Here is a 57,671-nt window from a genome sequence, read left to right as displayed (position 1 = left end):
TGTATTTGCCAATCTATTCCGTGCGCCAATTGCACTTGCCGGTCGCCGCACCGTTCGTGGTGCTGGTGGCCACCGGCACCACGCGCATGATCCTGATTCCGCTGTTCGGCTTGCTCTCCGACCGTATCGGCCGCAAGCCCGTGATGGGCGCGGCCATGGTGCTTTACCTGCTGACCATCTACCCGCTCTTTGTCTGGCTGGTCGCCGCGCCCAGCCTGCCGCGCCTGCTGGCCACGGAAATGATTTTCGCGATTTTGATGGCCGCGTCGCTGGGCCCGGCGGCCACGGCGCTGGCGGAATTGTTTCCCACGCGTGTCAGAGCGACCGGATTGTCGATTTCGTACAATGTCGCCACGACGTTGTTCGGCGGCTTCTCGCCGTTCCTGGTAGCGTGGCTGATCCAGATCACCGGTGACAAGATGATGCCGGCCTACTTCGTCACGATAGCCACCTTGATCGGCGTAATCGCGCTCTGGCCAATGCAGGACAAGGCGCGCGAGACTGGCCTGGATGCCGCCGGCGCATCCGGGCAGGGCGAATTTTCGTTGTAACCGGCGATTTTCAGGGCCCTGTGTTCATGTCCTCCATTCGTAATGTGCTGTTTGTGATGTGCGATCAACTGCGGGCCGACCATCTCGCCTGCTACGGTCACCCGTATCTCAAGACGCCGAACATCGACGCGCTGGCGCGGCGCGGCGTGCGCTTCGATCGCGCATTCGTGCAGTCCGGCGTGTGCGGGCCGTCGCGCATGTCCTTTTATACCGGCCGCTACGTCTCGAGCCACGGCGCGACGTGGAACCGCGTGCCGCTGTCGATCGACGAGCTCACGCTGGGCGAATACCTGAAAGACCGCCAGCAACGGCTCGCACTGGTGGGCAAGAGTCACGTCACGCCGGACCGCCACGGCCTCGAGCGCCTGCACATCGAGGGCGATAGCGAACTCGGCGTGCTGCTGCGCGAGGGCCATTTCAGGCTGGTCGACCGCTACGACGGCCACCATGCCGAGCCGGATGGCGGCTACGCGCGCTACCTGCGCGAGCGCGGCTACGCAAGCGCGGATCCATGGAGCGACTACGTGATCTCCGCCGAGGACGAACACGGGCGGGTCGTCAGCGGCTGGCACATGCGCAACGTTCATTTGCCGGCCCGAGTGGCCGAAGCCGACTCCGAAACGGCGTACACGACCGATCAGGCAATCCGCTTCATCGAGGGCCACGGCGACGCGCCATGGGTGCTGCATCTGTCATACGTCAAACCCCATTGGCCATACATGGCCCCCGCGCCGTATCACAACCAATATACGCTGGACCAATGCCTGCCGCTGCAGCGTCACCCACGCGAGCTGGCTGCGCCGCATCCTGTGGTGACGGCCTACCGGCAGCAGGAGGAGTGCGCGAATTTCATGCGCAAGGAGGTCGCCCATCACGTCCGCCCCGCGTACCAGGGACTGATCAGTCAGCTCGATGCTCACCTTGGGCGGCTCTGGCAGACGCTGGAGACGCTCGGCCGCTGGCAGGACACGCTGATTATTTTCACCGCCGATCACGGGGATTTTCTCGGCGACCATTGGCTCGGCGAGAAGGAACTCTTCTATGACACCGTGCAACGCGTACCGTATATCGTCTACGACCCGTCGCCCGAGGCCAACGCCACGCGCGGCCAGACGAACAAGCAGCTGATCGAGGCAATCGATACCGTGCCGACCATTCTCGAGGCGCTCGACACGCCACTGCCCTCGCACCGTCTGGAGGGGCGATCACTGCTGGCGCTCACACGCGACCAGGCACTGGCCCAGCCGTGGCGCGAAGCGGTGTTCTCCGAACTCGATTACGCCTACCGCCAGGCACGCCTGACGCTGGGCCGCCGCCCCGACGAGTGCCGCGCATGGATGGTGCGCACCGATACCTGGAAATATATCCATTGGGAAGGCTATGCGCCGCAATTGTTCGACCTGCAAAGCGATCCCGAGGAGTTTTTCGACCTGGGCCAGGAACCGGGCTATGAATCGATTCGTGACGGCATGCGCGCCCGACTGCTGGATTGGCTCAGCCATTTGAAACACAGGACGACAGTCTCCGAGGCCGAAGTCGAACGCGGCACCAACCAATACAAGAACGCGGGAGTGTTCTACGGCGTTTGGTGAGGCGCCGCACGCGTTCGGCGCGGGTGCGCTAACATCTGCTCAGCCCATTTCCCGCCTGATTGCCATGCCCGAGCAGATCCCAAGCGCGCCCATCGCGCTGCATATCGTGCCTCACGAATACGGGCCCAGCGACGCCCGGCCGGTGAGGTTGCGTTCGCGACCGCTGGCGCAGGGCGTCGTCGTGCCGCGTCATGCGCATCCGTGGGCTCAGGTCGCCTACACCACGCAAGGCGTCATCCGGCTGGCGGTTGCCAACGCCGCGTGGATCGTGCCGCCGTCGCGGGCCCTTTGGATTCCGCCTCACACGCCGCACCAGTTATCGATTCTGAAAGACGCCTATTTGCGTACGCTGTATGTGCTGCCGGCGGCAATTCCCGCGGCGTTGAGCGGTTGCCGGGTGGTCGAAGTCTCGCCCCTGCTGCGCGAATTGATTGCCGCAATTGACCAGCCCGGCCCGCTGGATCCGGCGCGCGAGCGCCTGCTGGGCGCGTTGGCCCTGGACGAGATCGGCCGTGCAACGCCACTGCCGCTGCAAGTGCCGCTACCTAATGACAAACGCTTGCTGAATCTGTGCAATGCGATTCTGGCGGACCCGGCGCGCACCTGGACGCTGGAGCAGTGGTCGCGCTATGCCGGCGCGAGTTCGCGCACGATCGCCCGGTTATTCCGTCAGGAGATGGGTACGAGCTTTGTACATTGGCGCCAGCAGGCGCTGCTGGCGCAGGCGATCCCGCTCGCCTCGCGAGGCTACTCGCTGGCTCGCATCGCGCACGAACTCGGCTACAGCAGTCAAAGCGCGTTCTCGGCCATGTTCCGGCGCGCCTTCGGCGAGAGTCCGAGCGCGTTCTTCGCTCGTGGCCAGCATCAGGTCTCCGAACACCGCCCTCCCCCGGCGCACGGCCGCGACTGAATCCCTACCGCACGCCCCAGGCGTCACACAGACGCGCACGCAAAAAAAGCGCGGCCGAAGCCGCGCCTGTGCTGCACTTCGCCGCTGGCGATCAGTGCACGATCCGCTCGAACTGATACTTGCCATCGTGCCAATCGACCGGCACGACATCCTTCGGTCCGAACTTGCCTGCCAGGATCAGCTTGGCCACCGGATTCTCGATCTCCTGCTGGATCGCACGCTTGAGCGGCCTGGCCCCGAAGACGGGGTCATAGCCCTCTTTGGCAACATGCGCCAGCGCGGCCTCCGAGACGTCGAGCTGCATGTCCATCTTGGCCAGCCGTTCGCGCAGGCGCTCGATCTGGATCATTGCAATCGACTTGATATGCTGCTCGTCGAGCGCATGGAACACGACCACTTCGTCAATGCGATTCAGGAACTCCGGCCGGAACTGCTCCTTGATTTCGCCCCACACGGCATCCTTGATGCGGTCCTGCGGCTCGCCCACCATCGCCTGAATCAACGACGACCCCAGGTTCGAGGTCATCACGATGACCGTGTTCTTGAAGTCCACGGTACGGCCCTGGCCATCGGTCATGCGACCGTCGTCGAGCACCTGCAGCAGTACGTTGAAGACATCCGGATGCGCCTTCTCGACCTCGTCAAGCAAAATCACGCTATACGGTTTGCGCCGCACGGCTTCGGTCAGGTAGCCGCCTTCCTCGTAACCGACATAGCCCGGCGGCGCACCGATCAGGCGTGCCACGCTGTGCTTTTCCATGAATTCGCTCATATCGATGCGAATCAGATGGTCTTCCGAGTCGAACAGGAATGTCGCCAGCGCTTTGCATAGCTCGGTCTTGCCAACCCCCGTCGGCCCAAGGAACAGGAAAGAACCGTAGGGCCGGTTCGGATCCGCCAGGCCGGCGCGCGAGCGCCGGATGGCGTCGGCCACCGCCTCGATGGCCTCGTTCTGGCCGATGACCCGCTCGTGCAGTTTGTCTTCCATGTGCAGCAGCTTTTCCCGCTCGCCCTGCATCATCTTCGACACCGGAATACCGGTCGCGCGCGACACCACTTCCGCGATTTCCTCGGCCCCCACTTGCGTGCGCAGCAGTTTGGGGCGGGCCTGCGTCTTGCCCGACGCCTCGGCTTGGGTGACTTCCCTGAGCTTGGCCTCGAGTTGCGGCAACTTCCCGTATTGCAGCTCGGCAACCTTGTCGAGCTTGCCCTCGCGCTGCAAACGCGTGATCTCGGCACGGGTCTTATCGATGTCTTCCTTGATTTGCGCGCTGCCCTGCACGGCGGCCTTTTCCGCTGTCCAGATTTCCTCGAGATCGGCGTACTCCTTGCCCAACCGGACGATTTCATCCTCGATCAGGGCCAGCCGCTTTTGTGACGCTTCGTCGGTTTCCTTCTTCACGGCCTCGCGTTCGATCTTCAGCTGGATCAGCCGGCGGTCGAGCTTATCCATGGCCTCCGGCTTGGAGTCGATCTCCATCTTGATCTTCGAGGCGGCCTCGTCGATCAGGTCGATCGCCTTGTCCGGCAGGAAGCGGTCGGTAATGTAGCGATGGCTCAATTCCGCGGCCGCGACGATCGCCGGGTCGGTGATTTCGACGCCGTGGTGCAGTTCGTACTTTTCCTGCAGGCCGCGCAGGATGGCGATGGTCGCCTCCACCGAGGGTTCGTCGACCAGGACTTTCTGGAACCGGCGCTCCAGCGCGGCGTCCTTCTCGATGTACTTGCGATACTCGTCGAGCGTGGTCGCGCCGATGCAGTGGAGTTCGCCGCGCGCCAGCGCCGGCTTGAGCATATTGCCGGCGTCCATGGCGCCTTCGGCCTTGCCGGCACCGACCATGGTATGGATTTCGTCGATGAAGACGATGGTGCGGCCTTCGTCCTTGGCAATGTCCTTGAGCACGGCTTTGAGGCGTTCCTCGAACTCACCCCGATACTTCGCGCCGGCCAGCAAGCCCGCCATGTCCAGTGCCAAAACGCGCTTGTTCTTCAGCGACTCGGGTACTTCGCCGTTGATGATGCGTTGCGCCAGTCCCTCGACGATCGCGGTCTTACCCACCCCGGGCTCGCCGATCAGCACCGGGTTGTTCTTGGTGCGGCGCTGCAGGATCTGGATCGTGCGGCGGATTTCATCGTCACGGCCGATGACCGGGTCGAGCTTGCCCGCCTTGGCCCGCTCGGTCAGGTCGAGCGTATATTTCTTGAGCGCCTCGCGCTGGCCCTCGGCATCCTGGCTGTCGACCGCCTGGCCGCCGCGCACCGCGTCGATGGCCGCCTCCAGCGCCTTGCGTGACAGACCATGCTCGCGCGCCAGACGACCGGTGTCGCCCTTGTCGTCAGCCAGCGCAAGCAGGAACATTTCGCTGGCGATGTAACTGTCGCCACGCTTTTGCGCTTCCTTGTCAGCCTGATTGAGCAAGCCGGCCAGATCGCGTCCGACCTGAACATTGCCATTGGTGCCCTGCACTTGCGGCAGACGCTCGATGGCCTGCTGCGTTGCATTGGCCAGCGGCTGCACATGCACACCGGCGCGCGCCAGCAGCGAGCGTGCCGCGCCCTCCGGCTGAGCCAGCAAGGCGCCCAGCAGATGGACCGGTTCGATATATTGGTTGTCGCGTCCGACCGCGGTACTCTGGGCGTCTGAAAGCGCCTCGAGGAACTGCGTGGTGAATTTGTCTTGTCGCATCGAATGCTCCAGGAGAAGATTGACTTTGCCTTCGATGTGCGGCCGATACTCGACGTTTTCAAGGGAAAAATGGCGTTTATCGCCGAGCCCGTCGCCGGTACCCGACTTGCCTTTCCGGTTAACGCAGATTAATATGCATTAAAATTACATATTTAAGTATCGTGACTCAAATCGCTGATCCAGCCGCCCCTCGCGCGGCATCGCCCGACGAAATCAATATCCGCACGCTGGTCGATACTTTTTATGACAGGATACGCCGGGACGACATGCTCGGCCCGGTCTTTGACCAGATTCTTGCCGGCCGTTGGGAACAGCATCTGCCGAAGATGTGTGATTTCTGGAGCAGTATCGTGCTCGGCACCAAGCGTTATCGCGGCAACGTCATGCAGGCGCATATGCCGCTGCAGGGACTGCGGGGCGAGCACTTCAACCGCTGGCTTTATCTTTTTCTGGATACGGTCGATCGCCTTTACGAGCCAGCCGCGGCGATGGCTTTCATGACACCGGCATTGCGCATCGCACAGAGCCTGCAACTTGGCTTGTTCGGGTGGGACTACGTCTTGCCGCCGGAGCAGCAAGTGCTGCTGGCACGCCTGCAGAACCGCCCGGCGCGACCGTAGCACGCCAGCAAGCTACTTGTCCTGCGGTTTATCAACGCCCCAGCGCGCCAGCGCAGCCTCATCGCTGTGTCTCGCCTCGACCCACCGGGCCCCGGCCGGGGTCTGTTCTTTTTTCCAGAACGGCGCCTCGGATTTCAGGTAATCCATGATGAATTCGCACGCCGCAAACGCCTCGCCGCGATGCGCGGAGGTCACGGCTACCAGAACGATCTGATCGGCCGGCTTGAGCTTGCCGTAGCGATGGATCACCAGCGCGTCGTAGATATCCCAGCGTTCATGGGCTTGCTCGACAATCGCCGCCAATGACTTCTCGGTCATGCCGGGATAATGCTCGAGTTCAAGTTCGGCGACGTCCTGGCCGCTGCTGAGGTCGCGCACCGTACCGACAAAGCAGGCCACGGCGCCCACGCGCAGATCGCCGGCCCGCAGGGCCGCGACCTCCGCGCTCAAATCGAAATCGCCTTGCTGGACTTTGATAGGCATGGCGTTGTCCTCAGCCGCCGGTGACCGGCGGGAAAAAAGCCACTTCGCACTGCTCGCTCAGGCGCGTGGCCGGGCCGCACATCTGGTGGTTATAGGCCGTGCGCAAGGCCTTGCCCTGGGCCAGGGTCTCCTGCCAAGCGGGGCCGCGCCTGCACAACCAGGCTCGCACGTCGCCGACCGTGCGTACCGATTCCGGCACCTCGACAGTTTCCTCGGCCGTACCCAGGGCCTCGCGGACGCTGGCAAAAAAACGCAATTCTATTTTCATGGGAAACCCATAGCTCCTGCGGTTCAATAAAGCAATTCGGCAAAGGGAATGAACTGGACGTTCTCGCCAGCCTGGATTGCGTGATTGGGAGGATTGTCAATCAGGCCATCGCCCCAGACGGCCGAGGTCAGGACCGCCGAACTCTGATTGGCGAACAGCGACAGGCCGCCGTCTTCGTTGAGCCGCGCGCGCAGGAATTCGTTGCGGCGATCGGCTTTCTTTTGCGTGAAATCGGCTCGCATCGCAAAGCGCCGTGGCGTAACGCGCTCGACGCCCTGCAAGCGCAGGATGAACGGCCGCACGAACAACAGAAAAGTCACCAGGCTGGAGACCGGATTGCCCGGCAGGCCCATGAAATAGGCAGGCCGGGCGGTGCCGTTGTCGATTTCGCCAAACGCGAGCGGCTTGCCTGGCTTGAGCGCGATCTGCCACAGGTTAAGGCGTCCCTCGGCCTGCACGGCCGGTTTGATATGGTCTTCCTCGCCAACCGAAACCCCGCCCACGGTGATGATCAGATCGTGCTCCCGCGCTGCTTGACGCAACGTCGCGCGCGTCGCGTCGAGCCGGTCGGGCACGATACCGAAATCGGTCAGCGCGCAGCCAAGATTTTCCAGCAGGCCGCGCAGCGTAAAGCGGCTGGAGTTGTAGATCGCGCCCGGGCGTAGCGGCTCGCCGGGCATGACCAGTTCATCCCCGGTGAAAAAAACCGCCACGCGCAAGCGCCGGGTGACCGGCACGCGGGCGCAACCGATCGAAGCTGCCAGCCCGAGTGCCTGCGGACTCAGGCGGGTGCCAGCCGGCAGGATCACGCTGCCGGCCTGGATGTCCGCCCCCTGGCGGGTTATCCATTCGCCCATCTGGGGCTGATGACCAATGACAACTTCGTCGCCGCGCGCTTCGCACTGTTCCTGCATGATCGAGGTGTCGGCACCCGCCGGAATCGGCGCGCCGGTGAAAACCCGCGCCGCGGTGCCCGGCTCGAGCGGCTCCGGCTGGTGCCCGGCGGGCACGCGCTGCGACACCGGCAACACCGTCCCGGCGCCGCGCAGGTCGGCATGACGCACCGCGTAGCCGTCGACCGCACTGTTGCTCATCGGCGGCACATCCAGCGGCGACACGATGTCTTCGGCCAGCACTCGGCCGTTGGCTTCAAGCGTATCGAGGCTTTCTCTCTCGCGAATCGGACGGGCCTCGCTCAGGACGGCTTGAAGGGCTTCTTGGGTACTCAGCATGGTCGATGTCACGGTCAGGGAGTTCGGGGTCAGTGCGCAGCGCATGGCACGCAACGGTCATGCCGGCGCATCGAGGCTCACGGGCGCGCCCCGCATTTTTGCATTGTAGCGGCTGCCCCGCCGTTGCACAGCGCCGCCGCCACATAAGGGTTATCAGGATGGCTGGGCCGCAGGCGGCAAAATATCGCGCAAACACTGGCGCAGCGCCGGCAGCACCTCGGCCTCGAACCACGGGTGGTGCTTGAACCACGCCTGATTGCGCGGACTGGGGTGCGGCAGCGGGAAATAGGCTGGCAGGTGGGTGCGCCATTGCCGTATGGTGTCGGCCATGGTGGCGCCGCAGGCGTCGCCAAGGTAATAGCGCTGCGCGTAGCTGCCGATCAGGAGGGTCAGTCGGATGTCTGGCATGGCCTGGCGCAATGCGCCATGCCAGCGCGGCGCGCAAATCGAACGCGGCGGCAGGTCACCATGCTTGCCGCTGCCGGGAAAACAGAGTCCCATCGGCACGATCGCCAGCACCGAAGCGTCGTAGAAACCCTCGCGGCTCATCTCCAGCCAACCGCGCAGGCGGTCACCCGACGGATCGTTCCACGGCACGCCCGTGTCGTGAACGCGCCGGCCGGGCGCCTGGCCGATAATCAGCACCCGAGAGGATGCGTGTGCGACTACCACCGGCCTTGGTTCATGCGGCAAATCCGCCGCGCAGGCGCGGCAGGCGCGCACCTCCTTCAGCAGCGACGACAGACGCGGCGCGCGAGCCATATCGGCTGGGTGCGGCGGGCTAGAGGCCGGTGTGTGCGGCGATGAACGCCTTCACACGGGCAACGTCGGCCGGCACGGTTTCGAAGCGCTGCGGCAGCGCCTCGAGATGCTCGAAACCCGCCGGGCGCGGCGGTTCGCGGCGCAGCGCTTCGCGAATCGTCTCGGCGAACTTGGCTGGCTGCGCCGTTTCAAGCACGACCATGGGGACGCCGGGCTCAAGTTGTTCGCGCGCGACTTTGACGCCGTCGGCAGTGTGGGTGTCGATGACCACGCCATAGCGCTGATCGATGTCTCGAATCGTGGCCAGGCGGTCGTCGTGCGTGCTGCGTCCCGAGACGAAGCCAAACTCGGCGATGCGGGCAAAATCGGTCGAGCCCGCCAGATCGAACCCGCCTTCGGTCTCGACGGCCTTGAAGAGGTCGACCGTGCGCCGGGCATCGCGTCCCAGCAGATCGAACATGAAACGCTCGAAATTGGACGCCTTGGAAATATCCATGCTTGGACTGCTGGTATGCAGCGTTTCGGCGGACTTGCGCACACGGTAGCGACCGGTGCGGAAAAACTCGTCGAGTACGTCGTTTTCGTTGGTGGCCACCACCAGCCGGTGGATCGGCAGGCCCATCATGCGCGCGATATGACCGGCGCAAACGTTGCCGAAATTGCCCGAGGGCACCGTGAACGAGACTGGCCGGTCCTGCCCGCTCGCACCGCCAGTGGCCGCGAAATAGCCCTTGAAGTAGTAAACCACCTGCGCGACCACGCGCGCCCAGTTGATCGAGTTGACTGTGCCGATTTGCTGTTGCGCCTTGAACGCCAGATCGTTCGAGACCGCCTTGACGATGTCCTGGCAATCGTCGAACACGCCCTGGACCGCCAGATTGAAGATGTTCGGGTCTTGCAGACTGTACATTTGCGCGGTCTGGAACGCGCTCATCTTGCCGGCCGGGGACAACATGAAAACCCGGATGCCCTGCTTGCCGCGCATCGCGTATTCGGCCGCGCTGCCGGTGTCGCCGGAGGTCGCGCCGAGGATGTTGAGCGATTGCCCATGCTGCGCCAACGCGTATTCGAACAGATTACCCAGCAGTTGCATGGCCATGTCCTTGAAGGCCAGCGTCGGTCCGTTGGACAGGCCCAGCAGGGACAGCCGGGTGCCCTGCTCGTCGCCCAGCACGCGCAGCGGCGCGATCTCGCGCGGATCTTCCCCGGCGCGCACGTTGCGGTAGATCTCGGGTGTGTAGGTGCGGCGCGCGAGTCGGCGCAAGTCGTCGGCGGGAATATCGTCGCAGAATTTACCCAGGATGGCACTGGCGAGATCGGCATATGACAGTTGCCGCCAGGCCGTGAGTTCGGCCGCGCCGATGCGCGGATAAGCGAGCGGCAGGTACAGGCCGCCGTCCGGCGCGAGGCCACCCAGCAGGATATGGGAAAACGACAGCGGCTCGCTGCCGGCGACGTCACGTGTGGAAAGATATTTCATGGTGTGGCGCCCCGTTGGGTTTAGTTCAAGCTTTCCATGCGGATGCGCGTGACGCTCGAGAGTACCGTGGGCAGCGCCTCGATCCGGCCGATGGCAGTGTTGATATGCTTTTCCTGCGTTTGATGAGTCAGGATGATGATGTCGGTCTGCTGTTCACCTTCGCGCGACTCCTTTTGCAGCAAGGCATCGATGGAAATGCCCAGATCGGCCAGGATGCGGGTGATCTCGGCCAGCACGCCGGTTTGGTCGGCTACCCGCAAACGAAGGTAGTAGCTGGTGGTGACCTCGTCGATCGGCAGCACCGGCGTGTTGGACAGCGCATCGTGCTGGAACGCGAGGTGCGGCACGCGATGGCCGGGGTCGGCGGTATGCAGGCGGATGACGTCGACCAGATCGGCCACCACCGCCGAGGCGGTCGGCTCGGCGCCGGCGCCCTTGCCATAGTAGAGCGTCGCACCCACCGCGTCGCCCTGCACCACGACCGCGTTCATCGGCCCCTCGACGTTGGCAATCAGGCGCTTGCCGGGAATCAGCGTGGGGTGCACGCGCAACTCGATGCCCGACGCGACCCGGCGGGTGATGCCAAGCAGCTTGATGCGGTAGCCCAGTTCCTCGGCGTATTTGATGTCGATTGCCGCCAGCCTGGTGATGCCTTCGACATAGGCCTTCTCGAACTGCACGGGCACGCCGAAAGCAATGGCGCTCATGATCGTGATCTTGTGCGCGGCATCGATACCTTCGATATCGAAGGTCGGGTCGGCTTCGGCATAGCCCAGTTGCTGGGCCTCCTTGAGCGCGACATCGAAGTCGAGGCCCTTGTCGCGCATTTCGGACAGGATGAAGTTGGTCGTGCCGTTGATGATGCCGGCGATCCATTCGATGCGGTTGGCCGTGAGCCCCTCGCGCAGCGCCTTGATGATCGGAATGCCGCCAGCCACGGCAGCCTCGAACGCCACCATGACGTTGTTGGCTCTGGCCGCGGCGAAAATTTCGTTGCCGTGGACCGCCAGTAGCGCCTTGTTGGCGGTGACGATGTGCTTGCCATTGGCAATCGCTGTCAGGACCAATTCGCGTGTCAGGTCGTATCCGCCGATCGTTTCGACGACGATGTCGATATTGGGGTCGGTCACCACCCGCATCGGGTCGTCGACCACCTCGCAGGCTCCCGCCAGGCGCTGCCGCGCACGCTCCACGTTGCGTACCGCGACGATCGTGATTTCGATGCCGCGCCCCGCGCGGCGCTGAATTTCTTCCTGGTTGCGGCGCAACACGTCGAACACACCGTATCCCACGGTGCCCAGTCCCAGCAAACCTACTTTAATCGGATTCATGCGTCGTTACTTTTAAAATCGAAATCGGTGCCGCCCGCGCCACGCGAGCGGTCGGGCCTGGCTCAGGCACTGTGGCGCCGCCGGTATCCGTCCAGAAACCGGGCGATGCGTCCAATGGCATCGCGCAAGTCGTCTTCGTTGGGCAGGAACACGACGCGGAAGTGATCCGGCTGCTGCCAGTTGAAGCCGCTGCCTTGCACCAGCAGCACGCGCTCTTCGAGCAGCAATTCGAGAATGAAGGCTTGATCGTCCTTGATCGGATAGACCGCCGGATCGAGTTTCGGGAACAGATATAGCGCGGCCTTGGGCTTGACGCATGAAACGCCGGGAATCTCGGTGAGCAGCTTGTGCGCGAGTTCGCGCTGCTTGTATAGCCGCCCGCCGGGCACGATCAGGTCGTTGATGCTCTGGTAGCCGCCCAGCGCGGTCTGGATCGCGTATTGTCCCGGCACATTGGGGCACAGGCGCATCGACGCCAGGATGTTGAGCCCCTCGATGTAGTCCTGCGCATGCCGCTTGTCGCCCGACACGACCATCCAGCCCGCGCGATAACCGCACGAGCGGTAGCTTTTCGACAGTCCGTTGAAGGTCACCGTGAGCACGTCGTCGGACAGTGCGGCGATCGATGTGTGCTTGGCGCCGTCGTAGAGGATCTTGTCGTAAATCTCGTCGGCGTAAATGATCAATTGATGCTGCCGTGCCAGCTCGACGATCTCCCGCAGCAGCTCGTCGGAATAGAGCGCACCGGTCGGGTTGTTGGGATTGATCACGACGATGGCCCGCGTGTTCGGCGTGATTTTTCGGCGGATATCGTCCAGATCGGGCTGCCAATCAGCCTGCTCGTCACATATGTAATGCACCGGCGTGCCTCCAGAGAGACTCACCGCCGCGGTCCAAAGCGGATAATCCGGCGCGGGCACCAGGACTTCATCGCCCGTGTTGAGCAAAGCCTGCATCGACATCACGATGAGTTCCGAGGCGCCATTGCCGAGGTAGATATCGTCGAGCTGCACATCGCGCACGTTTTTCTGCTGCATATAGTGCATGATCGCCTTGCGCGCCGAGAAGATGCCGCGCGAGTCGGAATAGCCGGACGATGACGGCAGGTTGCGGATCATGTCCTGCACAATCTCGTCCGGCGCCTCGAAACCGAACGGCGCCAGGTTGCCGATATTCAGCTTGATGATGCGGTGCCCTTCTTCTTCCATGCGCTTCGCATGTTCGAGTATCGGGCCGCGAATGTCGTAACAGACGTTTTGCAGCTTCTGGGATTTCTGGATCGGTTTCACAGCGTCGGCTTTCTCGGCGGGATCGGGGGGAGACAGCGCGCCTGGCGGCTGCCCAATGCTGCATCGCAGAGGCCGTAGCCGCCGGCGAATCGCAAAAAGTTATAATTTAGCGAATTATGACAGAGTTCGGCAACGCATTATTGACGCGGCCTGGCAGTAGCGGCATGATGCGCGGCACATTGCGGCATTCAAGCGCTGTCCGAAAAACCATCGTCAACACATTGCCACCGACGGCGCTGACCCGTCGGCGGCAGCCATTTGCGGACCACCGACCTTGAAACTACACCAGGAGTCACTTCAGGCCAACAATGCCGTCACGGCATATGGGCCCGATTATGTCGATATCAACAAGCAGCGCTTCACGCACAGCATCATCGTCGCGCCGACCGGCCCGGTGCAGGTTTGGCCGGTGAACTCTTTCGCCGCGTTGCAGCCAGAGCATTTCGCGGCCCTGCTCGACGGCGCGCCGGAAGTGGTCATTTTCGGTAGCGGCCAGCACCTGCGGTTTCCCCATCCCCGCCTCACCAGCGCACTCACGAGCGTGCGCATCGGCGTGGAAACCATGGATTTCCAGGCAGCATGCCGCACCTACAACATCCTCATGGCGGAAGGCCGCAAGGTAACCGCCGTTCTCCTGATCGAAAACGAGACCTCCGCGTGACAGACTCTTCGACACAAACTCAAGATCGTTTCCCGCTCTCCCGCCCCGCTTTCTGGCTGTTGTTGTTCCTCTTCTCGTTGGTTTGGTTCGGCACGCTCAATTACCGTCACCTGATTGCCAGCGACGAGGGCCGCTATGCCGAAATGGCCCGCGAAATGCTGGCCTCCGGCGACTGGATCACGCCGCGCTACGACGGCTACAAATATTTCGAAAAGCCGCCGCTGCAGACCTGGATGAATGCGCTGACGTTCATGTGGTTCGGCCTGGGCGAGTGGCAGGCGCGCCTATGGACCGCGCTGACCGGTTTTGGCGGCATTCTGCTGGCCGGTTACACCGCCAAGCGCGTATTCAACGCTCGCACGGGCCTGATGACAGTGCTGGTGCTGATCGGGGCGCCGATGTGGGGGTTGCTGGGCCATTTCAACGTGCTCGACATGGGCGTGACGTTCATGATGGAGATTTCATTGTGCGCGATGTTGCTCGCCCAACGTCCGCAGTTGCCAAACGCCCAGGTGCGCCGCTGGATGTGGCTGTGCTGGGCCGGCATGGCGCTGGCGGTATTGAGCAAAGGGCTGATCGGCATTGTGTTGCCTGGCGGCGTGCTGGTTTTGTACTCGCTGATTTCGCGTGACTGGGCGGTCTGGAAGCGCGCCTACATTGTCAGCGGCCTACTGATTTTTCTGGCTATTTCGGCCCCGTGGTTCATTCTGGTCTCGATCCACAACCCCGAATTTGCCTACTTTTTCTTCGTCGACCAGCATTTCAAACGGTTTCTGACCGATTACGCGCGTCGCGAAGGCCCCTTTTATTATTTCGTGCCCGTGCTGCTGGTCGGCTTTTTGCCGTGGGTCAGCGTCATGTGGCAAACCGCCGCATTCACGCGCAGGATGCCGCGCCAGCCCAACGGCTTCGCCCCGGTGACGCTGCTCTGGGTGTGGACCGGCTTCATTTTTGTTTTTTTCAGTATCTCCAGCTCCAAGCTGATTTCATACATTCTCCCGATCGCTCCGGCGCTGGCCATGCTGATCGGACTTTACCTGTCGCAACTGACCGCCGAGCGGTTCAAGCGTCATTTGGCCGGATACGCGGTGTTGCTGGTGCTGGTGGCGGTGCTCACGGCGATTTTCGGCGCGCGCCATGGCAGTGCTAAGAACCCGCTGGTCCTGTATCAGGAATTTCGGCTGTGGCTTTATGCCGCATACGCCGCCGCCATGGTGGGTATCGTGCTCGCGTGGCGCCTTAATCGTCACAGCGTGCGCCGCGCACTGATCGCGTTTAGCGCCGGCATGTTCGCGCTGGCCATGATCGGCGGCTCGGGACATGAGGTATTCGGTCGCAACAGCTCCGGCGTCCTGCTGGTCCCGGCCGTAAAAAACGCCATGACGCGCCTTGGGCCTGACACGCCGTTCTATTCGGTGGGCATGCTGGACCACACCATGCCGTTCTACCTGCGCCGCACCATGACGATGGTGGCGTTCGAGGACGAACTCGCGTTCGGTATCTCGCAGGAGCCGCAAAAATGGATTCCGACAATTCCGGCGTTCATCAAACGCTGGGACAGCGAGCCCAAAGCGCTCGCGCTGATCAGCCCGCCCATTTACGAAAACCTGAAAAACCAGCATGTGCCCATGCAGGTGATCGCCCGCGACGCACGTCGCGTCATCGTGGAAAAGCCCCAGCCCTGACATCATGAACCTCGTCACCTTCTCTCTTGTGCTGACGGGCGTATTGCTCAATGCCTGCGCCCAGCTGTTACTGAAAGCAGGTGCCGACACAATCGGCACACTGGCCTTCACGCGTGCCAATATCGTGCCCATCGGCATCAAGCTCGCCACCCAGTTGCCGATTCTGGGTGGTCTGGCCTGCTACGCAGTCAGTGTGGTGGTATGGATTCTGGCGCTCTCGCGCGTACAGGTTTCGCTGGCCTATCCAATGCTTTCGCTGGGTTACGTAGTCAATGCGCTGGCCGCGTGGTACTTGTTCGGCGAGGCGCTCAGCTTGCAACGCTTAATTGGAATCGGCATCATTCTCGTCGGCGTATACATATTGGCGCGCAGCTAACGCCTGCCGATACCTTCTACAGATAACTCGATTCATACAGATGAACCCTTCGGACCAGCCTTTCCTGCCGTTCACCCGACCCACCCTCGACGAGCAAACCATTGCCGAGGTCGGTGATGTATTGCGTTCAGGCTGGATTACCTCGGGCCCGCAAGTCCAGGCCTTCGAGACGGAGCTCTCTCAGCTTTTCGGGGGGCGCCCGGTGCGCACCTTCAATTCCGGCACGGCAACCATGGAGATCGCGTTGCGCATCGCCGGCATTGGTCGGGGCGACGAAGTGATTACGACGCCGCTGTCATGGGTGGCCACCAGCAATACCATTCTCGAGGTCGGCGCCAAACCGGTTTTTGTCGATATCGATCCGGTGACGCGCAATATCGATCTGTCACGCATCGAGGCGGCGATCACGCCCGCCACGCGCGCCATCATGCCGGTCTACCTGGCTGGTCTGCCGGTCGATATGGACCGCCTTTACGACATCGCCAGACGGCACCGCCTGCGGGTGATCGAAGACGCGGCGCAGGCGATCGGCTCACAATGGGGTGGCAAGCGGATCGGCGCTTTTGGCGATTTCGTATCATTCAGCTTTCATCCGAACAAGAACATCACCTCAATCGAAGGCGGCGCCCTGGTGCTGAACAACGAAGACGAAGCGCGCCTCGCCGAGAAATATCGCCTGCAAGGCGTAAGCCGCATCGGCATGGACGGTATGGAGGTCGACGTGCTGGGAGGAAAATTCAATTTGACCGACGTCGCGGCTTGCGTCGGGCGCGCTCAATTGAAGCGCCTGAATGAATTCAACGCTCGCCGCACCGAATTGGCACGGCGCTATTTCGATGGCCTCACCAGCGGCGCCGCTGCGGAATGCGGTGTCCAGTTACCGCCTGCCGACTTTGCCAATACCAACTGGCACATGTTCCAAATCATGCTGCCGCTGGAGCGTTTGACGCTCGATCGGGCCGGCTTTATGACACAACTGAAGGAACGGGGCATCGGAAGCGGGGTACACTACCCGGCAATTCATCTTTTTAAACTTTATCGTGGGCTGGGCTTTCGCGATGGCATGTTCCCGAACGCGGAGCGGGCGGGCCGGGCAATCCTCACGCTGCCCCTGTTCCCCGCAATGAGCGACGCGGATGTCGAACGCGTGTGCCTGGCCGTCAATGCTATCTGCCTAAAATATAAAAAATGAATCGACCGCAACTCTCCGTCGTCATCCCCGTATACAACGAAGAGGCCGGCTTGGCCGCGCTATTTGCACGGCTTTACCCGGCGCTCGATCAGATGGACTTATCCTACGAGATTGTCTTTATCAACGACGGCAGCCGCGATCGCTCCGCGGCGATTCTCGGCGAGCAATTCCGGGCTCGGCCCGATGTCACGCGCGTGGTGTTGTTCAACGGCAATTATGGGCAGCACATGGCGATCCTGGCCGGATTCGAGCAGACCCGTGGCGAAATCGTCGTGACGCTGGACGCCGATCTGCAAAACCCGCCCGAGGAAATTCCCAATCTGGTCGAAAAGATTCAGGCCGGTCACGACTACGTCGGCACGATTCGCCGCAATCGGCGCGATTCCTGGTTCCGGCGCAATGCCTCGCGCATGATGAACCGCTTGCGCGAGCGAATCACCCATATCCGGATGACTGATCAGGGCTGCATGTTGCGCGCTTATAGCCGGCACATCATTGATACCATCAATCAATGCCGCGAAATCAATACGTTCATCCCCGCGTTGGCATATACGTTCGCGCAGAACCCGGTGGAAATCGAGGTCGCTCACGAAGAGCGCTTTGCCGGGGAATCGAAATATTCGTTATACAGCCTGATCCGCCTGAATTTCGATCTCGTAACCGGTTTCTCGGTCGTGCCGCTGCAATGGCTTGCCGCCATCGGCATGGCGCTCTCGCTGGTGTCCGCGGGCTTGTTCGTGCTGCTGATGCTGCGGCGCTTTCTGTTGGGCGCGGAAGTCCAAGGGGTTTTTACGCTGTTCGCCATTACGTTCTTCCTGCTCGGGGTCATTCTGTTCGGCATTGGCATTCTTGGCGAATATATCGGCCGCATTTATCAGCAAGTCCGGCAACGGCCGCGTTTTCTGGTGCAGGCGATTCTCGAAGATGGCGAAGGGCCGGCCGCGCAGGAGCATGTGGCCAGCACGCTGGAGCGCCATGCGGCCGGCCGGCGGTGACCCCATCGATACTGTTGCCTCCTCGAGGAAGTGAATGAATTCGCGCGCCGTTGTATTCGCTTATCACAATGTCGGCCTGCGCTGCCTGCGCGTGCTGCTCGCGCGTGGCGTTGACGTTGCACTGGTGGTGACCCACGAGGACAATCCCAACGAGAACATCTGGTTCGGCAGCGTGGCCCAGGCCGCTGCCGAGCATGGCATCCCGATCGTCACCCCGGAGGACCCGCGCGATCCGGCCTTGTTTCGACGGATCGAGGCCATTGGGCCGGATTTCATCTTCTCCTTCTATTACCGCCATATGCTGCCGCCCGCCTTGCTGGCGCTGGCCCGGCGCGGTGCATTCAATATGCATGGGTCGCTGTTGCCGCACTATCGCGGTCGCGTGCCGGTCAATTGGGCTGTACTGCATGGCGAGACCGAAACGGGCGCCACGCTGCACGAAATGGCCGCCAAACCCGATGCCGGTGCAATAGTTGCGCAAACCGCAGTGCCGATCTTGCCGGACGACACGGCAGCCGAGGTGTTCGATAAAGTCACCGTTGCCGCCGAGCAAACGCTCTGGCGCGTCCTCCCGGACCTGATCGCAGGCACCGCGCCGAGGCTCGAAAACGATCTGGCGGCCGGCAGCTATTTTGGCGGACGCAAGCCGGAAGACGGCCGCATCGACTGGTCGCTATCCGCCCAGCGGGTTTACAATCTTATTCGCGCGGTCGCGCCGCCCTATCCGGGTGCCTTCTGCGACGCCGCAAATCACCGTTTCATCATCGCGCAGGCGCGCCTTGCGCCTGACATGCCGGCGCTTCAAGGTTTGCCCTTGGGCCTGCAGGTGGTGGATAATGCGCTATTTGGCGTTTGCGGCGATCATCGCGCCGTCGCCATTCACGAGCTACTGCACAATGGGGCGCCCATCGCCCCGGCGGAAGTGTCCCGCTTAATTTACTGAACGCAATACCATGAAAAAAGTCCTGATCCTCGGGGTAAATGGGTTTATCGGTCACCATTTGTCAAAGCGCATTCTCGAGACCACCGACTGGGAAGTCTACGGAATGGACATGTTGACCGACCGCCTCGGCGATCTGCTCAACCATGAGCGCATGCACTTCTTCGAGGGTGACATCACCATCAACAAGGAATGGGTCGAATATCACATCCGCAAATGTGACGTGATCCTGCCTCTCGTTGCCATCGCCACGCCTGCGACCTACGTGAAACAGCCGTTGCGGGTGTTCGAACTCGATTTCGAAGCAAACCTGCCGATCGTGCGCTCGGCCGCCAAGTACAAGAAGCATCTGGTGTTTCCGTCGACCTCGGAGGTGTACGGTATGTGCGGCGACGCCGAATTCGACCCCGAGCAATCGTCGCTGGTGTATGGCCCGATCAATAAGCCACGTTGGATCTATGCCTGTTCGAAGCAATTGATGGACCGCGTGATCTGGGGTTACGGCATGCAGGACGGCCTGAATTTCTCACTGTTCCGCCCGTTCAACTGGATCGGCCCGGGGCTCGATTCGATCTATACCCCCAAAGAAGGATCGTCGCGCGTCGTGACGCAATTTCTCGGGCATATCGTGCGGGGCGAGAACATCAGCCTGGTCGACGGTGGGCAGCAAAAACGTGCCTTCACCTATATCGACGATGGTATCGAGGCGCTGGTAAGCATCATCGACAACCCTAACGGTATCGCGAGCGGCAAGATATACAACATCGGCAACCCGGCCAATAACTACTCGGTTCGCGAGCTGGCTCACATGATGCTCAAACTGGCTGCAGAGTACCCTGAGTACCGAGATAGCGCGAGACAGGTCCAACTCGTCGAAACGTCGTCCAACGCGTACTATGGAAACGGCTACCAGGACGTGCAAAATCGCGTGCCGAAGATCGATAATACGATGGCGGATCTTGCCTGGAAGCCGACCACGTCGATGGACGACGCGCTGCGCAAGATTTTCGAAGCCTACCAGGGGCACGTCGCCGAAGCACGACAATTGGTCGACTGATCCGGCGCGCCGGAAACACTCATCACCGCGCCCATGCCGCGGGACATGCGCGCGCGGGCTGCCGGGCGCCCAGTCGGGCGCCCCTCCACCATAAATCATGGCCATCATCGCCCTCAAAATCGACGTCGATACGCTACGCGGCACCCGGGAAGGCGTTCCCACGCTGCTGGGCTTGCTCGAGCAGGCCAGAGCGCGCGCGACATTTTTGTTCAGCCTGGGTCCGGATCACACGGGTTGGGCGCTCAAACGGGTTTTCCGGCCCGGATTTCTGCAGAAAGTATCCCGCACTTCGGTGCTCGAGCATTACGGCATCAAAACGCTGCTGTATGGCACGTTGCTGCCAGGTCCTGACATTGGCCGTCGCGCAGCCGCGCAGATGCATGCGACGCAGGCCACCGGGCATGAAATCGGCATCCACACATGGGATCACGTTTACTGGCAGGATAATGTGCGTCTGCGCGATGGTGCCTGGACACAACGCCAAATGTCGCTTGCCTACCAGCGCTTCGCCGACATCTTTGGCGAGCCGCCCGCGACCCATGGCGCGGCAGGCTGGCAAATGAACGACTTCGCCTTTGCTCAATTGGACGCCTGGCAGTTGCGCTACGCATCCGACGGTCGAGGAACCCATCCCCATTTCCCGATCGTCGGCGGCAAACGGTTATCGCACGTCCAGTTGCCCACGACGCTGCCGACACTGGATGAGTTGCTCGGGGTCGATGGGCGCGACGCCGCGGCGGTGGCGGCCGACATACTCGCCCGCACCGAGAATTCCATGCAGAATCATGTCTTTACTCTGCATGCCGAACTCGAGGGTCAAAAGTTGGCGCCGATCTTCGGCGAGCTGCTCGCCGGCTGGCAGCGCCAAGGTCACCAACTCGTCTCCATGGGCGATTATTATGCGACTCTGGATACTCACTCACTCCCGGCATGTCCTGTAGTCTGGGGGGAAATTCCTGGACGTGCAGGCGAGTTGATTTTGCAAGGCGCAGCAGCGCAAGCGTGAGCGCGGCAGCGTCGATACCCTGGGGGCCCCAGTCCCTACATAAAAAGGAGCGCATTTTGACGGTCGTACTCAACAAACCCGTGCCCGATTTCAGCGCCCCCGCCACTGGCGGAGATTTTTCGTTGAGCGCCCACCGAGGCACCAAGCTGGTCGTCTATTTCTATCCGAAGGACAACACGCCCGGATGTACCGCCGAGGGCATGGAATTTCGCGATCTGTACCCGAAATTCAAACAGGCCGGCGCGGAAATCATCGGGATCTCCCGTGACAGCCTCAAATCCCACGACAATTTCAAGAACAAGCTCGGACTGCCATTCCCCCTGGTGTCTGATCAGGATGAGGCGGTATGTCAATTGTTCGATGTCATCAAGATGAAAAAAATGTATGGCAAAGAAGTACGGGGTATCGAGCGCAGCAGCTTCCTGATCGATGCCGACGGAGTGCTTCGCCAGGAGTGGCGTGGCATCAAGGTGCCTGGACATGTCGCGGATGTGCTGGCTGCTGTACAAGCGTTATAAGTGGCGTTATAGTCGATCGTAATGATCGAGCGCAACGAAGAACTCAAAGGTTGTCGGCGCCGCAACGATGCAGCAGCGGCGTCACGCGGGCAAGCCGCCTCTCCGGAGCGTCCGGGCAGGCGGCTTTTTGTTGCTCCGGCGCAGCACGTTGCGCCGGAGGCTGGTGTACTACTTGAACGGGAAATCTATGCCTCTGCCACCCGCCCCGACTAAACCGGGCTCGCTTTTGACCCCGGATCAGTTCTCAACTCGTCTGAAACCCTCTCGTACCGACACAAAGAAGCCCGTCCCTGCCGCAGAACATGCGTCCCTGAGCGAAAGCGGAGGCCAAGCCAGCGCCCCCTCGGCGCCACAAAGCCGCAACCCGGTCGCCCGAGCGCCGGTGTCTTCCATCAGCCTGGAGAAATCCGGCGAATTGGAGAAAACAGCCACCAAGGCCCGCCGCGCGGCCCGTCAGAAAGCCGCCGAACCAGCCAAGCTGTTCGTGCTGGACACCAACGTTCTGATGCACGACCCGACCAGCCTGTTCCGCTTCGAGGAACATGACGTCTATCTGCCGATGATGACGCTGGAGGAACTCGACAATCACAAGAAGGGCATGTCGGAAGTCGCCCGCAACGCGAGGCAGGTGAGCCGGACACTGGATGCGCTGCTGGTCGCGGAAAGCACCAAGTCGATGGCCGATGGCATTTTGCTGTCTCGCCTGGGCAACCAGGAAGCGCGGGGCCGACTTTACTTTCAGACCGATCTACCGCAAGCGGAGCCGCTCGAGGGTTTGCCACAAGGCAAAGCGGACAATCAGATTCTGGGCGTTGTGCGCGCCCTGCAGAACAAGCACCTGGATCGGCAGGTCGTGCTGGTGTCGAAAGACATCAACATGCGGGTCAAGGCGCATGCATTGGGCCTGCCGGCTGAAGATTATTTCAACGACAAGGTGCTGGAGGACAGCGACCTGTTGTATTCCGGCGTAATGGCATTGCCGCAGGACTTCTGGACGCGGCACGGCAAAGGAATGGAAAGCTGGCAGGACAATCGCTCCGGCACCACGTTCTATCGCGTCACCGGACCACTATGCGCTGCCTTTCTGATCAACCAGTTCGTTTATCTGGAGTCGGCCAATGGTGAAGCGCCGTTCTATGCCCAAGTCAGGGAAATCAACGGCAAGACGGCGCTGCTGCAGACCCTGCGCGACTACGGGCACCACAAAAACAACGTTTGGGGTATCACCGCACGCAACCGGGAACAGAATTTCGCACTTAACCTGCTGATGAATCCGGAGGTCGATTTCATCACCCTGTTGGGCCAGGCGGGTACCGGCAAGACGCTGCTCGCGCTTGCCGCCGGGTTGGCGCAGGTGCTTGACGACAAGCGTTACAACGAAATTATCGTGACGCGCGCCACGGTTCCGGTTGGCGAGGATATCGGCTTTCTGCCCGGTACCGAGGAGGAGAAAATGCAGCCCTGGATGGGCGCCTTCGACGATAATCTCGAAGTCCTGCAAAAGACCGACGACACTGCCGGAGAATGGGGCCGCGCGGCCACCCAGGAGCTGATCCGTACCCGCCTGAAAGTCAAAAGCATGAATTTCATGCGAGGCCGAACCTTCGTCAACAAGTTCGTCATCATCGATGAAGCGCAGAACCTGACTCCCAAACAGATGAAGACGCTCGTTACCCGGGCCGGCCCGGGCACCAAGCTTATTTGTCTGGGCAATATCTCGCAAATCGATACGCCTTACCTGACAGAGGGCAGTTCAGGACTGACCTACGTGGTCGACCGCTTCAAAGGCTGGGGACACAGCGGCCATATTACGCTGGCGCGCGGCGAGCGCTCCCGTCTGGCCGACTACGCGGCCGAAATTCTCTAGCCGCAAAACGCCGGTCCAATGGCGCCCGCTCGCAAGAGGGGCGCCATTTTCATTGAGCGCGATCGATCATGCGTTGTGACGATAAAGCGACAAAATCCGCGCATCGTTGCCGGGAAAATATACCAAAACCTCCAATCTCAAAAAAAACAACGTACTATGCGAGATATCTGACGTAACGCGTGAATAACATTCAATGCCGGTCACGTTATCGCCTGGCTCGTCGGGCTTACCATCCATTGCTTCTTGCCGCGGCCTCAAAGCACATCGGTTGCTGGCGGCGCTGGCAACAGCCTCTTTGCTGGCGGCCTGCTCGAGCGTGCCAACGTCTCGCCACGCGTCGAGCTACGGCTATCGCACCGGCCCATTCGGTGCCGATCATAGCGCCGGACAAGAAGAGATTACGCTCGAAGCCATGGGACTGGTTGGCGTGCCTTATCGCTGGGGCGGTAATACGCCTGCCTCCGGCTTCGATTGCAGTGGCCTGGTGAAGTACGTCGTGCAGCGGGCCGCGGGGGTCGATCTGCCGCGCACGGCCGCGCAAATGAGCACGATCGGCGCACCAGTCAGTCCTCAGAATCTTGCCTCGGGAGATCTGGTATTTTTCGATACCGACGGTCGCCCCGACTCCCATGTCGGTATCTATGTCGGCAAAGGTTTATTCGTCCACGCCCCCAAAACCGGCGGCACGGTCAGCCTTGCGAACATGAATCTCCCCTATTGGATTGCGCATTACAACGGCGCGCGGCGCGTGGCCGCACAGCGTGCTCCCGCCGAGGTCGGCACGCTGGAGGCGCGTTCTGCGCCCACGGCACAGGTCGCGCAGCCGGAGCCCCAGCCCCAATCGCCCGCGGTCACTCAGCCGGCGCAAGCCGATAACACGCCGGCGAGCGATCGTGCCGGCAAGAATGACGGTAACGATAGCGACCCGATCGCGCGTTTTGCCAGCAACGCCTATTGACTTCCGGCGTCCGACATCAGTAGTTCTGCCCGGCGAAATTGTCGAATTTGGTATATGCGCCGATGAAAGTCAGCCTCACTGTACCGATCGGCCCGTTACGCTGTTTGCCGATGATGATTTCCGCCGTCCCCTTGTCAGGCGAATCCGGGTTGTAAACTTCGTCGCGGTAGATAAAGAGAATTACGTCGGCGTCCTGCTCGATGGCGCCGGATTCACGCAAATCCGACATCACGGGTCGCTTGTTCGGGCGTTGCTCCAAACCGCGGTTGAGCTGCGACAGGGCAATTACAGGAACATTCAACTCCTTGGCCAGGGCCTTGAGTGAGCGCGAGATCTCCGAGATTTCCGTGGCCCGGTTTTCCCCGGAACTGGAGCCGGACATCAGCTGCAAATAATCGATGATGATCAGGCCCAGTTTGCCGCACTGGCGAGCCAAACGCCGCGCGCGCGCACGCAGTTCCATCGGATTGAGCGCTGGCGTTTCGTCGACGAAAAGCTGCGTGTCGTTCATTTTCTGCATCGCGTGCGTTAGCTTGGGCCAGTCCTCATCGGTCAGCCTGCCGGTACGCAACCGATGCTGATCGAGACGACCGACCGAGCCCAACATCCGCATGGCAAGCTGGGTGCCCGGCATTTCCATCGAAAATACCGCTACCGGTAGCCCCTCCTCGACCGCGATGTGTTCGCCGATGTTCATCGAGAACGTTGTTTTACCCATCGAGGGTCGGCCGGCCACAATGACCAGATCGCCGCCCTGCAGGCCCGAGGTCATCCGGTCCAGATCGGTAAAGCCGGTCGGCACGCCGGTTACGTCATTCTGGTTCTCGCTGTGATAAAGCTCGTCGATCCGCTCAACCACCTGCGCGAGCAAGGGTTGCAGCTCCAGAAAACCCTGATTCCCGCGCGCGCCCTCCTCGGCGATGGCAAATACTTTTGACTCGGCTTCGTCGAGCATCTGCCGGACTTCCTTGCCCTGTGGGTTGAATGCGTCGCTGGCGATCTCGTCGGCCACCGAGACCAGCTTGCGCAGCACCGCCCGATCGCGCACGATTTCCGCATAGCGCCGGATATTGGCGGCGCTCGGGGTGTTCTGCGCCAGCGCATTGATGTACGCCAGACCGCCCACCTCTTCGGCCTTGCCGGCAGTGGTCAGCGATTCGTACACAGTAATCACGTCAGCGGGACGATCCTGCGCGACCAGCCGACCAATGTGCTGGTAAATCAGCCGGTGATCGTAGCGGTAAAAATCGTGTTCCCCCAGGAAGTCGCCGACGCGGTCCCAGGCACTGTTATCGAGCAACAGGCCGCCGAGCACGGATTGCTCTGCCTCGATCGAGTGCGGCGGGACTTTCAGGGATTCGAGCTGGGGGTCTGGGGCATTCATGGAGGGAGATTATAGCGTTGCGCCGCGGGCATGCCCACGAGCTCGGGGGCGGAAAATCATCGGCAAATAAAAAAGGCAGAACCGGTCACCCGTGTTCTGCCTTTGCGGGGCTGAGTGACGCTTACACGTGCTCGCCCAACACTGATACCGTTACATCGACCAGCACGTCGGTGTGCAGAGACACTTGAACCGGGAAGTCGCCCACGGTCTTGAGCGGGCCATTCGGCAGGCGGACTTGCATTTTCTCGACAGCGAAATCCTGCTTTTGCAGCGCTTCGGCAATGTCGGCGTTGGTGACCGACCCGAACAGGCGCCCATCAACACCAGCCTTCTGCACGATTTGCACGGTCAGGCCGCTGAGCTTCTCGCCCTGGCTCTGCGCAGCCGCCAGCTTCTCGGCAGCAGCCTTTTCCAGCTCGGCGCGACGCGCTTCGAATTCCTTCATCGCGACGTCGGTGGCACGGCGGGCTTTTTTCTGAGGAATCAGGAAATTGCGCGCGAAGCCGTCCTTGACGCGAACGACGTCGCCCAAGTTACCCAGGTTGACCACTTTCTCCAGCAAAATCACTTGCATCTTGAATTCTCCTTAGCAGCCGTCAGCCGATTAAGCCGAGTGCAGATCGGTATAAGGCAACAGGGCCAGGAAGCGCGCACGCTTGATCGCGGTGTCGAGCTGACGCTGATAGTGAGCCTTGGTACCCGTCAGACGGGCCGGCGTGATCTTGCCGTTATCGCCGATGAAATCTTTCAGCGTTTCGATGTCTTTGTAATCGATCTGTTCGACACCGGCGACCGTGAAGCGGCAGAATTTCTTGCGCTTGAACAGCGGATTCTGCTGTTGGCGGCGGCGGTCGAATTTTTTGTTACCTTTACCGTTAGGACGTGGCATGTTCAATCCCTTCCAATTTCTTGCAATGCTGTAATGTGAAACACCAAGGTGCGGCTGTTACGATACTTGCGAGCCAGAAATCCACTCAGCCGGACCGGTTGCCCCAGTCCCAGCGTCATCACGCGTTCAACGATTTCGCCCAATGCAACCGCAGAAATATTGAATTCGATCTGACGCGGCGTACCTGCTTCGAGTGCCGATCCGGCATGCGTCAGTGTGCACTCGACGGCGGGAATACCCGCTGGGGTGTATCGCAAAGGCCCCATTTCGACGACACTGGCTTCAAGCTGTAACCGGTTCACTCCCGCAACCCGCGCAAAGCGCGCATCATGTCCTGGTGTAGTCGCTAATCCTGGTTTGTCGCTCAGGCGGCGGGCGCTTCAGTGCTGGCCGCCGGCTGGGCCTTGCGAGCCTCTTCGCGCTGCACTTCCTTCATCATCGGCGAAGGCGCGGTTTCCGCTTTCTTCATCTTGATGAAAAGATGGCGCAACACGGCGTCGTTGAACTTGAACGCGTGTTCCAGCTCATCCAGGGTCTCCTGATCGCACTCGATATTCATGCACACATAGTGCGCCTTGGCGAGCTTTTCGATCATGTAGGCCAGTTGCCGACGACCCCAGTCCTCGACGCGGTGGATCTTGCCCTGACGGGCTTCCACCATGCCACGGTACCGCTCGATCATCGCAGGCACCTGCTCGCTTTGATCGGGGTGGACGATAAATACGATTTCGTAATGACGCATGTACGCTCCTTATGGATAAAGCCACCTGGGCGCCAAGACCAGTGCGGCAAGGTTGCAAAACGCTTGATTTTATCGGGTTTTTCCCATTTTCTCAAGCTAAACCGCGGTTTGACAACGACTGATGCCGCCTAGTCGTTCTCCAGCCAGTAGTTCGGTTTGGCGTAAATGGCGCGCAGGTGCTCGATGAACAGTCGAACACGCGCCGGCTGAAAGCGTTGCTGAGGATAGACCGCGAGGATATCGTAATCAGGCAGCGCGTAGTCATCGAGCACCGTTTCCAGCTCTCCACTGGCCAACTCGCGTTGGATCTCCCAGGTCGAGCGCCAACCCAACCCCAACCCCTCTAGCGCCCAGCGATGCAGCAACTCGCCGTCGTTGCAATCGAGATTGCCGTCGACCCGTATGGTGACCGTCTTGCCCTGCCGGCGAAAATACCAGCCGCGTTGCTGCCCGCCTTGCAGATTGAACGCCAGGCAATTGTGCTTGCCAAGATCCTCCAGCGTCTTGGGGCGGCCGTAGCGGGCGAAATAGGCTGGCGTGCCGCACACCACACGGCGGTTTTGAGACAATTTGACCGCCACGAAATTTGGATCGACCGCGCCGCCGATGCGAATCCCAAGGTCGTAGCCTTCCCGCACCAGATCGACCACGCGATCAGTCAGATTGAAAGAAAGCTGGACTTCGGGGTACTGCTTCAGAAACGACGGCGCATGCGAGGCGACATGCTTGCGGCCGAAAGCCGCCGGCGCCGATACGATCAAGTGACCCGACACGGCATGCCGCCCGGCACTGATTTCGTTCTCCGCCAATTCCCATTCGCCCAATAGCTGCTTGCAGCGTTCCAGGAACGCGCCGCCCTCCTCGCTCAGCACCAGCCGCCGCGTCGAGCGGTACATCAGCTTGATGCCAAGCCGCTTCTCCAGGGCGTCGATACGCCTGCCCAGGATTACCGGCGACACGCCTTCGCGCAGGGCCGCAGCGGCCAGACTACCCGCATCCGCGACCTGCACGAAAGTTTCGATTTGCTTGAAGCGATCCATGTGTGCCCCCCTGTTCGATACTTTTAGTCTCTAAAAAAACGAGTATTTATTATCTTATCAAACAAAACATCAAGTATTACATTGATTGCCAGAGATATCACCCACCATCTGGAGGAGAAAGAATCATGGCAAAGATGACCGCAGTCGACGCCGCGGTGCGCGTGCTGGAAAAGGAAGGCATTACCAACGCCTTCGGCGTTCCGGGGGCCGCCATCAACCCGTTTTATGCCGCACTTCGCCGAGCCGGCAGCATCGACCACGTGCTGGCGCGCCATGTCGAAGGCGCCTCCCACATGGCCGAGGGTTATACGCGAGCTGCGCCCGGCAACATTGGCGTTTGCATTGGCACCTCGGGGCCGGCAGGCACCGACATGATTACCGGACTTTACTCGGCCCAGGCCGATTCCATTCCGATTTTGTGCATTACCGGGCAAGCGCCGCGCGCACGCCTGTACAAGGAAGATTTCCAGGCCGTCGACATCGAATCGATCGCCAAGCCGGTGACCAAATGGGCCGTCACGGTGCGCGAGCCGGCGCTGGTGCCGCGCGTGTTCCAGCAGGCATTCCACCTGATGCGCTCAGGCCGCCCCGGCCCGGTGCTGATCGACTTGCCGATCGACGTTCAAATGGCCGAGATCGAATTCGATCCTGACACCTACGAGCCGCTGCCGGTCTACAAGCCGGCGGCCACGCGCGCGCAAATCGAAAAGGCGCTGACGATGCTGATCGAGGCCGAACGTCCGCTGCTGGTGTCCGGTGGCGGCGTGATCAACGCCAATGCGGCCGATCTGCTCGTCGAATTCGCCGAGCTGGTGAACGTGCCGGTCGTGCCGACGCTGATGAGCTGGGGCGCGATTGCTGATGATCACCCGCTGATGGCCGGCATGGTGGGCTTGCAAACGTCGCACCGCTACGGCAACGCCACGCTGCTTGCCTCCGATTTCGTGATGGGCATCGGCAATCGCTGGGCCAATCGTCATACCGGCAGTATCGATGTCTACACCAAGGGCCGAAAATTCGTCCACATCGATATCGAGCCGACGCAGATTGGCCGGGTATTCGGTCCCGACTATGGCATCGTCTCCGACGCCGGTGCTGCGCTCAAGCTGTTCGTGGAAGTCGCGCGCGAATGGAAAACGGCCGGGCGCCTGCCGTGCCGCAAGGCGTGGGTCGCTGAGTGCCAGAAGCGCAAGCGCACCATGTTGCGCAAGTCGGATTTCGACAACGTGCCTGTCAAGCCGCAACGTGTCTACCAGGAAATGAACGCGTTCTTCGGCCGCGACGTACGCTATGTCAGCACCATTGGCCTGTCGCAAATCGCCGCCGCGCAATTCCTGCGCGTCAACCACGCGCGCCACTGGATCAACTGCGGTCAGGCGGGCCCGCTGGGTTGGACCGCCCCGGCCGCCATCGGCGTCAAGGTCGCCTCGCCCGAGAGCGACGTGGTTGCGGTGTCGGGCGACTATGACTTCCAGTTCATGGTCGAAGAGCTGGCGGCCGCCGCCCAGTTCAAGGTGCCGTACATCCACGTCGTGGTCAACAACTCGTACCTGGGCCTGATCCGCCAGGCACAGCGCAATTTCGACATGGACTATTGCGTGCAATTGGCTTTCGAGAACGTGAACGCGCCCGAGCTCAATGGCTACGGCGTCGACCATGTCAAGGTCGCCGAGGGCTTGGGCTGCAAGTCGATTCGCGTGTTTAAGCCGGAAGATATCCAGCCTGCTTTTGCGCAAGCGCGCGAGTTGATGGCCGAGTTCTCGGTGCCGGTCATCGTGGAGGTCATCCTGGAGCGCGTGACCAACATCGCCATGGGCACGGAAATCAACAACGTGACCGAATTCGAGGAAGTGCTCGACATCGTGGAAGACGAAGCGGCCTGTGAGACGGCCTGAACGTCCGAGTCCGATTCGAGTCCCGTCCATTTTTATCTAGGAGTCGCGAGATGCCAAAATTCGCCGCCAACCTGACCATGCTGTTCAACGAAGCGCCCTTTCTGGATCGCTTCAAAGCCGCCGCCGCAGCGGGCTTTCGCGGCGTGGAGTTTTTGTTTCCGTATGCGTTTCACCGCGACCAGATCGCCGACAAGCTGAATCAGTACCAGCTCGATCTGGTGCTGCACAATCTGCCGGCCGGCAACTGGGAAGCCGGCGAGCGTGGCATCGCCTGCCTGCCGGAGCGCGTCGGGGAATTCCGCGACGGCGTGGGCGAGGCAATCGTGTACGCCAAGGCATTGGGCGTGAAGCAATTGAATTGCCTGATCGGTCGCCGCCCGGTCGACGTCGATGCGGAAAAGATCCGCACGACCGTCGTCGATAATCTGCGCTTTGCCGCCGACCAGTTGAAGGCCGAAGGTATCCGTTTGCTGATCGAACCGATCAATACATTCGATATTCCCGGCTTTTACCTTAGCGGAACCAAGCAAGCGTTGGACCTGATCGACGCCACCGGCTCCGACAATGTGTTCGTCCAGTACGACATCTATCACATGCAGCGCATGGAAGGCGAGTTGGCCAAGACCATCGAGACACACCTGGCGCGCATCAAGCATGTACAACTCGCAGACAACCCCGGTCGCAACGAGCCGGGCACGGGTGAAATCAATTACCCGTTCCTGTTCGATTTTCTCGATCGCATCGGCTACGACGGCTGGATCGGCTGCGAGTACAAGCCGGCCACCACCACCGTCGACGGGCTCGGCTGGCTCAAGCAGGCCGAGTTGCGTCAGGCTGCCTGAGCGGCGACATAACCCACCCGATAATTTTATTCACTAGAGGAGTCACACCATGGCACAACTCGGTTTTATTGGCCTTGGCATCATGGGCGCGCCGATGGCGAAGCATCTGCAAGACGCCGGACACAAGCTGTTTATCTGCGATCGCAAGACGCCGCCGCAAGAGCTGATCGATGGTCAGGCAACCTGCTGCACGTCGCCCAAGGAAGTTGCCAAACGCGCCGATATCATCTTCATCATGGTGCCGGATACGCCTGACGTGGGCGCCGTCCTGTTCGGAGAAAACGGTGCGGCAGAAGGTCTGTCCAAGGGCAAGATCGTGGTCGACATGAGCTCGATTTCACCGATCGAGACCAAGGAATACGCGAAAAAGGTCAAGGCGCTAGGCTGCGAATATCTCGATGCGCCGGTCTCCGGCGGCGAAGTCGGCGCCAAGGCGGCCTCGCTGACCATCATGGTAGGTGGTTCGCAAAGCGCGTTCGACGATGTCAGGCCGTTCTTCGAACTGATGGGCAAGAACATTACGCTGGTTGGCGACACCGGCGCCGGGCAGACCTGCAAGGTCGCCAATCAGATCATCGTTGCGCTGACCATTGAAGCGGTCGGCGAGGCGTTACTGTTCGCCTCCAAGGCCGGCGCCGACCCCGCCAAGGTGCGTGCCGCGCTGATGGGTGGGTTCGCTTCGTCCCGCATTCTCGAAGTGCATGGCGAGCGCATGGTCAAGCGCAATTTCGAACCGGGTTTTCGCATCGCCCTTCATCAAAAGGATTTGAATCTGGCCTTGCAAAGCGCGCGCTCGCTGGGCGTCGCCTTGCCAAACACGGCAACCTGCCAGGAGTTGTTCAATACCTGCGCAGCCAATGGCGGCGCGGCTTGGGATCACTCCGGGCTGGTGCGCGCATTGGAATTGATGTCCAACCATACGGTGGCGTAAATGTCGGCTCGCCCGCAAGCGGTGGCAGCGGCTGGCAACGCCGCTGCCCTGGAACCCCGCACGTTTTTGCTGTCTCTGTTCCAGCATGCGGTCGAGGCCGTCTCGCCCGCGCGCTGCCTGGCTCAGCATCTGCCGCCGGCACCGCGCGGCCGCACTATTGTGATCGGCGCCGGCAAAGGCGCCGCATCGATGGCGCAAGCCGTCGAACAACATTGGCAAGGTCCGCTCTCGGGCCTGGTCGTCACCCGCTACCAGCACGGCGCGCCATGCCGTCATATCGAGGTCGTGGAGGCCGGACATCCGGTGCCCGACGAGGCCGGCTGGCAGGCCGCCAAGCGCATGCTGGAGATGGTCAAAGGATTGAGCGAGGACGATCTGGTGCTCTGCCTGATCTCGGGCGGCGGCTCCTCATTGCTGTCGCTGCCCGCCCCCGGCATCACGCTGCCGCAAAAACAGGCGCTCAACAAGGCGCTGCTGCGCTCGGGCGCGACCATCTTCGAAATGAATTGCGTGCGCAAGCATCTGTCGGCCATCAAGGGCGGACGTCTGGCGCTTGCCTGCGGCCAGGCGCGCGTGCATACGCTGCTGATTTCCGATATTCCCGGCGATGACCCCGCCATCATCGCGTCCGGCCCTACCCTGGCCGACGAAACAACCTGCGCGGACGCGTTGGCGGTATTGGAGAAGTACCAGATCGACGTGCCCGGCAACGTGCGCGATTACCTGATCTCCGGCGCCGGCGAAACGCCCAAACCGGGGGATGCGCGGCTGCGCCACGCCACGCACGCGACGATCGCCACGGCCCAGGAAGCGTTGGAGGCTGCCGCGCGCCATGCGCAAGCCCATGGCATTACCGCGCACATACTGTCGGATTGCCTCGAGGGCGAGGCGCGCGACGTGGCATTGGTGCATGCCGGCATCGTGCGGCAAATCCTCGCGCACGGCCAGCCGTTCGAGCGGCCATGCCTGCTGCTGTCCGGCGGCGAGACCACCGTGACGGTGCGCGGCGGCGGCCGCGGCGGGCGTAATGCCGAATTCCTGCTGGCACTGACTGCCGCGCTCGACGACGGACGCGGCGCCAGCCTGCCTGGCGTACATGCGATTGCCTGCGACACCGACGGGATCGACGGCACCGAAGACAACGCAGGTTGCCTGCTCGGCCCCGACACGCTGACGCGCGCGGCCGCCGCCGGCCTGTCACCCAAAAGCCACCTGCAGAACAACGACGGCTACACTTTTTTCGCCGCCTTGGGTGACCTGGTGGTAACGCAGCCCACACGAACCAACGTCAACGATTTCCGGGCCATCCTGATCGAATGATTGCCGGTTCGCCCCCGACCAGGATGCCAGACAATGAAGCAGGAGATTTCCTATGCAAACCCGTTCGATGCTGACTCTGGACGATGCCCGCCGGATGGCCGACGCAGCTGCGGCCGAAGCCATTCGCCATCAGTGGCCCGTTACCATCGCTATTTGTGACGACGGCGGCCATCTGCTGTGGCTGCAGCGCCTGGACGGCGCGTCGCCGATATCGGCGGAAATCGCCGCAGGCAAAGCTCGCACCGCGGCTGTATCTCGGCGCCCAAGCAAGGCGTTCGAAGAGATGGTCAACCAGGGCCGCTATGCCGCGCTATCGATGCCGATAACCGCGCTCGAGGGCGGTGAACCGGTGATCGTGGACGGCAGCTGTATCGGCGCCGTCGGTGTCTCCGGCGTCAAGCCGGGCCAGGACGCGCAAGTCGCCCAAGCCGGCGTTGCCGCTCTGCTGGCATCACAGGCCAAGGTCGCATAGGCCGCACTCAACAAATATCCCGGGCTTCAGCGTTCGACGATTTCAACCCGCACGCCGGCCGGCACGACCGTGATCGTGCCGGGTTGAAATTGCACACCGGCGAAGGTGAGTTGGTCGGGCTTGAACGTATAGATCGGGTAATTCTGCAGGACCTGGCTCGCCAGCATATTGGCCGCCATATCGATCTGCTGGCCGTACATCGCGGTGGCCGGCCCGAAATCGGCCTGGGTAACTGCCGGGTCACGCACCACGACCGAGAGGGTTGCTTCGTTGTAAGCGAGCCCCCCTACCAACACAAAAGTCCCGTTCAACGTTTGCGGCACCATGAACGGGCTGCTGATGACCGCATCTACCGTCAAGGCCAACCGGTTTTCGGCCGGCTGCAAAGCGATTTCGGGATGTGTCAGATCCATTGAAAACACCTGCGGCACGGCTCGGTGAAACGGGAACTTCCGGGCCACCGCGGCTTGCACCTGCGCACGCGAGAAGGTGTAGTGATCAGGAATGAACGGAAATGTGGGCGACGCCAGCGCGGGCAATGGCGCCAGCGCCAATACGCTGCTGCCGAGCGCAATTTTCAGAAAGCGGCGTCGAGGCATGGGGGGATGAATTTGCACAGAAGATAGGCGGGGCCAGTCAATATAAAAGTTGACCGTTGCTCGCAAGCTTGGTTCGCTCAATAAGTCTCGAACAGCGCTTGCCAGCGATCGGCGGGTATATCGTGCGCCAATGCGAGCATCGCCAGCACGCGCGCCTTGTACGGGTGCAGGTTGTCTGCGCTGACGAAGCCCAGTGCGTCGTCGGCGGCGGCACCATTGCGCATCACGTGTCCGGATCCGGTGCGAGAGGCGCGCACGACTCGCACCCCCTGCCTGGCCGCCTCGGCCAGCGCCTGCTGCAGCGGGCCATACAGCGAACCGTTGCCGGTCCCCGCCACTACCAGCGCCCGCACCCCCGCGCTCACCAGCGCCTCGACCGGCAGGGTCGACGCGTTGGCATAACTGGAGAGCACTTCGACCATCGGTAGAGCACGCCGACCTGCCACGTCGAACTCGCTTTGCACCGTGTGGCGCCTCAGCGCACGGCGCTGCAACTCGATCCACTCGTCCTGCACCCAGCCGAGCACACCGACCTCGGGCGACTGGAACGCCTGTACCGAGTAAGTGCTGGCCTTGACGACATCGCGCGCGCAATGAATCTGATGATTGACAACCACCAGGACGCCCCGCCCGGCGGTCTCGGGATGGGCTGCAACCCGCACCGCATTGAGCAGATTGAGCGGCCCGTCCGCCGACAAGGCCGTAGCGGGTCGCATGGCGGCAGTCATCACCACTGGCTTGTCGCTCTTGATCGTCAAATGAAGGAAGTAGGCTGTCTCCTCCAGCGTATCGGTGCCGTGGGTAATCACCACCCCAGCCACGTCCGGCTCGGCCAGCACCGCATTGACGCGTTCCGCCAGAGTCAGCCACAGCGCGCATGTCATGTCTTTGCTGTCGATTTGCGCGATTTGCTCGGACCGCACGCGCGCGACATCGGTCAAACCCGGCACAGCTGTCAACAGAGTTTCGATATTAAGCGCGCCGGCCTGGTAAGTAGCGGTGCGCCCGGCATCGGTCGCGTAGCCGGCAATCGTGCCGCCGGTGGCCAGCAAGACCACCTGGGGCAACCGGCGGGCGCCGGCATGCTTGGGTGTAGGAGAGGGTGTTTTCATGACCGCGATTGTAGCCAATTCGCCGCATCTCTCAATTTGGGGTCATCCATGAGCGGCGGCCCGCTGCCGATCGTTGCCGCATCCGGCATGGATACAGGGAATACGAAGCAGGCCGGCTCTTGTGACTAGGTCGAGTTTGGCGAAACTTGAGAATCGACATGAAGTTCTGCTTGCATAAATCAGAATACTGTACAAAAATACAGTTGCCTGTACTTCCATACAGTAACCATGCACAAACTCACTGCCCGCCAACAACAGGTCTATGACCTGGTTCGCCAAGCCATCGAGCGCACCGGTTTTCCGCCCACTCGGGCGGAAATTGCCGCAGAGCTCGGCTTCAGTTCGGCCAACGCCGCCGAAGAGCACCTGCGGGCGCTCGCACGCAAAGGCGTCATCGAGCTCGCGGCCGGCACGTCGCGCGGGATTCGAGTCAAGACGCTCGTCGACGACGACAGCCAGCATCAGTTCACGCTACCCCACATGGCGCTGATGCAATTGTCGCTCCCGCTGATTGGCCGGGTCGCTGCAGGCAGCCCCATTCTCGCCCAGGAACACATCGAAGCCCATTATCAATGCGATGCAGCGCTGTTTGCCCGCCAGCCGGATTATCTTTTGAAGGTTCGCGGCCTCAGCATGCGCGATGCCGGCATTCTGGACGGTGATCTGCTTGCCGTGCAGCGCACGAGCGATGCCCGCGACGGACAGATCGTGGTAGCCCGACTGGGTGACGAGGTAACCGTCAAGCGCCTGAAGCGACGCCCGGGCGGGGTCGAGTTGATCGCTGAAAACCCGGATTTCCAGAATATCGTCGTGAGTGGAAATCCCGACGATTTCTCGCTGGAGGGCATCGCCGTCGGACTGATTCGCACTAGCGAACTATAAGTTTTACCAAATACATATTTCCTGTTGCTGGCGCATCGCACCGACGTGCGTCATGAAATACATCAGAAAGCATCGGCAGCGGGCCCTTCACTTCACGCTTTGCAAGGATGGGATCATGGGTAAATTATTTTCTTTCATACGCGCCTCGCGCGCCCCCGCCCCCAGCACACTATCGGTTCGCGCGTTGCGCTCGCCGCGCCCGGTTCGAGTGTATCGTGGCCCTTCGCACATCATCATGGTCGGCAATATCAACGATATTTGCCACAAGTTGGATCAGTCCCTCGTCGAACGCTATTGCCATATCGAGGTATGACCACCTGCGTACGCCTGTATCATCCTGTCGCCGCTCCTCCGGGCCAGAATACCGAAACCCGCGCCGACGCGTGACCTAGGCGCCCAGATGCGCCAGCGGGTGTGCCTGGGCCCGCCACTCGCTCTCGAAGAATCGGGCCACCTGCTTCGCATCGACCTGATCAAGACTCGCCGGAAGCCACCGAGGCGCGTGATCCTTGTCTATCGCCAGGGCGCGAATGCCCTCCGGCCCATCGTGACCGTCGAACACGTGTTTCATCATCGAGAGTTCGACCCTCAATTCGTCCGCCAGTGACAAAGACTGCGAACGTGCCCGGCGGATTTGCTCGAGCGTCACGCATACCATCAGTGGAGAACGCTTGCCCAGTTGTGCCTCGATCTGCCGCGCCCACTCGCTGAATTCGCAACGTGCTTCACGCGACAGCGATGCCAGAATCGATGACATACTCTCGTGGGAAAAATGCATATCGATGGCGCCGCGCAAATCCTCGAGTGGCATGTCGCGCGGCGACGGCGCAACATGGCCATTGGCCAGAGCACGCACGCGATCCATCACTGCGTTGCCGTCTTGCCAAGGCTCGTTCTCCAGTAACGACAGCAGGTCGGTCGTCATGTTGCGCGGCAAATAAACGTCTGCCAAGCCGGCATAGAGCGCATCAGCCGCACCGATCGCCACACCGGTAACGCCCAGGTATTCACCAATGTGGCCCGGCAGTCGCGCCAGGAAATGCCCACCGCCAACGTCGGGAAATAATCCAATCTGCGTCTCCGGCATGGCCATGCGCGTCGTCTCGGTAACGATACGCAAGGCGGCGCCTTGGGAGATCCCCATGCCCCCGCCCATCACGATACCGTCGAGCAATGCGATGTACGGCTTCGGATACGTCGCGATCAAATAGTCAAGCGCGTACTCTTCGACGAAATACGGCAGCAGCGCCGCACGGTCGCGCTGCGCAGTCTCATAAAAATAGCGGATGTCTCCGCCCGCGCAAAATCCTTTCTCGCCGACGCCTCGCACGAATACGGCGTAGACTTGGGGATCTTCGGCCCATTGCAGGAGCGCAGCCGTCAGCGATCGAATCATGTCGGGCGACAGCGCGTTCAAGGCTTTTGGCCTGTTCAAGGTGATCAGACCAACATGGTTGACGATCCTGGTTTCGATGAATTCGGACATGACGCAGCACCGTGGCAAGAGGTGACAGATAAAAAAAGCCGGTGCGAGGCACCGGCTTTATCGTACCGCAAACATGCCGGCGGGAAGCCGGCCTGACGCGCGAGCCGGAGCTCAGGTTCGCTCTTCGCGCGATGCTTTCTTGCGCTCGTGCTCTTTCAGGAAGCGCTTGCGCAAACGAATGGACTGCGGCGTAATCTCGACCAGTTCGTCGTCGTCGATGAACTCGACCGCATATTCAAGCGACATCTGGATCGGAGGCACCAGGCGCACGGCTTCGTCCGTGCCCGAGGCGCGCACATTGGTCAGTTGTTTGCCCTTGATCGGATTGACCACCAAATCGTTGTCGCGGCTGTGGATGCCGATGATCATCCCTTCGTAGAGCGCATCGCCGGGCTTGACGAACATCCGGCCGCGATCCTGCAGTTTCCACAACGCGTAGGCGACCGCGGCACCGTCGTCTTGCGAGATCAGCACGCCATTGCGGCGCTCGCCGAGATTACCTTCGCGCACGGGCGCATAAGCGTCGAAAATATGACTGATCAGCCCCGTGCCACGGGTCATCGACAGGAATTCTCCCTGAAAACCGATCAAGCCCCGTGCAGGAATGCGGTATTCCAGACGCGTTCGGCCCCGGCCGTCGGACGCCATGTCGATCAACTCGCCCTTGCGGCGCCCCAACTCTTCCATTACCGCGCCCTGGTGGCCGTCCTCGACGTCGACCGTCAGCAACTCGTAGGGTTCGTGCTTGACCCCATCGATCTCCTTCATGACCACGCGCGGGCGCGATACGGCAAGCTCGTAGCCTTCGCGGCGCATGTTCTCGACGAGAATAGTCAGGTGCAACTCGCCGCGGCCAGACACTTCGAAGATGGTCTCGTCCGCCGTGTCCTTCACGCGCAATGCGACGTTGTGGTTCAGTTCGCGCATCAGGCGTTCGCGAATCTGACGGCTGGTAATGAATTTGCCCTCCCGCCCCGCCAGTGGCGAAGTGTTGACGCAAAAATTCATCGTCAGGGTCGGTTCGTCGACACTGATCATCGGCAGCGCCTCGGGCTGCTCGACGGCGCAGATCGTCGCACCGATGCCGACGTCCTCGATCCCGTTGATAAGCACGATGTCGCCGGCTTCGGCGCTCTCCACCTGGACCCGCTCGAGCCCCTTGAACGACAGCACTTGGTTGATCTTTCTGTTGAACACTTCGCCGTCCGGGCCGAAGCGCATCGCCACCGGCTGCCCCGGACGGATACGACCGCGCGACACGCGTCCGATGCCGATGCGACCAACATAGGTCGAATAATCGAGCGAGGTGATCTGGAGCTGCAACGGCGCGTCCGGATCGGCCGGACGCACCGGCACGTGTTCCAGAATCGCTTCGAACAGCGGGCGCATATCCCCCTCGCGGACGCTCGGATCGAGGCTCGCGTAACCATTCAGTGCGGACGCATAAACCACCGGGAAATCGAGTTGCTCGTCGGTCGCGCCGAGCTTGTCGAACAGATCGAATGTCTGGTTGATGACCCAATCCGGGCGTGCGCCCGGGCGATCGATCTTGTTCACTACCACGATCGGCTTGAGCCCCAGCGCCAGCGCCTTGCGGGTCACGAAGCGCGTCTGCGGCATCGGGCCTTCAACCGCATCGACCAGCAGCAGCACACTGTCGACCATCGACAGCACTCGCTCGACCTCACCGCCGAAATCGGCGTGTCCCGGCGTGTCGACGATGTTGATATGCGTGTCGCCGTATTCGACAGCGCAGTTCTTGGCAAGAATCGTGATGCCGCGCTCCTTTTCGATATCGTTCGAATCCATCACACGCTCAGCAATTTGCTGGTTCTCGCGGAAGGTGCCGGATTGGCGCAGCAGTTTGTCGACGAGCGTGGTCTTGCCGTGGTCAACGTGGGCAATGATGGCGATGTTACGTAGGGCGCGGGTCATGAAAAGAAGGAAAGAATGTTTTGGAGCAATCGAACATTTTAGCACGGCTGGCTTGTTCGCTTATGACAAGCAACCGGAGCCCGACACGAAAACACCGGGGCGCCAACCGGGCCTTGTTGTTCGGCCACAATAATTGCATAGTCAATTATTGCCCCGCCTTGCAAATAATTAAGCAATCGCTATAATCATGCCTAGGCAACTATTGCATGAGCACTAAAATGACACAACCCGACCTTCCCGCGCCTGAGCAGGCACCCTACCCCGGGTATGACATGGAGGATTCCATGGGCTATCTGGTCGCGCGTGTTCGTTCCCTGCTGATGGCGCAACTGACGCAGGAGACTTCGCGTTTCGGCCTGACCAGCACCCAGGCCACCATGCTATACAAGTTGGCCACCGGCAAATGCACCACAGCCGCCGATCTCTCGCGCGAGTATTGCATCGATGCCAGCGCTGTGACGCGCTTGCTGGACCGTCTCGAGAAGCATGGCCTGCTGATCCGGGAACGCAGCCGCGAAGACCGGCGTACGGTCATCCTGACTTTGACTGCCGAGGGCCGCGCGCAAGCCATGCGAATGCCGGAGATTTTTCTCGCTTGCGCCGATCGGTTACTGCGTGGCTTCACCCCGGACGAGGTCACCCTTCTGAAAAGCCTGCTCCGGCGTGTGATCGCCAACAGCGAGATCGGGTAAATATTGCTTTAGCAATCATTTCATGCCGAAGAATCATTCTAACGCGTTGTATTACTATCCATCGATTCAATGACTAAGGGTTTTGCTATGCAAGCAACCTATCCCAATATGCCTCGCCTGCGGACGCTCACCATGGCGTGTATCGCCATTGCCGTACTGGGACTGTCCGGATGCGCGAATTACATGGGAATCCATAGCGACAAGCGCATTGCATCACCGAATGCTTACGCAACCGCGCGCAGCCTCCCCAGCCAGGGCGGACAATGGCCGACGACCGATTGGGCGGCTCAATTCGGCGACCCCCAACTCCAGCAATTGATTCACGAGGCCCTCGCCGGCAATCCGGATTTGCAGATGGCGCAGGCGCGTTTGGCGGCTGCTCGCGCCCAGGCCGAAGGCGCGGGGGCCGCGCTCCTGCCCAGGATCGGCGTGAGCGGGGATGTCTACCGCCAAAAATTCACCGAGCACACGATTTATCCGCCGGGCTACGGTGGTTCCTGGTTCACCCAGGGCGATGCAATGGCGAATCTGACCTACGAGCTGGATCTGTGGGGTAAAAATCGCGCGGCGCAGGCTCAGGCCATTTCTGCGGAAAAAGCCGAAGAGGCCGCGGATCAGGAGGCGCGCCTGACTGTGGCCACCGCGGTAGCGCGCGCATACAACCAATTGGCCCAGCAGTATGCCTTGCGAGACGTGCTCATGCGAGAGTTGAAGCAACGCGAGATGCTGAGCCGTCTGGCCCGCGATCGTTTGAGAGCCGGGCTGGATACGAAAGTCGAAACCAAGCAGGCGCAAGGCAATATCGCCGACGCCAAAACCCAGTTGAGTCAGTTGAACGGACAAATCCTCCTGACCCGGCATCAGTTGGGCGCGCTGCTCGGCAAAGGCCCCGATCGCGGCCTGCAAATCGCCAGGCCGAGACTCGCGACGATTGCCTCTCCCCGCATCCCGGACAACCTGCCGCTGAACCTGCTGGGGCGCCGGCCGGATATCGTTGCCGCGCGCTGGCAAGTGGAAGCCGCGCTCAAGGGCGTGGATGTTGCAAAGGCCCGCTTCTACCCGGACATCAACTTGATGGCGACGATCGGGTTCAGCTCGTTTGGCCTGGGACAATTGTTCACCGCGGCCAGCCAACAGATACAGGCCGGCCCCGCGATCAGTCTGCCGATCTTCGACGGCGGCCGTCTGCGCGCCAATCTGAAGGGCGAGTACGCGCGTTATGAGGAAGCGGTCGCCTCGTACGACAAGACATTGAACGACGCGTTGACCGACGTCGCCGACCGCCTGAGCAGCATTCACTCGACCGACCAGCAGTTAGTGACGCAGGCACAAGCCTACGATGCGGCCAAAAGCGCCTATGACCTTGCCGTGAGCCGCTACAGAGCCGGACTGGCGCCACAGTTGGTCGTGCTGAACGCCGAATCGTCCCTTCTGGCACAAGAACAATTGCGCGCCAATCTGGTCGCCACTCGCCGCGACCAGCAGATGGCGTTGATCAAGGCCATGGGCGGAGGATTCGATGCTCAGGCGGCCGGCTTGGCTCAAGCATCGGGCAGTCTGGCGCAAGCGGCGTCACCCGCTGCGGCAATTCATTGAAGCGGCACGTTGCCCAACGAATTTAAAAATTTGAAAGATCTCAACGGAGCAGATTATGAGTGACAACCAACAGGGCGCTGCCGCCCAACCCGCACCTGCCGCGGCGACCGGCAACAACGGCAAGCGAAAGCGCATGATGCTGACGCTGAGCGCCGTGATCATCGTGGCAGCCATCGGGTATGGGCTCTATTGGGGTTTATACGCGCGCTACTACGAAAGCACCGACGACGCCTATGTTTCGGGCAATGTGGTGCAAATCACGCCGCAGGTGGGCGGCACGGTAACGGGCGTCAACGCCGACGACACGCAAATGGTGCAAGCCGGTCAAACGCTCGTGCAGCTTGATCAGGCCGACTCCCGGGTGGCCCTGCTGCAGGCCGAAGCCAATCTCGCGCAAACGGTGCGCCAGGTACGCACGCTGTATGTGGACAATCAGGCCCTGGCTGCAACCGTCGCAATGCGTGAAGCCGACCTGGCCAAGGCTCGTGCCGACCTGCAGCGCCGTGAAATCGCGATGCCCAGCGGCGCGGTCTCACGCGAGGAACTGGGGCATGCGCAAGATGCCGTCAAGACAGTCGAAGCCGCGCTGGCGGTGGCTCGCAGCCAGCTCATGTCGAATCACGCGCTGACCGACAAGACCACGGTGGCCACGCATCCGCAAGTGAGGCAAGCGGCCGACAAACTTCGTGCGGTATATCTGGACTATGCGCGCACGTCGATCCCTGCGCCGGTCGCCGGCTATGTCGCCAAGCGTGCCGTCCAGGTCGGGCAGCGCGTGGCACCCGGCACGCCATTGATGGCCATCGTGCCGCTCAACCAAGTCTGGGTCGACGCCAACTTCAAGGAAGTGCAGATCGCGCATATGCGGGTTGGGCAACCCGTGGAAATGACGGCGGACGTTTATGGCTCGAGCGTCAAATTCCACGGCACGGTCGCCGGATTCTCGGCGGGCACCGGCAGCGCTTTCTCACTGTTGCCAGCGCAAAACGCCACCGGCAACTGGATCAAGGTGGTACAGCGCCTGCCCGTACGCATCGCGCTGGACCCGAAGGAACTTGCCAAGCATCCGCTGCGCATCGGCCTGTCGATGCAAGTCGAAGTCGACGTGCACAACACGAAGGGCAAGGCGCTCGGCAACGCGCCGGCCATGCCGACCTACCAGACCGACGTGTTCGAGAAGATTGGACACCAGGCCGACGCCATCGTGGCACGCATCATCGAGGACAACTTGGGCGCACATGCCAGCGCCGACGAGTCCTCGGACAAACCGGCCAAGGCCAAACTTCTGTAATCCGCGCCAGGTTATGACATCTCACGCCCAACCCGCGCCGTTGCGCGGCGGACAACTCGTACTCGGGACCATCGCGCTGTCGTTGGCGACGTTCATGAACGTGCTCGACACTTCGATCGCCAATGTGTCGATTCCGGCGATTTCCGGTGACCTGGGCGTTTCCGCGAGCCAAGGCACCTGGGTCATCACTTCATTCGCCGTGGCCAATGCGATCTCGGTGCCATTAACGGGATGGCTGACCGAGCGCTTCGGCCAGGTCCGCCTGTTCATCTCGTCGATACTTTTGTTCGTGATCTCTTCCTGGTTGTGCGGCATGGCGCCCACACTCGGATTTTTGCTGGCCGCTCGCGTGCTTCAGGGTGCGGTGGCCGGCCCGATGATTCCGTTGTCGCAATCGCTGCTGTTGTCCAGTTACCCGCAGCAGAAAAGCGCAATGGCCTTGTCCATGTGGGGTATGACTACATTGGTCGCGCCAGTGCTCGGCCCAATCCTGGGCGGCTGGATTTCCGATAATTACCAGTGGCCATGGATTTTCTATATCAACATCCCGATCGGTATTCTCGCCGCGTCGGTGACCTGGTCGATCTATCGCACGCGTGAATCACAGATCCAGCACAAACCGATCGACAAGGTCGGATTGACGCTGTTGGTGCTGTGGGTCGGATCCCTGCAGATCATGCTCGACAAAGGCAAGGAGCTCGACTGGTTCAACTCGACGACGATCGTGGCGCTGGCGCTGGTCGCCATCGTTTCGTTCGCCTTTTTTATCGTGTGGGAAATTACCGAGAAATATCCGGTCGTTGATCTTACGTTGTTCAAGGGAATCAATTTCACCGGGGGTGTGGTCGCCATTTCCGTCGGCTACGGTCTGTTTTTCGGCAACCTGGTGATCCTGCCGCAATGGCTGCAGATCTATCTGGGCTATACCGCGACTCAGGCCGGCCTGATCCTGGCCCCGGTGGGACTGTTCGCCATACTGCTCTCGCCAGTCATCGGCAAGACCTTGCCCAAGGTCGATGCGCGATGGGTCGTCACGGCGTCGTTCGCGCTGTTTGCGCTGGTGTTCTATATGCGCTCGGAATTCAATACGCAGGTGGATGTTCACACATTGCTGATTCCAACGTTCCTGCAGGGCATCCCGATGTCGATGTTCTTCATTCCGCTGACTGCCATCATCCTGTCGGGTTTGCCGGCACGGCGCATCCCGGCGGCGGCCGGTCTGTCGAATTTCGTACGGATTCTGTGCGGTGGCGTCGGCACTTCGATTACCGCGACCTTATGGGATAACCGAATATCGCTGCACCATGCGCAATTGACAGAAAGCGCGAATGTCTACAATCCGATCTTCGACCATGCCGTCAACGGATTGACCACGTTGGGTTTAAGTCACGAGCAGGCATACGGCATGATCGACGGACTGATCACCAATCAGTCGGCAATGTTGGGCGCCAATGATATTTTCTGGATCTCGGCGGTACTGTTCATCCTGATGATCGGGCTGGTGTGGTTCACCCGCCCCATCCGAAGCTCTGGTGGCGCCGACGTCGCAGCGGGAGCTCACTGATCTGCCCGCAGTCGTTCGTCGACTGCGAGAGCTCGTTTCAGGGTTGTGCGATGAGCCGGCGGGGCACCAGCAAGCCATCGGAGCTGCGTATTGCTACGCCAAGGAGCGCTGGCGTTCGCGCGGGGTCGAGGCTACCGTAGACGCGTACCAACGCCTCGGCCGACACAACGCTCGGCGAACACGACGGGGCCGTCGTGTCGTCCAGTCGCAGGCGCTGCCCGTGACAAAAGCGGCGCGCCAGATCGTCGGAAAGTGTCAGGCTTGGCAACTGCTGAAGCAACGCATCGAGCGGGGCCAATCGGGCCGCACGCTGCCCTTCCTCCAGCGCTTCGAGGTCTTCGAGCGTGACTGCGCCATCCAATGTCAGCACACCCACGCCAATACGGCGAAGTCCCGTCAAATGGGCGCCGCATCCTAACGCCTCGCCAATATCCTCGGCCAGGGTACGCACGTACGTCCCCTTGCTGCAATGCACACGCAGGATCAGCGTCGGCGCCTGCGGAAGCTGGCTATCGGTCAATTCCAGTTGATGAATCGTCACGCGCCGGGGTTCGCGCTCGAGGACTTGCCCTGCCCGGGCATACTCATAGAGCGGTTTGCCGTCTCGCTTGAGCGCCGAGTACATCGGCGGGACCTGATCAATCACGCCGGTAAAGCGGCGCAAAATCGCTTCGACATCGGCCGAGCCGACATTCACCTGACGCTCGGACACCACCTCGCCCTCGGCGTCGCCGGTCGCCGTGCGCCTCCCCAGTCTCACGCTGGCAAGATACGTCTTGTCGGCATCGAGCAAGTCCTGGGCGAATTTGGTGGCTTCGCCAAAACATAGCGGCAAAAGCCCGGTAGCCAGTGGATCAAGCGTACCGGTGTGCCCGGCCTTTTGGGCATTGAGTAGCCGTTTGGCGCGCATCAGCGCATCGTTCGACGACAGTCCCAGCGGCTTGTCGAGAAGCAGTACGCCACTCAGAGGCAATCGGGGCCGGCGTTTGCGTTCGGCGTTTGGCTTGAGGTCAGGCATATCGGCAGAAAAAGGGCGATCGAACAACGACCGCCCGCACGGCTCATTCGTCGTCTTTGGCCCGATCGGCGTTAGCGACATCGATCAATTTTGACATTTCGATGGCTTGCTCGATGGATTTGTCATGCACAAAATGCAGCGTCGGCACGGTATGAATATGCAGCAATTTGAACAACAGGCTGCGGAGAAAGCCGGCTGCCTCATTCAGCGCGATACGCGTTTTTTCCGGATCTCCGGTAAGCGTGGTGAAATAAATCTTGGCGTGAGCGTAATCGGGCGTCAGCGCGACACTTTGAATTGTGACCATCCCAATCCGGGGGTCTTTGATTTCGCGCATGATGATCGCCGAAAGATCACGCTGGATCTGGTCGGCGATACGCAAATTGCGGTCTGGCGTACTGCGTTTTTTCGGCATCGAACTCTCAAGCGCGTGGACCGCGAGGACTCGACGATATGCCGGGCTCAGCCCGGCATCGCGTCGTGTCACAGGGTACGGGCAACCTCCGTGATTTCGAAAACTTCAAACTGGTCACCTTCCTGGATGTCATTGAAGTTCTTCACCGACATACCGCACTCGAAGCCTGCCTTGACTTCCCTGACGTCGTCCTTGAAGCGCTTGAGCGAATCCAGCTCGCCAGTATGGATGACCACGTTGTCGCGTAGCACACGGACCGACGACGAACGCTTGACCACGCCTTCGAGGACCATACAGCCAGCCACCGTTCCAACCTTCGGCACCTTGAACACCTGGCGCACTGACACCAGGCCAGTGACTTCTTCCTTCTTCTCCGGCGACAACATGCCCGACATGGCGGCCTTCACTTCATCCACCGCGTCGTAGATGATGTTGTAGTAGCGAATGTCGATACCGTTGGCTTCGGCCAGTTTCCGCGCAAGCGCATCGGCACGGGTGTTGAAGCCGATAATGACCGCCTTCGAGGCCGTGGCCAGGTTGACGTCCGACTCGCTGATACCGCCAACGGCGGCATGCACGATCTGCACCCGAACTTCGGCGGTCGACAGCTTGTTCAGAGCGTGCACCAATGCTTCCTGGGAGCCCTGAACGTCGGCCTTGACGATCAACGCCAAGGTCTGCACTTCGCCCTCGGCCATCTGATCGAACATGTTCTCGAGTTTGGCTGCCTGCTGCTTGGCCAGCTTCACGTCACGGAACTTGCCCTGACGGAACAGTGCGATTTCGCGCGCCTTGCGCTCATCGGGCAGCACCAGCACTTCCTCGCCAGCGCCCGGCACTTCGGATAGCCCTTGAATCTCGACGGGAATCGATGGCCCGGCCTCTTTGGTGGGTTTGCCGATTTCGTCGAGCATGGCCCGCACACGGCCATAAGCCTGGCCGGCCAGCACCATGTCGCCGCGACGCAGCGTGCCGGACTGCACCAGAATGGTAGCCACAGGTCCCTTGCCCTTATCCAGCTTCGCCTCGATCACGATGCCCTTGGCCGGTGCCTCGACAGGTGCCTTCAGTTCTAGCACTTCGGCCTGAAGAATGACGTTTTCGAGCAGATCGTCGATGCCTTGTCCGGTTTTGGCGGACACCGGCACGAACGGCGAATCGCCGCCATATTCTTCCGGCACCACGCCCTCGGTGACCAGTTCCTGCTTGACGCGCTCCGGATTCGCGTCCGGCTTGTCGATTTTGTTGAGCGCCACCACGATAGGCACGCCGGCGGCCTTCGCGTGTGCAATCGCCTCCTTGGTCTGAGGCATCACGCCGTCGTCGGCCGCAACCACCAGAATCACGATATCGGTCGATTGCGCACCGCGCGCGCGCATGGCGGTAAATGCCTCGTGCCCCGGGGTATCGAGGAACGTAACCACGCCACGCGGTGTTTCGACGTGATAGGCGCCAATATGCTGGGTAATGCCGCCCGCTTCGCCCGCCGCTACCTTGGCGCGCCGGATGTAATCAAGCAAGGAGGTCTTGCCATGATCGACGTGCCCCATCACCGTCACTACCGGCGGCCGCGGCAATGCTTCGGCATCGACATGTTCGCCACCCAGATCGAGCGCCGTTTCGGGATCATCCAGTTTCGCCGCAATCGCCGTGTGCCCGAGTTCCTCGACCACGATCATGGCCGTTTCCTGATCAAGCACTTGGTTGATCGTGACCATCTGGCCAAGCTTCATCATCAGCTTGATAACCTCGGACGCCTTGACCGACATCTTGTGCGCCAGATCGGCCACGCTAATGGTCTCCGGTACCATGACCTCGCGCACGACCGGCTCGGTCGGCGCCTGGAATACCTGACGATGATCTTCCTGGGCATGCCGGCGGTGGCCCTTCGGTCCGCGCCAGCCGTCGCCGACCCCGCCGGAGGAATCACCGCGGGTCTTGATGCTGCGTTTGCGACCGGCGTCGTCCTTCTGCCATGTCGACGGCGCGCCCGCCTGCTTGACGGGCTTCTTGCTCTTGTCGGCCGCGGCGACCGTCGCACTGACGGGTTTCTTCTCCTCCTTCTTGTCCTCCGGCTTGGCTGCCTTGGCAGGCTTGTGGAGCGTACCCTTGCTTTCGGCTTTGGCTGCTGCTGGCTGAGGCTCGGGCGCCTTGAGCACTTTGCGCGGCGCATTCATCATCTCGCGAATGGCGCGCGCCTCGGACTCGGCGGCCGCACGCCGCTTGCGGATTTCATCTTCCTCGACACGCGCCTGTTCGGAGGCCGCGCGCGCTTGCGCCGCTTCGGCTTCGCGCGCCGCCGCAGCGGCGGCTTCTTTACCGTCATCAGCTTGGGCGGCCTGCGTCGCGCCACCCGCGTCGCTCTGCACCGTTGCCTCTTGTTCGACGGCTGTCGTGGCGTGCTGGGCAGCGCGCTCCGCCGCGGCAGCAGCGGCCGCGCGCTCTCGTTCAGCCTCGGCAGCGGCCGCTTCGCGGGCCTGCCGCTCCGCTTCCTCGCGGGCAAGACGCTCCTGACGTTCCCTCAGCTCTTCAGCCTGGCGCGCCAAAAGTTCGGCCTGACTGCGCGCCTCTTCCTCGCGCCGAGCAAGCTCCGCGTCGCTGACCAACGGTTCGGCGGGTTGCGCTTCGGCGACCTCGATCGGCGTGTCGTCCCGCTTGACGAAGACACGCTTCTTGCGGACTTCCACCTGAATGGTGCGGGCCTTTCCCGAGGAATCCGCCTGTTTGATTTCAGAGGTCTGACGGCGCGTCAAGGTAATCTTTTTCTTCTCGCCGTCACCGGCACCATGCGACCGGCGCAGATGATCCAACAACTGGGCCTTGTCGGCCTCAGTCAGTGAATCGTCCGCGCTGCGCTTGTCCACACCGGCGGCTTTCAATTGCTCCAGCAAGACGCCGGCCGGCATTTTCAATTCTGCAGCAAATTGGGCTACGTTGATGCTCGCCATTCAAACCTCTTCAGGCAAGGACCGAGTCCTTGCGGTTAACTCAAAATTTACTGTTCCATATGCATGCGATCTGGCAAATCACTGGAACCAATGCTCACGCGCTTTCATGATCAGCGCCTTCGCCTGCTCTTCGTCGATGGAGGTCATCTCGACCAGTTCGTCGACGGCCAATTCGGCCAGATCATCACGCGTCTGAATGTTGTGCTCGGCCAGCTTCGATAGCAGCTCGGTCGTCATGCCGTCCAGACTCTTGAGATCGAGGGCTACGCCTTCCACCTTCTCTTCGCTGGCAATGGCCATCGTCAGGAGCGCGTCGCGTGCACGATTGCGCAATTCATGCACCGTATCCTCGTCGAATGCCTCGATTTCAAGCATTTCGTTGAGCGGAACGTAGGCGATTTCCTCGAGGCTGGAAAAGCCCTCCTCGATGAGGATATCCGCCATTTCTTCATCGACGTCGAGGCGCTGCATGAACAGCTTGCGCAGCTCACCGTGTTCCTGGTTTTGCTTCTCGGCCGATTCGTCCGGCGTCATGATGTTGATCTGCCATCCGGTCAACTCGCTGGCTAGACGAACATTCTGACCACTGCGCCCAATGGCGACAGCCAGTTCGTTTTCATCGACCACCACATCCATGCTGTGCTTTTCTTCGTCGACCACGATCGACTGAACCGCGGCAGGCGCGAGAGCACCGATCACGAATTGCGCCGGGTCTTCCGACCACAACACAATGTCGACGTTCTCGCCGCCCAACTCGTTACGCACTGCCTGCACTCGCGTGCCACGAATGCCCACACAGGTACCAATGGGGTCGATACGCTTATCGTAAGCAACAACGGCTATTTTTGCACGCACGCCTGGATCACGCGCGGCTGACTTGATTTCCAGCAGGCCCTGCTCGATTTCCGGCACCTCGATCTCGAAAAGCTTGATGAGGAATTCAGGCGCAGTACGCGACAGTTCGATCTGCGGTCCACGGGCGGTACGATCGACCTTGACGATGTATGCCCGGGCACGGTCGCCCACGCGCAGATTTTCCTTTGGAATCAATTGATCGCGACGCAGCAGCGCCTCGACTCGTCCAGACTCGACAATCAGGTTGCCCTTGTCGATACGCTTGACCGTCCCGGTCATGATCTTTTCGCCGCGCTCGAGAAAGTCGTTCAGAATCTGCTCGCGCTCGGCATCCCGAATCCGTTGCAAGATTACCTGCTTGGCGGCTTGCGCGCCGATCCGCCCGAATTCGATGGATTCGACCGGCTCTTCGATGTAATCGTCGACCTCAATGTCGGGAATCTGCTCACGAGCCTCGAACAGCAGTATCTGGCGGTCCGGCTCCTGCAAGCCCGCTTCGTCGGGCACTACCAGCCAGCGGCGGAAAGACTCGTGCTCACCGGTCTCGCGATCGATTGCCACGCGAATATCGGCATCTTCCTGATAGCGTTTCTTGGTGGCCGAGGCCAGCGCCGCTTCCAGCGCGGCGAATACGACGTCCTTATTGACGTTCTTCTCGCGCGCGAGCGCATCGACCAACAACAACACTTCGCGACTCATCGTTTGCGACTCCTAAAATCAATCTGCGGCACCAGGCGCGCACGGTCAATATCCGACAGCGTAAACTCCAGCATCGCCGGGCCGTCCTTTCCTTCGAATTCCAGGTTTATTCTTTCATCCACGGGGGAATGCAGGATGCCACGAAACTGCTTGCGGCCCGAGACAGGTTGGCGCAGCGTCACCGCGGCTTCGCAACCCGCAAAACGGACAAAATCGGCCAGTTTGCGCAACGGCCGATCCAGCCCTGGCGAGGACACCTCCAGCCGATCGTAATCGACATTCTCCACCGTCAGCACATGCGACAATTGCCGACTGACCTTCTCGCAATCGTCGATCCCGACACCGGCCGGCTGATCGATAAAGACGCGCAGCAGCCCGCCCCCGGATCGTTCCAGATCGACCAGCTCATAACCTAACCCGATGACGGTCGTCTCGATCAATTCTGACAGCTGCAAATTCGCTCACCCTTTGAAAATTCGCGTCAATGCCCTATTTTCATCGGCTCCATCGCATGCCGCACACTCACCGGGGCGCTTTTCGGCAAAAGCAAAAAAAAATGGGCGGAACGCCCATTTTTCCTCGCCTCTTTGCGCATGAGGTGCGCTCTTGGAAATATTGCACAACGCGCAAACTAGCTTATCTTTTGATTTTATATGTTTTCGGTCCAATTTGCAACGCCAACGACCGCGCAGCGGGCTCGATCCCGCCTTATCGGCCGCAGCCGTCAGGCCTCGGCAGCGCTTCTAGCCGGACCGGCCTCGACCGCCTCGCCCCCGCCCTCCCGGATGCCTGGTCAGCGTCTCGGCACCACGAGATGGCGAGTAATTACCCCAGGCGGCACCGCCGCCACGACGTTGCTGACCAAAACCGGGCTCTTTGCCAAAATATCCTAGCGCAGTTTGCATCGGATCCGGCTGTCGGCGTGGCGCGCCGCCATCGCCCGACCGTCGTTCGTCGCCGCGCTGCGCTCCCGGGGCTTTCATGCCGACCGCGTTGAGCAGCGCCCGCACCTGCGCCTCGTCCAACTCTTCCCAGCGGCCTCGTCGCAAGCCGCGCGGCAAAGTCAGCGGGCCGTGCCGGGTCCGAATCAGCCGGCTAACCATTTGGCCGACGGCCTCGAACATTCGACGCACTTCGCGATTGCGGCCCTCGGCCAGGGCGACGTGATACCAACGATTCGAGCCCTCGCCACCACCGTCCTGCAAACGAAGGAAGTTTGCCGGGCCATCTTCCAGTTCGACGCCCTTGAGCAGTTGCTGACGGGCGCTCTCGGTCAATTCGCCCATGATCCGTACCGCATACTCTCGCTCGATCGCGTAGCGAGGATGCATGAAGCGATTGGCCAGATCGCCGGAGGTGGTCAATATCAGCAGACCTTCGGTGTTGAAGTCCAGTCGGCCCACAGCGAGCCATTTGGCCGATTTGATCGGTGGCAACTTATCGAAAACCGACGGCCGGCCTTCGGGGTCTGCGTGACTGACGATCTCCCCGGCCGGTTTGTGATAGAGCAACACGCGCGGCGGTCGCTGAATGATTTTTCGCTTGATGAGCTTGCCGTTGATGCGAACCTGGTCGGTCGGCATGATGCGCTGACCGATATGGGCGGGCTCGCCATTGACGGACACGCGCCCGGCCATGATGAGCTCTTCCATTTCGCGGCGCGAGCCCATGCCGGCGTCCGCCAGCACTTTGTGCAATTTCGGCGTCTCGTCATCCGGCGCGAGCACCCGCTTGGCCGTCACCGGCTTGCGCCCCCGACGCAGCATGGGGGCACGCACACCACTGCCGTTATTGTCATTGTCGAACGATTCCGATGTGACATACGCAAAGATATTGTCATCCGCACGCTTTGCCGTACCTGGCTGGCGAGGCGTCTTGCCGGCGCGCTCGCGCGCGCCGCCATTGCCGCGCCCCTTGCCGCGCCGTGCGCCCGGCTGCCGTTCGACCGGTGTCTGGGACGCGGCTGGCGGCGTCTGTGAGTCACCATCGTCGCCAGCAGCCGCTGCCTCGCCCTCGCCTTCGCGCTTGCCCTGCCCAGCGGCACGTCGACGCGCAATCAGGCTTCGTGGGCCACGCCGCAAACCGCGGCGCGCCTGCTTGTCTTCGGCGCTCTGCGCCTCCCCAACGGCACGCTCGGATTCGCCATTGGCGTCAATCGGATTCAATTCCTTGGACTCTTCGCTGTGCTTCAAAACAACCTCAAAGAAAAAGAGCCGCTGCGGGCATACGCCGCGCACGGGCAACTCATGCAAATAGGCAGGACTGCGGGGCCATTGGTTCGGCGCCCTCGCCATCCATCGCAACTACGATCGCCCGGGCTCACGTCCCGGTAATCAGATCAGCGCCGCCATCGGCCTCCGACACCGGGGCGCCCAGATCCGCGGACACCACGATGCCGGATCCCTGATCCGACGGTAATGCCGCCATGGCCGAATCGTCGGTCAGCGCGAGGGTTTGTGCATTACCCTCCGGCGCCGCGCTCGCTGAGGCGGCGGCGCCGCACGCCGACTCATCCACGTCGCCAGGGCTCGCCTGCGGCGCTTCATCGGCGTCATCCCCCGCGGTTTTCGGTTCGCCGGGTGCAGCGACCGCGTCGACCGCGCCTGCGCCATCGTCAAAGATGATATTTTGCTGAGCCAGCAAATCGACCTGCGACTGTGCCGCAGGGTCCTCGAGCGGCGGTAGCGCGTCGAGGGCCTGCAAGCCGAGATCGTCCAGAAACTGCTTGGTCGTCGCATACAGCGCCGGGCGGCCAGGCACGTCTCGGTGCCCAATCACGTCAATCCAGCCTCGTTCCTCAAGTTGCTTGATGATCTGGGTGTTGACGGTCACGCCGCGAATTTCCTCGATGTCACCGCGCGTCACAGGTTGCCGATAGGCGATGATTGCCAGCGTCTCCAGCACCGCGCGCGAGTATTTCGGCGGCTTCTCCGGATTGAGCCGATCCAGATATTCACGCATCCGGGGCCGACTCTGGAACCGCCAGCCCGACGCCAGCGCCACCAGTTGCACGCCCCGTCCATCCCACTCGCTGCGCATTTCCTCAAGCAGCGCGCGCACGACGCCCGCCGACACGTCTTCGGCAAATAGCTTGCACAAATCGCCGACTTTTAGCGGCTCTTGGGCACAGATCAGCGCTGTCTCGAGGACGATTTTCGCCTCTTGAGTATTCATGCGGCTACGCAATGCCGGGGATTTTGCAACCCGGTCTCAGGAATAAATTGAGTGCTGGAACAACACAAGAGCGCGCCCGATGATTGTGGTCGGTCGGAGAGACGGCAGCGCAACCCGGTTATATCGAATGCCTACTAGGTTGCCTGGAGATTTTCAGGAAGAAACATCTCGCCACCCAGTTCGGGCTCAATTATCACGCAAAGCGATTCGCCCGTAAAGTCGTTTCCCATCCGAACACCGGAGAATTACGCCATCGCTCCCCCGCAAGGAGCGGTGCCGGGTGTCCGGCGCATGGCGCGGCGAGCCGGGCAAGGCGGTATCCTGCCACCGGACCTCGTGCTAGAATCACTAGCTAAGTCCAGAGGGAACCATGACAACGACATCCGGCTCGACATCGCCGCCGTCACCCCGTTGTTCAGCCTGCTCTCTCAGCCAATTCTGCTTGCCTGTCGGCATCCCCCTAGATGAATTGTCCCGGCTCGACCAACTGGTGGCGGAGCGCATCCGATTGAAAAAGGGAGAAGCGCTCTATCTCTATGGCGATCCGCTGCGGGCCATTTTCGGCGTTCGCTTCGGATCTCTCAAAAGCTACATCGATTCCGAAGATGGCCGCGAGCAAGTCGTCGGGCTGCACATCCAGGGTGAATTGCTCGGCCTGGATGCCATCGCCGACGAGCGGCACGCCTCAACCGCCGTGGCGCTGGAGGACAGCGAGGTTTGTGTAGTGCGCTTTGCCGAACTCGAAAAGCTGTCGGCCCAGGTACCCTCGCTGCAGCGGCAGTTGCACCGTCTGCTGAGTCTCGAGATCCGCAACGACCATCGCATGCTGCTCTCGCTGGGCACCATGCGGGCAGAGCAGCGCCTGGCCGTGTTCCTTCTCAATCTTTCCGAGCGACTGTCGATGCGCGGCTACGCTGCCAATGAGTTCGTGCTGCGCATGAGCCGCGAGGAAATCGGCAGCTACCTGGGGCTGACGCTGGAAACCGTCAGTCGGTTGTTCTCCCGTTTGCAACAAAGCGGCGTTCTGTCGATCAAGCAGCGCCGCCTGACGGTCACCGATCCTGACGCCCTGCGGCAGTTGGCCGGCGAAAACTGCCAGGCGCCGGCAATCTCGCGAGCCCGCTGAACGGGCCATTGCGCCCTTTGGATTGCCCGCCTCGACGCGTCGAAAAGGCCAGGCTGCGCCGCGCTTGGACAGACATCTCACGCTAATCGACAAAGGCACCAAAACTCTCTATATTTCAATGCATCCCTATTCGCCGGAGCCAGACATGGCGGCGCTCTCCAACACCCTGAAGCTTGACCGGGACGAACTGGATGCCTACTGGATGCCCTTCACGGCCAATCGCCAGTTCAAGGCGGCGCCTCGCCTCATTGCCTCGGCCGAAGGGATGTATTACACGGATGTCGACGGGCGCCGACTGCTCGATGGCATCGCCGGTATGTGGTGCTGCAATGCCGGCCACAATCGCAAGCCGATCATCGAGGCGATCCAGCGGCAAGCCGCCGTGCTCGATTTTTCCCCGCCTTTCCAGGTCGGGCAGCCCCTGCCCTTCGAACTGGCCAACCGGCTGGCGGCACTGGCGCCCGCGTCGTTAAATCGTGTGTTTTTCACGAATTCCGGATCCGAATCGGTCGATACCGCGCTTAAAATCGCCATCGCGTACCAGCGCCAACGCGGTCAGGGCACCCGAACGCGACTGATTGGCCGCGAGCGCGGCTACCATGGTGTCGGCTTCGGCGGCATTTCGGTGGGCGGCATCGCCGCCAACCGCCGGATCTTCGGGCCACTGCTGCCGGGTATCGACCATCTCCCCCACACCCACGATCTGGCGCACAACGCGTTCAGTCGCGGACAGCCCGCCTGGGGAGCACATCTGGCTGACGAGCTCGAACGATTGGTGCAGTTGCACGACGCATCGACGATTGCCGCGGTCATCGTCGAACCGGTCGCCGGCTCAACCGGGGTGCTGGTGCCGCCCAAAGGCTATCTCGAGCGTCTGCGCGATATAACCCACAAGTACGGCATCGTGCTGATTTTCGACGAAGTGATCACCGCTTTCGGGCGGCTTGGAGGAGCGTTCGCGGCCGGCGTGCTCGGCATTGAACCAGACATCATCACCACGGCCAAGGGGCTCACCAGCGGCACTGTGCCAATGGGTGCGGTGCTGGTACGCGAAGAAATATACGACGCGTTCATGACCGGCCCGGAAAATGCCATCGAACTGACGCATGGTTACACTTATTCGGCGCACCCGCTGGCTTGCGCCGCCGCGCTCGCCACGCTCGACCTGTATCGCGACGAAGCGCTCTTCGCGCGCGCCGCCTCTATGGCGGGCTATTGGGAAGACAAATTGCACGGCTTGCGCGATGCCCGGCACGTCGCTGACCTGCGCAACCTCGGGCTGATCGGGGCAATTGAGCTGCAACCACGCGAGGGCGCACCGGGTGCACGCGCTTTCGACGTTTTCCTCAAATGCTGGGAACGAGGTCTGATGATCCGCACCACCGGCGACGTCATTGCGTTATCGCCATCGCTCATCATCGAGCGCGAGCAAATCGACGAACTGTTCTCGATCGTCGCCGAAGCCCTGGCATCGACCGACTGATCGCCACACACCGGAAAACGGCATGGCAACTTCTTTCTTCCTCACTGCTGACGACGCCGAACAGGCTTTCTATGAAGCGCTCAATCGTGGCGACGTCGATGCGCTGATGGAGGTCTGGTCGGAAGACGAGGATGTCGTCTGCATTCATCCGGCCGGCCCTCGCGTAGTCGGCGTCGGGGCCGTGCGCAGCAGTTGGGAGCAAATCCTGGCGCACGGCAGGCTCGATATCACGGTCACGCACCGGCAGGTCGCGCGCAATCCGCTATGCACCATTCACAGCGTCATCGAGCAGTTGCTGGTCGAGCATGAACCGCACCCCCGCTATGCATTCGTTGTCGCCACCAACATCTATCTGAAGGAAGCCGACGGCTGGCGGCTCGTGCTGCACCACGCCAGCCCTGCGCTGGGTCACGAGGGCAGCCAGATCGAAACGCACAGGCACGTCTTTCATTGATCCGTGAACGCCGTCACAACGCGGCCGGATCGACAATCTCTCCGCCCAATGCCTCGACGCCTTTTTGCAGCGCCTCGAACGCGCCGTCAAGCAGCGCCGGATCACCCTTGACGCCCAGATCGATGTGCCGGCGCGCATAAGGCCCGCCACGCTCGCTGTCGCCGACGCTGGGCAGACTGAACACCTTGACTGCCGCAAAATTGGCTTCGATCTGCTCCATCAGCGGAGTCAGCGTCGACTCGGCCAGACCGAACACCAGCATCGAACGCTCGCCATGCGGACGCAAGTGGTGCAGGTCCAGGTAGTAACGGTCCAGCGCCCAGGCCATCATCGGCCAGGCCATGACCGGAAATCCCGGCATGAAATGA

Annotated in this window: 53 protein-coding genes and 1 pseudogene (2 of these 54 running past the window's edge); 28 read left to right on the top strand and 26 right to left on the bottom strand. The window is 61.3% G+C overall.

Annotated features, from left to right (window positions below; translation table 11 throughout):
- From EPN80_RS19655 to EPN80_RS19645, 3 genes are all read left to right on the top strand, one after another.
- Positions 1 to 551: the end of an MFS transporter gene (locus EPN80_RS19655; protein WP_293031393.1), read on the top strand. It extends 766 nt beyond the left edge of the window; 551 of the gene's 1,317 nt are visible here — the last part of the coding sequence; its start codon lies beyond the left edge, outside the window; it ends in the stop codon at positions 549 to 551.
- A 26-nt stretch (positions 552 to 577) separates the two neighbouring features.
- Positions 578 to 2,143 (top strand): sulfatase-like hydrolase/transferase, encoded by a 1,566-nt coding sequence (locus tag EPN80_RS19650; RefSeq protein ID WP_293031390.1) that lies wholly within the window; start codon positions 578 to 580, stop codon positions 2,141 to 2,143.
- Positions 2,144 to 2,207: 64 nt separating this feature from the next.
- On the top strand, positions 2,208 to 3,053 hold the full coding sequence (locus EPN80_RS19645; protein ID WP_293031388.1) for a helix-turn-helix transcriptional regulator: 846 nt from the start codon (positions 2,208 to 2,210) through the stop codon (positions 3,051 to 3,053).
- Between the two features lie 91 nt (positions 3,054 to 3,144).
- Here EPN80_RS19645 and clpB read toward each other — a convergent pair whose 3' ends face one another.
- Positions 3,145 to 5,739: an ATP-dependent chaperone ClpB gene (clpB, locus tag EPN80_RS19640; RefSeq protein WP_293031385.1), complete on the bottom strand. Its 2,595-nt coding sequence runs from the start codon at positions 5,737 to 5,739 to the stop codon at positions 3,145 to 3,147.
- 161 nt (positions 5,740 to 5,900) lie between these two features.
- Here clpB and EPN80_RS19635 point away from each other — a divergent pair, with 161 nt between their 5' ends.
- Entirely contained in the window at positions 5,901 to 6,359 is a 459-nt protein-coding gene (locus EPN80_RS19635; RefSeq protein WP_293031383.1) for a group III truncated hemoglobin, read from the top strand.
- Positions 6,360 to 6,371: 12 nt separating this feature from the next.
- Here the strand turns inward: EPN80_RS19635 and moaE are convergent, their stop codons facing one another.
- The 7 genes from moaE to EPN80_RS19600 form a co-directional block, all read right to left on the bottom strand.
- The gene (gene moaE, locus EPN80_RS19630; protein ID WP_293031381.1) at positions 6,372 to 6,842 is read right to left on the bottom strand and encodes a molybdopterin synthase catalytic subunit MoaE; all 471 of its coding nucleotides are present in this window, start codon (positions 6,840 to 6,842) and stop codon (positions 6,372 to 6,374) included.
- A gap of 10 nt (positions 6,843 to 6,852) precedes the next feature.
- Complete coding sequence (gene moaD / locus EPN80_RS19625; protein ID WP_293031378.1) at positions 6,853 to 7,110, bottom strand: molybdopterin converting factor subunit 1; 258 nt, start codon at positions 7,108 to 7,110, stop codon at positions 6,853 to 6,855.
- A gap of 23 nt (positions 7,111 to 7,133) precedes the next feature.
- Complete coding sequence (gene glp, locus EPN80_RS19620) at positions 7,134 to 8,342, bottom strand: gephyrin-like molybdotransferase Glp (protein ID WP_293031375.1); 1,209 nt, start codon at positions 8,340 to 8,342, stop codon at positions 7,134 to 7,136.
- A 153-nt stretch (positions 8,343 to 8,495) separates the two neighbouring features.
- Entirely contained in the window at positions 8,496 to 9,104 is a 609-nt protein-coding gene (locus tag EPN80_RS19615; protein ID WP_293031373.1) for a uracil-DNA glycosylase family protein, read from the bottom strand.
- Positions 9,105 to 9,123: 19 nt separating this feature from the next.
- Entirely contained in the window at positions 9,124 to 10,584 is a 1,461-nt protein-coding gene (gene thrC, locus EPN80_RS19610; RefSeq protein ID WP_293031370.1) for a threonine synthase, read from the bottom strand.
- Between the two features lie 20 nt (positions 10,585 to 10,604).
- Complete coding sequence (locus tag EPN80_RS19605; protein WP_293031367.1) at positions 10,605 to 11,915, bottom strand: homoserine dehydrogenase; 1,311 nt, start codon at positions 11,913 to 11,915, stop codon at positions 10,605 to 10,607.
- A 62-nt stretch (positions 11,916 to 11,977) separates the two neighbouring features.
- Complete coding sequence (locus tag EPN80_RS19600) at positions 11,978 to 13,204, bottom strand: pyridoxal phosphate-dependent aminotransferase (protein WP_293031364.1); 1,227 nt, start codon at positions 13,202 to 13,204, stop codon at positions 11,978 to 11,980.
- 274 nt (positions 13,205 to 13,478) lie between these two features.
- Here EPN80_RS19600 and EPN80_RS19595 point away from each other — a divergent pair, with 274 nt between their 5' ends.
- From EPN80_RS19595 to EPN80_RS19545, 11 genes are all read left to right on the top strand, one after another.
- Positions 13,479 to 13,865, top strand: a complete 387-nt coding sequence (locus EPN80_RS19595; RefSeq protein WP_293031361.1) for an Mth938-like domain-containing protein — start codon at positions 13,479 to 13,481, stop codon at positions 13,863 to 13,865.
- Positions 13,862 to 15,550: a glycosyltransferase family 39 protein gene (locus EPN80_RS19590; protein WP_293031357.1), complete on the top strand. Its 1,689-nt coding sequence runs from the start codon at positions 13,862 to 13,864 to the stop codon at positions 15,548 to 15,550. The genes EPN80_RS19595 and EPN80_RS19590 overlap by 4 nt, the downstream gene beginning before the upstream one ends.
- A gap of 4 nt (positions 15,551 to 15,554) precedes the next feature.
- The gene (locus EPN80_RS19585; protein WP_293031354.1) at positions 15,555 to 15,926 is read left to right on the top strand and encodes an SMR family transporter; all 372 of its coding nucleotides are present in this window, start codon (positions 15,555 to 15,557) and stop codon (positions 15,924 to 15,926) included.
- A gap of 40 nt (positions 15,927 to 15,966) precedes the next feature.
- Complete coding sequence (locus EPN80_RS19580) at positions 15,967 to 17,118, top strand: DegT/DnrJ/EryC1/StrS aminotransferase family protein (protein WP_293031351.1); 1,152 nt, start codon at positions 15,967 to 15,969, stop codon at positions 17,116 to 17,118.
- Positions 17,115 to 18,113 (top strand): glycosyltransferase, encoded by a 999-nt coding sequence (locus EPN80_RS19575; RefSeq protein ID WP_293031348.1) that lies wholly within the window; start codon positions 17,115 to 17,117, stop codon positions 18,111 to 18,113. The genes EPN80_RS19580 and EPN80_RS19575 overlap by 4 nt, the downstream gene beginning before the upstream one ends.
- Positions 18,114 to 18,147: 34 nt before the next feature.
- The gene (locus EPN80_RS19570) at positions 18,148 to 19,056 is read left to right on the top strand and encodes a formyltransferase (RefSeq protein WP_293031345.1); all 909 of its coding nucleotides are present in this window, start codon (positions 18,148 to 18,150) and stop codon (positions 19,054 to 19,056) included.
- A 10-nt stretch (positions 19,057 to 19,066) separates the two neighbouring features.
- Positions 19,067 to 20,110, top strand: coding sequence for a bifunctional UDP-4-keto-pentose/UDP-xylose synthase (locus tag EPN80_RS19565; protein ID WP_293031342.1), 1,044 nt, complete (start codon positions 19,067 to 19,069; stop codon positions 20,108 to 20,110).
- A gap of 97 nt (positions 20,111 to 20,207) precedes the next feature.
- Complete coding sequence (locus EPN80_RS19560) at positions 20,208 to 21,116, top strand: polysaccharide deacetylase family protein (protein ID WP_293031338.1); 909 nt, start codon at positions 20,208 to 20,210, stop codon at positions 21,114 to 21,116.
- Positions 21,117 to 21,172: 56 nt separating this feature from the next.
- The gene (locus tag EPN80_RS19555) at positions 21,173 to 21,634 is read left to right on the top strand and encodes a peroxiredoxin (RefSeq protein ID WP_293031335.1); all 462 of its coding nucleotides are present in this window, start codon (positions 21,173 to 21,175) and stop codon (positions 21,632 to 21,634) included.
- A gap of 187 nt (positions 21,635 to 21,821) precedes the next feature.
- Positions 21,822 to 23,501, top strand: a complete 1,680-nt coding sequence (locus EPN80_RS19550; protein ID WP_293031332.1) for a PhoH family protein — start codon at positions 21,822 to 21,824, stop codon at positions 23,499 to 23,501.
- A 316-nt stretch (positions 23,502 to 23,817) separates the two neighbouring features.
- Positions 23,818 to 24,459 (top strand): C40 family peptidase, encoded by a 642-nt coding sequence (locus EPN80_RS19545; protein WP_293031329.1) that lies wholly within the window; start codon positions 23,818 to 23,820, stop codon positions 24,457 to 24,459.
- Between the two features lie 16 nt (positions 24,460 to 24,475).
- Here the strand turns inward: EPN80_RS19545 and EPN80_RS19540 are convergent, their stop codons facing one another.
- From EPN80_RS19540 to EPN80_RS19515, 6 genes are all read right to left on the bottom strand, one after another.
- On the bottom strand, positions 24,476 to 25,843 hold the full coding sequence (locus tag EPN80_RS19540) for a replicative DNA helicase (RefSeq protein WP_047214098.1): 1,368 nt from the start codon (positions 25,841 to 25,843) through the stop codon (positions 24,476 to 24,478).
- A 121-nt stretch (positions 25,844 to 25,964) separates the two neighbouring features.
- Positions 25,965 to 26,417 carry a 50S ribosomal protein L9 gene (gene rplI, locus EPN80_RS19535; RefSeq protein WP_047214099.1) on the bottom strand — a complete coding sequence of 151 codons (453 nt, stop codon included), beginning with the start codon at positions 26,415 to 26,417 and terminating at the stop codon, positions 25,965 to 25,967.
- A 30-nt stretch (positions 26,418 to 26,447) separates the two neighbouring features.
- Positions 26,448 to 26,732 carry a 30S ribosomal protein S18 gene (gene rpsR / locus EPN80_RS19530; RefSeq protein WP_047214100.1) on the bottom strand — a complete coding sequence of 95 codons (285 nt, stop codon included), beginning with the start codon at positions 26,730 to 26,732 and terminating at the stop codon, positions 26,448 to 26,450.
- 2 nt (positions 26,733 to 26,734) lie between these two features.
- Positions 26,735 to 27,034, bottom strand: a complete 300-nt coding sequence (gene priB, locus EPN80_RS19525; RefSeq protein WP_293031322.1) for a primosomal replication protein N — start codon at positions 27,032 to 27,034, stop codon at positions 26,735 to 26,737.
- Between the two features lie 62 nt (positions 27,035 to 27,096).
- Entirely contained in the window at positions 27,097 to 27,474 is a 378-nt protein-coding gene (gene rpsF, locus EPN80_RS19520; protein ID WP_047214102.1) for a 30S ribosomal protein S6, read from the bottom strand.
- 128 nt (positions 27,475 to 27,602) lie between these two features.
- The gene (locus EPN80_RS19515) at positions 27,603 to 28,514 is read right to left on the bottom strand and encodes a LysR family transcriptional regulator (protein ID WP_293031317.1); all 912 of its coding nucleotides are present in this window, start codon (positions 28,512 to 28,514) and stop codon (positions 27,603 to 27,605) included.
- A gap of 125 nt (positions 28,515 to 28,639) precedes the next feature.
- Here EPN80_RS19515 and gcl point away from each other — a divergent pair, with 125 nt between their 5' ends.
- Genes gcl through EPN80_RS19490 form a run of 5 tightly spaced genes read left to right on the top strand, consistent with a single transcriptional unit; the run spans position 28,640 to position 33,974 of the window.
- Positions 28,640 to 30,409, top strand: coding sequence for a glyoxylate carboligase (gene gcl, locus EPN80_RS19510; protein ID WP_293031314.1), 1,770 nt, complete (start codon positions 28,640 to 28,642; stop codon positions 30,407 to 30,409).
- Between the two features lie 50 nt (positions 30,410 to 30,459).
- Entirely contained in the window at positions 30,460 to 31,251 is a 792-nt protein-coding gene (gene hyi / locus EPN80_RS19505) for a hydroxypyruvate isomerase (RefSeq protein WP_293031312.1), read from the top strand.
- A 49-nt stretch (positions 31,252 to 31,300) separates the two neighbouring features.
- Positions 31,301 to 32,182 (top strand): 2-hydroxy-3-oxopropionate reductase, encoded by an 882-nt coding sequence (gene glxR, locus EPN80_RS19500; RefSeq protein WP_293031310.1) that lies wholly within the window; start codon positions 31,301 to 31,303, stop codon positions 32,180 to 32,182.
- The gene (locus EPN80_RS19495) at positions 32,183 to 33,502 is read left to right on the top strand and encodes a glycerate kinase (RefSeq protein WP_293031308.1); all 1,320 of its coding nucleotides are present in this window, start codon (positions 32,183 to 32,185) and stop codon (positions 33,500 to 33,502) included.
- A 52-nt stretch (positions 33,503 to 33,554) separates the two neighbouring features.
- Entirely contained in the window at positions 33,555 to 33,974 is a 420-nt protein-coding gene (locus EPN80_RS19490; RefSeq protein ID WP_293031305.1) for a heme-binding protein, read from the top strand.
- A gap of 26 nt (positions 33,975 to 34,000) precedes the next feature.
- Here the strand turns inward: EPN80_RS19490 and EPN80_RS19485 are convergent, their stop codons facing one another.
- Positions 34,001 to 34,573 carry a DUF1439 domain-containing protein gene (locus tag EPN80_RS19485; protein WP_293031302.1) on the bottom strand — a complete coding sequence of 191 codons (573 nt, stop codon included), beginning with the start codon at positions 34,571 to 34,573 and terminating at the stop codon, positions 34,001 to 34,003.
- A 77-nt stretch (positions 34,574 to 34,650) separates the two neighbouring features.
- Entirely contained in the window at positions 34,651 to 35,685 is a 1,035-nt protein-coding gene (locus EPN80_RS19480) for a type II asparaginase (protein ID WP_293031299.1), read from the bottom strand.
- A 228-nt stretch (positions 35,686 to 35,913) separates the two neighbouring features.
- Here EPN80_RS19480 and lexA point away from each other — a divergent pair, with 228 nt between their 5' ends.
- The gene (gene lexA, locus EPN80_RS19475) at positions 35,914 to 36,567 is read left to right on the top strand and encodes a transcriptional repressor LexA (RefSeq protein WP_293031296.1); all 654 of its coding nucleotides are present in this window, start codon (positions 35,914 to 35,916) and stop codon (positions 36,565 to 36,567) included.
- A gap of 388 nt (positions 36,568 to 36,955) precedes the next feature.
- Here lexA and EPN80_RS19470 read toward each other — a convergent pair whose 3' ends face one another.
- Complete coding sequence (locus EPN80_RS19470; protein WP_293031293.1) at positions 36,956 to 38,053, bottom strand: enoyl-CoA hydratase/isomerase family protein; 1,098 nt, start codon at positions 38,051 to 38,053, stop codon at positions 36,956 to 36,958.
- Between the two features lie 111 nt (positions 38,054 to 38,164).
- Positions 38,165 to 39,988 (bottom strand): translational GTPase TypA, encoded by a 1,824-nt coding sequence (gene typA / locus EPN80_RS19465; RefSeq protein ID WP_293031290.1) that lies wholly within the window; start codon positions 39,986 to 39,988, stop codon positions 38,165 to 38,167.
- Between the two features lie 218 nt (positions 39,989 to 40,206).
- On the opposite strand from typA, the gene EPN80_RS19460 reads away from it, so the two are divergent.
- The 4 genes from EPN80_RS19460 (at position 40,207) to EPN80_RS19445 (ending at position 45,131) form a co-directional block, all read left to right on the top strand.
- The gene (locus EPN80_RS19460) at positions 40,207 to 40,680 is read left to right on the top strand and encodes a MarR family transcriptional regulator (protein WP_293031288.1); all 474 of its coding nucleotides are present in this window, start codon (positions 40,207 to 40,209) and stop codon (positions 40,678 to 40,680) included.
- An 87-nt stretch (positions 40,681 to 40,767) separates the two neighbouring features.
- On the top strand, positions 40,768 to 42,276 hold the full coding sequence (locus EPN80_RS19455; RefSeq protein ID WP_293031285.1) for an efflux transporter outer membrane subunit: 1,509 nt from the start codon (positions 40,768 to 40,770) through the stop codon (positions 42,274 to 42,276).
- A gap of 55 nt (positions 42,277 to 42,331) precedes the next feature.
- Entirely contained in the window at positions 42,332 to 43,567 is a 1,236-nt protein-coding gene (locus EPN80_RS19450) for an efflux RND transporter periplasmic adaptor subunit (protein ID WP_293031282.1), read from the top strand.
- 13 nt (positions 43,568 to 43,580) lie between these two features.
- Positions 43,581 to 45,131, top strand: a complete 1,551-nt coding sequence (locus EPN80_RS19445) for a DHA2 family efflux MFS transporter permease subunit (RefSeq protein WP_293031279.1) — start codon at positions 43,581 to 43,583, stop codon at positions 45,129 to 45,131.
- Between the two features lie 37 nt (positions 45,132 to 45,168).
- Here the strand turns inward: EPN80_RS19445 and truB are convergent, their stop codons facing one another.
- The 7 genes and pseudogenes from truB to scpB form a co-directional block, all read right to left on the bottom strand.
- Positions 45,169 to 46,149, bottom strand: a complete 981-nt coding sequence (truB, locus tag EPN80_RS19440; RefSeq protein ID WP_293031276.1) for a tRNA pseudouridine(55) synthase TruB — start codon at positions 46,147 to 46,149, stop codon at positions 45,169 to 45,171.
- 43 nt (positions 46,150 to 46,192) lie between these two features.
- Positions 46,193 to 46,564, bottom strand: coding sequence for a 30S ribosome-binding factor RbfA (rbfA, locus tag EPN80_RS19435; protein WP_293031274.1), 372 nt, complete (start codon positions 46,562 to 46,564; stop codon positions 46,193 to 46,195).
- Positions 46,565 to 46,632: 68 nt separating this feature from the next.
- Complete coding sequence (infB, locus tag EPN80_RS19430) at positions 46,633 to 49,512, bottom strand: translation initiation factor IF-2 (protein WP_293031272.1); 2,880 nt, start codon at positions 49,510 to 49,512, stop codon at positions 46,633 to 46,635.
- A 78-nt stretch (positions 49,513 to 49,590) separates the two neighbouring features.
- Positions 49,591 to 51,066, bottom strand: a complete 1,476-nt coding sequence (gene nusA, locus EPN80_RS19425) for a transcription termination factor NusA (protein ID WP_293031270.1) — start codon at positions 51,064 to 51,066, stop codon at positions 49,591 to 49,593.
- Entirely contained in the window at positions 51,063 to 51,521 is a 459-nt protein-coding gene (rimP, locus tag EPN80_RS19420) for a ribosome maturation factor RimP (RefSeq protein WP_293031268.1), read from the bottom strand. Before rimP ends, nusA begins: the two co-directional genes overlap by 4 nt.
- A gap of 288 nt (positions 51,522 to 51,809) precedes the next feature.
- The gene (rluB, locus tag EPN80_RS19415) at positions 51,810 to 53,222 is read right to left on the bottom strand and encodes a 23S rRNA pseudouridine(2605) synthase RluB (RefSeq protein WP_293031620.1); all 1,413 of its coding nucleotides are present in this window, start codon (positions 53,220 to 53,222) and stop codon (positions 51,810 to 51,812) included.
- A 454-nt stretch (positions 53,223 to 53,676) separates the two neighbouring features.
- A pseudogene (gene scpB, locus EPN80_RS19410) lies at positions 53,677 to 54,240 on the bottom strand (SMC-Scp complex subunit ScpB); the annotation flags it as partial.
- Positions 54,241 to 54,610: 370 nt separating this feature from the next.
- On the opposite strand from scpB, the gene fnr reads away from it, so the two are divergent.
- From fnr to EPN80_RS19395, 3 genes are all read left to right on the top strand, one after another.
- The gene (fnr, locus tag EPN80_RS19405) at positions 54,611 to 55,366 is read left to right on the top strand and encodes a fumarate/nitrate reduction transcriptional regulator Fnr (RefSeq protein WP_293031265.1); all 756 of its coding nucleotides are present in this window, start codon (positions 54,611 to 54,613) and stop codon (positions 55,364 to 55,366) included.
- 145 nt (positions 55,367 to 55,511) lie between these two features.
- Positions 55,512 to 56,849: an aspartate aminotransferase family protein gene (locus EPN80_RS19400; RefSeq protein WP_293031262.1), complete on the top strand. Its 1,338-nt coding sequence runs from the start codon at positions 55,512 to 55,514 to the stop codon at positions 56,847 to 56,849.
- Between the two features lie 22 nt (positions 56,850 to 56,871).
- Complete coding sequence (locus tag EPN80_RS19395; RefSeq protein WP_293031258.1) at positions 56,872 to 57,303, top strand: nuclear transport factor 2 family protein; 432 nt, start codon at positions 56,872 to 56,874, stop codon at positions 57,301 to 57,303.
- Positions 57,304 to 57,316: 13 nt separating this feature from the next.
- Here the strand turns inward: EPN80_RS19395 and EPN80_RS19390 are convergent, their stop codons facing one another.
- On the bottom strand, positions 57,317 to 57,671 hold the end of the coding sequence (locus tag EPN80_RS19390) for a molybdopterin-binding protein (protein WP_293031255.1). The gene runs 449 nt beyond the window's last position; 355 of the gene's 804 nt are visible here — the last part of the coding sequence; the start codon falls outside the window, past its right edge — the gene reads right to left on this strand; it ends in the stop codon at positions 57,317 to 57,319.

The sequence above is a fragment of the Pandoraea sp. genome, from assembly GCF_004297875.1.
Taxonomy (GTDB): Bacteria; Pseudomonadota; Gammaproteobacteria; order Burkholderiales; family Burkholderiaceae; genus Pandoraea.
This window is presented reverse-complemented; position numbering and strand designations above follow the sequence as displayed.

Bases quoted from the DNA above. Each gene is read 5' to 3' on its own strand.
- EPN80_RS19550 (WP_293031332.1), top strand. From the start codon at position 21,822: ATGCCTCTGCCACCCGCCCCGACTAAACCGGGCTCGCTTTTGACCCCG.
- EPN80_RS19650 (WP_293031390.1), top strand. From the start codon at position 578: ATGTCCTCCATTCGTAATGTGCTGTTTGTGATGTGCGATCAACTGCGG.
- EPN80_RS19395 (WP_293031258.1), top strand. From the start codon at position 56,872: ATGGCAACTTCTTTCTTCCTCACTGCTGACGACGCCGAACAGGCTTTC.
- rbfA (WP_293031274.1), bottom strand. From the start codon at position 46,564: ATGCCGAAAAAACGCAGTACGCCAGACCGCAATTTGCGTATCGCCGAC.
- EPN80_RS19580 (WP_293031351.1), top strand. From the start codon at position 15,967: ATGAACCCTTCGGACCAGCCTTTCCTGCCGTTCACCCGACCCACCCTC.
- moaE (WP_293031381.1), bottom strand. From the start codon at position 6,842: ATGCCTATCAAAGTCCAGCAAGGCGATTTCGATTTGAGCGCGGAGGTC.
- rpsF (WP_047214102.1), bottom strand. From the start codon at position 27,474: ATGCGTCATTACGAAATCGTATTTATCGTCCACCCCGATCAAAGCGAG.
- clpB (WP_293031385.1), bottom strand. From the start codon at position 5,739: ATGCGACAAGACAAATTCACCACGCAGTTCCTCGAGGCGCTTTCAGAC.
- thrC (WP_293031370.1), bottom strand. From the start codon at position 10,584: ATGAAATATCTTTCCACACGTGACGTCGCCGGCAGCGAGCCGCTGTCG.
- EPN80_RS19605 (WP_293031367.1), bottom strand. From the start codon at position 11,915: ATGAATCCGATTAAAGTAGGTTTGCTGGGACTGGGCACCGTGGGATAC.
- EPN80_RS19570 (WP_293031345.1), top strand. From the start codon at position 18,148: ATGAATTCGCGCGCCGTTGTATTCGCTTATCACAATGTCGGCCTGCGC.
- EPN80_RS19615 (WP_293031373.1), bottom strand. From the start codon at position 9,104: ATGGCTCGCGCGCCGCGTCTGTCGTCGCTGCTGAAGGAGGTGCGCGCC.
- EPN80_RS19575 (WP_293031348.1), top strand. From the start codon at position 17,115: ATGAATCGACCGCAACTCTCCGTCGTCATCCCCGTATACAACGAAGAG.
- EPN80_RS19460 (WP_293031288.1), top strand. From the start codon at position 40,207: ATGACACAACCCGACCTTCCCGCGCCTGAGCAGGCACCCTACCCCGGG.
- EPN80_RS19490 (WP_293031305.1), top strand. From the start codon at position 33,555: ATGCAAACCCGTTCGATGCTGACTCTGGACGATGCCCGCCGGATGGCC.
- EPN80_RS19470 (WP_293031293.1), bottom strand. From the start codon at position 38,053: ATGTCCGAATTCATCGAAACCAGGATCGTCAACCATGTTGGTCTGATC.
- EPN80_RS19645 (WP_293031388.1), top strand. From the start codon at position 2,208: ATGCCCGAGCAGATCCCAAGCGCGCCCATCGCGCTGCATATCGTGCCT.
- EPN80_RS19540 (WP_047214098.1), bottom strand. From the start codon at position 25,843: ATGAATGCCCCAGACCCCCAGCTCGAATCCCTGAAAGTCCCGCCGCAC.
- typA (WP_293031290.1), bottom strand. From the start codon at position 39,988: ATGACCCGCGCCCTACGTAACATCGCCATCATTGCCCACGTTGACCAC.
- EPN80_RS19560 (WP_293031338.1), top strand. From the start codon at position 20,208: ATGGCCATCATCGCCCTCAAAATCGACGTCGATACGCTACGCGGCACC.
- EPN80_RS19400 (WP_293031262.1), top strand. From the start codon at position 55,512: ATGGCGGCGCTCTCCAACACCCTGAAGCTTGACCGGGACGAACTGGAT.
- EPN80_RS19455 (WP_293031285.1), top strand. From the start codon at position 40,768: ATGCAAGCAACCTATCCCAATATGCCTCGCCTGCGGACGCTCACCATG.
- EPN80_RS19450 (WP_293031282.1), top strand. From the start codon at position 42,332: ATGAGTGACAACCAACAGGGCGCTGCCGCCCAACCCGCACCTGCCGCG.
- moaD (WP_293031378.1), bottom strand. From the start codon at position 7,110: ATGAAAATAGAATTGCGTTTTTTTGCCAGCGTCCGCGAGGCCCTGGGT.
- EPN80_RS19515 (WP_293031317.1), bottom strand. From the start codon at position 28,514: ATGGATCGCTTCAAGCAAATCGAAACTTTCGTGCAGGTCGCGGATGCG.
- EPN80_RS19445 (WP_293031279.1), top strand. From the start codon at position 43,581: ATGACATCTCACGCCCAACCCGCGCCGTTGCGCGGCGGACAACTCGTA.
- fnr (WP_293031265.1), top strand. From the start codon at position 54,611: ATGACAACGACATCCGGCTCGACATCGCCGCCGTCACCCCGTTGTTCA.
- glxR (WP_293031310.1), top strand. From the start codon at position 31,301: ATGGCACAACTCGGTTTTATTGGCCTTGGCATCATGGGCGCGCCGATG.
- hyi (WP_293031312.1), top strand. From the start codon at position 30,460: ATGCCAAAATTCGCCGCCAACCTGACCATGCTGTTCAACGAAGCGCCC.
- infB (WP_293031272.1), bottom strand. From the start codon at position 49,512: ATGGCGAGCATCAACGTAGCCCAATTTGCTGCAGAATTGAAAATGCCG.
- rplI (WP_047214099.1), bottom strand. From the start codon at position 26,417: ATGCAAGTGATTTTGCTGGAGAAAGTGGTCAACCTGGGTAACTTGGGC.
- EPN80_RS19585 (WP_293031354.1), top strand. From the start codon at position 15,555: ATGAACCTCGTCACCTTCTCTCTTGTGCTGACGGGCGTATTGCTCAAT.
- EPN80_RS19565 (WP_293031342.1), top strand. From the start codon at position 19,067: ATGAAAAAAGTCCTGATCCTCGGGGTAAATGGGTTTATCGGTCACCAT.
- gcl (WP_293031314.1), top strand. From the start codon at position 28,640: ATGGCAAAGATGACCGCAGTCGACGCCGCGGTGCGCGTGCTGGAAAAG.
- rpsR (WP_047214100.1), bottom strand. From the start codon at position 26,732: ATGCCACGTCCTAACGGTAAAGGTAACAAAAAATTCGACCGCCGCCGC.
- EPN80_RS19485 (WP_293031302.1), bottom strand. From the start codon at position 34,573: ATGCCTCGACGCCGCTTTCTGAAAATTGCGCTCGGCAGCAGCGTATTG.
- lexA (WP_293031296.1), top strand. From the start codon at position 35,914: ATGCACAAACTCACTGCCCGCCAACAACAGGTCTATGACCTGGTTCGC.
- glp (WP_293031375.1), bottom strand. From the start codon at position 8,342: ATGCTGAGTACCCAAGAAGCCCTTCAAGCCGTCCTGAGCGAGGCCCGT.
- nusA (WP_293031270.1), bottom strand. From the start codon at position 51,066: ATGAGTCGCGAAGTGTTGTTGTTGGTCGATGCGCTCGCGCGCGAGAAG.
- truB (WP_293031276.1), bottom strand. From the start codon at position 46,149: ATGCCTGACCTCAAGCCAAACGCCGAACGCAAACGCCGGCCCCGATTG.
- EPN80_RS19495 (WP_293031308.1), top strand. From the start codon at position 32,183: ATGTCGGCTCGCCCGCAAGCGGTGGCAGCGGCTGGCAACGCCGCTGCC.
- EPN80_RS19480 (WP_293031299.1), bottom strand. From the start codon at position 35,685: ATGAAAACACCCTCTCCTACACCCAAGCATGCCGGCGCCCGCCGGTTG.